This window comes from Reyranella soli (assembly GCF_007992495.1).
Taxonomy (GTDB): Bacteria; Pseudomonadota; Alphaproteobacteria; order Reyranellales; family Reyranellaceae; genus Reyranella; species Reyranella soli.
In genome coordinates this window covers 1-51,660 of record NZ_BKAJ01000107.1, presented here as the reverse complement: position 1 = coordinate 51,660, position 51,660 = coordinate 1, and the positions used below count along the sequence as shown (strand labels likewise).

Genomic DNA, 51,660 nt, shown 5'->3' with positions numbered 1-51,660 from the left:
TGGCTTCTGGAAATTCCCGACAGAGCCGCACGAACGCGATCCCGTTTGCCGTTCAGCCCGTCAAAACCACTGTGCAGAGCTACTAGTCGGCCGTGACGGAGCCGCTGGCGTCGACCGTCAGCATGACCGTCGTCTTGCCGCGCAATGCGCTGGCATACCAGACGCCGTTGGTACCCTTGCGCAGGACCTTCACGCCTTTGTAACCGTCTGCCTCGATGGCAGCGCGCGCAGCGTTCTCGCCGCCTGCATCAACCGCCGGATCGGTCGCCGTTTCCGCCGGCCTGTCCGTGGCCTTGTCCGTCGCCTTGGCCTCGGTCGCCTTCTCGGCGGTTGGCGGCAGGTTGACCGGCGGTCGCGGCTTCAGCTTGAACGGCACCGGCGCCTGGCTTGCCTCGACCATGGACTTCGTGGTCTGCGCCGACGCGACCTTGGCCGGAGCCGTCGGTGCTAGCTGGGCCGTGCGCTTGTCGGTGGCGGGCCTGTCGATGACGAGCCTGTCGGCGGCGGGCTTGTCCGTGACGGTCCTGTCAGCGCTATTCCTGGTGATCACTGGCACCGATTCGGCTGCCGGTTGTGCCTGTGACCACGGCGAAGTCACACCAGCGGGCGCCGTCGTCAGCAGGTTGGCGCTGGCAACGCCAGCCGCCGTCATCATCAAGGTCGCGAGGACAATACCGCGTTTCATCTGTCGTCCAGAATGCTGCGTCACCAATAATCCAAGAACGACGCCAGCTCTGTAGCGTTGCGCACAGACGTGGCGCAAACGCGGCAGTCGGCGACGAATCCACCGAATCAAACCAATAGTGACCGCCCCGACACACCCCGGCTTCAGCGAACGTCGGCGGAGCAGCGGCTGCCGAAAACGCAGGCCCAGGCGCGCGTGAATTCGGCGCCCAGCAGGAATATCTGCGCCGAATAGAAGATCCAGAGCAGCAGCACGATCAGCGCGCCGGCCGCGCCGAAGCTCGACGCAATGTTGCTCTGGCCGATATAGAGCGCGATCAGGTACTTGCCGCCGGCGAACAGCAGGGTGGCGCAGATCGCGCCGACGATGACGTCGTGCCAGGCGATCGGCGTGTCGGGCAGCACTTTGTACATGGCTGCGAACAGGGCCGAGAGCAGAACGATCGACAGGGCAAAGTCGAGCACGGCCAAGCTCACCTCCAGCACCGGAAAGATGCCGTGCAGGAACGTCATGAGAGCGGTGAGAGCCGCGCTGACGGCGAGCGAGACCATCAGTACGAAGCCGAAGGCGATGACCAGGCCGAGGCTGGCGATCCTCGCCCGCACCAGGCGCGACAGGGTCGAGCGGCGCGACTTGGCCTTCCACACCGCATTCAGCGACGATTGGACCTCGCCGAACACCCCTGTGGTGGCGAGCAGGATGGCGATCAGCCCCAGCACCGTCGCCAGCGTGCCGCTCATCTTGTCCGAGGCGCTGCGGATCATGCCCTGCATGGCCTCGGCGGTCTGTTGCCCCATCAGGCCGCCGAGCTGGCTGACGATTGCGCCCTGGGCGGCGTCGTGTCCGAACGCCAGGCCGGCGACGGCGATCACGACCAGCAACGTCGGCGCGACGGAGAACAGCGTGAAGTAGGCGATCGAGGCGCCGCGGCTCCAGTCATCGTCTTCGATGAAGCCTTCGCCGGTCATGCGCAGCAGCAGCCGGACCTTGCCGGACAACGTGCGTCCCTCTGTGCGCTCTGCGGCCGACGGATCGACCGTCGCCATGGCCGCCTCAGGCGCGCCGGGCGCGGCTGAGGCGGGCCGACCGCGCCTTGGCGCGCCGGCTGCCAGTGGCCTGGCGTCGCCGCGCCGGCGCGGGCTTGCGCCACTGCTCGATCAATGGCCCGCCGGCGCCGTAGACCGGATCCCGGCGCGGCAGCTTGACCTTGGCGATCGAGGCCAGCGCGGCGGCGTAGTCGATCTCGTCGGGTTTGGGCTCATCGTAGCGGCCGCCGGCGGGATAGGCGCCGACCACCAGCAGATCGGCGCTGGCCGTGACGCAACGATGACCGATGCCGGCCGGCAGCACGGCGACGTCGCCGGCATGCAGGGTGAGCGTGCGGCCGCGGCGGCCACCGAACTCGATCGTGACCTTGCCGCGGGCGAAACCCAGCACCTCGTGGGTCGCCGAATGGAAGTGCAGGAAGTCGTAAATGCCGTCGCGCCACGCCTCGCGCCAGCCGTGGCAGGCGAAGGTCTCCTCGAACACCGCGGCCGGGTCGTGCGCCTCGTCGAGCTTGAGCGCACCGCGATAGACGACCAGCGGCAGGCGGTTGTTGGGGGTCTCGCCGTCGTCGCGAAAGCGAAAGAGCTGGGGCATGCGCGGCTGCACCAGCCGGGCAAGCGCGCGGGCGCGCGTCCGGCCGAAGCCGGTCAGCTTCTCGACGATGCGCTTCAGCTCCTGCACGACGGCCATGCCGGAGCAACGCACCCAGGGTCGGAAGGCTGCCTATTTTGCGCCGGGCGGCACGATCTTCATGACGAAGGAGGTCGGCGGCTCAGTTGGACCGAACGGGCCCGGCACTTTGTTGGCGATCGGCGGCAGGCTGCGCAGATAGGACACGATCGCATCGACATCCTGCTTGGTGAGGTTGGCGAAGGCGTGCCATGGCATGATCGGCGCCAGCATGCGGCCGTCGGGCCGTTGGCCCTTCTGGAGGGCCGCGACGATCTGGGCATCGGTCCAGCCGCCGAGCCCGGTCGCCTTGTCGGGCGTCAGGTTGGGACCATGGAAGACGCCGAGCCCGGGGATCTCGAAGCCGACTTCCGAGCCGCCGAGGAAGCGGGCCATGTCCGGCTTGCCGAGAAAGTAGCCCGGCGTGTGGCAATCGTTGCAGCCGGCAATAGCGACGAGATATTTGCCGCGGGCAATGGCGGCCGGATCGGCGGCAGTCGCCGGCATCAGAGGCGCCGTCGCCAGCGCGGCGACGACGGCGAGCAGGATCGGTTTTGTCATGAAGCCCCCCGATGAGTAGCCGCACCATAGAGTGGCCGGCCTCCGCCCTGCTAGGGTTAGGTCATGAAAGACCTGGTGATACGCAGTGCCGGCCCCGATGACACAGCCGCGATCAGCGCGCTCGTGCAGCGCACGGTCCGAATATCCAACGGCAAGGACTACCAGGCGCAGGCGATCGAGCTGATTGTCGCCAACTTCGCCGCCGACAAGGTCGGTCAGCGCATGGCCGAGCGCGACGTCTTCGTCTGCCAGCAGGGCGATCGCGTCGTCGGCACGATCGCCCTGGGCGGCGACAGATTGCGTTCGCTGTTCGTCGATCCCGAGCTGCAACAGGTCGGCGTCGGCGCGCGGCTGGTCGCCCATCTCGAAGCGCACGCGCGCAAGGTCGGCGTACGCGAGCTCAGCCTCTCCTCGTCGCTCACCGCGCGCGGCTTCTACGAACGGTTGGGCTATCGGCTCATCGAGCTGCAGGAGCACGACGGCGTGTCGACCTTCCTGATGGCCAAGGTGCTCGGCTAGCCTTTCCGTCGCTGCGACACCTCACCTTCGCGGAATCCGCGAAGGGAGGAAGAACGCATTACATCCCGCCGCTGCGCTCGTTGGCGCCCTGGGTGTGCTCGCCGCCGGGCTGGGCGATCTGGCGCAGCGCATTGCCGATCCGCTGGCCGCGCTCGGCCTGTGCCAGATCGGCCAGGGACAGGATGCCGACCAGCCGCTTGTCGCGGTTCAGCACGGGCAGGCGGCGGACCTGCAGCTCGCCCATGTTCTGGGCGACGTGGGCGCTGTCCTCGTCCTCGAAGCAGTACTTCACCTCCTGGCTCATCACCTCGCTCACGGGCGTCTTGGGCCCCTTGCCCTCGGCGATGGCGCGTACGGCGATGTCGCGGTCGGTGATTGTGCCGACCAGCCGGTCGTCGTCGCCGACCGGCAGCAGGCCGGCGTCGATCGCCAGCATCATGCGGGCGACATCCTCGATGGTGTGGTCGGGTCGGGCGACGCAGACGTCGCGCGTCATGATCTCGCTCACTTTCATGGCGTTCTCCTGGGTTGTGGTCAGAGCCCGAACGGATAAGTCTCCGGCACGCCCGGGCGTTGCACGGTGGGCAGAGGCGTCACGGCGGTGGTGCGGTCGAACCAGACATAGGCGTCGAACTGGCCGGGCAGCTCGACCTCGGCATAGTGGCTCTGCAGCTCGGTCTCGGGGCGGTAGATGACGCCGATGAAGCGTTCCAGCCGCGGGCTGCGCAGGCGGCGGCGCAGCTCGCCCGGTATGTCGAGATGCAACACGGCGCGCGGCAGGCCGGCAGTATGGAACTGGTGCTCGATGCTGTCTTCGCGCGACGGTCGCACCTCCTTCACCTCCATCGGGGCATCCCAGTCCGAGGCGGCGGCGACGGTGCCGGCGTGGGTTCCGAAGCCGATCAGGGCGGCGTCCTGGCCGAACCGGGCGCGGCACAGCTCGCCGAGATTGAGCTCACCCTTCACGCGGCCCATGTCGGTGAAGCGAGCGTCGCCGATATGGGAATTGTGCGCCCAGACCACGGCCCTGGCCCCCTCGCCGCGATGGGCGAGCAGGTGCTGCAGCGTGTCGAACATGTGCCGGTCGCGCAGGTTCCAGCTCTCGGCGCTGCCATAGTACATGGCGCGGTAGTAGCGCTCGGCCGCCGCAGCCAGGCGCGCATTCTGCGCGGCATCCAAGAACTGCTCGCCGTCATGGACGGCGTACTCCAGCCGCTTGGCCAGAAGATCGCGCAGGGTCGCCACCATGTCGGCCTCGCAGGCACGATAGCGCTCGCTCAGCACGGCGCGGCCGTAGACCGCTGGATCGTGCTGCCATGGCGTGAGACAGCCGTAGCGCTCGCGCGCCACCTTGGCCGCGGCCGGATCGATCTCGTCGAGATAGGCCAGCACGGCGGCGATCGAATCCGCCAGGCTGTAGATATCGAGGCCGAAGAAGCCGGCGCCGCGCTGGGCCGGTTGCCCTTCGTTGTGGCCGCGCAGCCATTCGACGAAGGCTTCGACGTCGGTGTTGCGCCACATCCAGGTCGGGAAGCGGCGGAACGCCGGACGCGCGCCCGGCCGCGCAGGCAGATGGCGCACATAGCGGTCGATGGTGAGCGAGTCGGGCCAGTCGGCCTCGACGGCCACGAAGCTGAAGCCGTGTCGTTCGATCAGGCGCCGCGTGATCGCCGCACGCGCGCGATAAAATTCCGACGTGCCGTGGCTTGCTTCGCCCAAAAGCACGACGCGGCGGTCGGCGTAACGATCAAAGGCACTGGCGAAGGTCGGATCTTCGAGGTTGGGCAAGGGCTGCTCGGCGGCGCGGATGAGCTGATGTAGACCGCTCGGCGGCCGCGACGGCCGGCTCGGCTTGCGGGCCTCGCGCTCTTCCGGCCAACCCTGCTCGCCGATCAGGGCCACGAAGCGGACATGCTCGATCTCCTCCTCGTGCCAGGTCTCGAGGCCAGTGCGCGTCAGCCGGATCAGGCGTTGATGAGTCGGCGTCTCGCCGACCGGCATCACCAGCCGGCCCTCGACGGCGAGCTGGGCGCGCCACGCCTCGGGCACGCGCGGACCGCCGGCGGTGGCGATGATGGCGTCGAACGGCGCCTGCTCGGGCCAGCCCAGCGTGCCGTCGCCTGTGCGCATCTCGACATTGTTGTAGCCGAGCTGGCGGAGCCGGGTGCGGGCGAGGTCGGCAAGCGCGGGATGACGCTCGATGGTGAACACGCGGCCGGCCAGCTCGCCCAGGACGGCGGCGGCGTAGCCCGAGCCCGCGCCGATCTCGAGCACGCGATCGAGGACGCCGACATCGGCGGCCTCGACCATGCGCGCCACGATATAGGGCTGCGACATGGTCTGGCCTTCTTCGATCGGCAGCGGCGTGTCCTCATAGGCGAATTCCTGCATGGCCTCCGGCAGGAAGGCCTCGCGCGGCACCTCCTCCATTGCCGCGAGCACGCGGCGATCGGCGATGCCGCGGCCTGCGATTTGGCGGCGGACCATGCGTCGGCGCGGATCGGTGACGGTGGCCATGACCGGCAAACGACCCGCGCCGACGCGAGTTGCCCGAACTTGTGACCTATTTAGGACGGCTGGGGTTCTTCTCCCACATCTTGGGATCGCCCGCGCGACCCTTGGCTTCCGCCGCCTTCAGCTCGGCGGCTTCCTTGGAATCGAGCGCGCGCTTGGCCTCCTGCGCGGCCTCGTCGACCTTGCCCTTCTTCAGGAACTTGGCCGTCGCCTCGTTATAGGACTTGGTGCCGCTGTAGCTGCCCTCGCCCTCCACGCGGTCGTCCTTCTTCGATTTGTCGTCCATGCAACGCTCCTTTGGCTTGTGCAGCCCAGGAAACGTGTGCGGTGGAGCAAGGTTACGAGCGGCTGAGGCCGGTTTCCTTGAAATACCGTGCAACCCCGGGATGGAGGCGATCGGCCGGCGCTGTGACCACGGTGTTCTTCGCCGTGGTGTCGACGAGTTGCGGTGGTGCGCCACCCTGCCGCTCCAGCTCGTGCAACGCCTTGGCCAGGCGATAGGCCACGGCGACGTCGAGGTCGGGACGCGCCAGCACGAAGCTCCACGAGCCGACCGACGGGATGGCCTCGTTCTGACCGGGAAAGCTGCCGGCCGCCTGGGTGACCGGCTTCAGGAACGCGTGCTTGGCGAGGATGCGTTTGATCTCGTCGGCGTCGGGCGCAACGAAGCGCGCGCCCTTCTCGCTCTTGCTCACTGTCGTGAATCCCGGCCAGCCGGCGCCGCCGCCCCACAGGGCCGCGACCCGGCCATCGAGCACCATGGCCGGCCCGTCGCCCGCACGCTCGAGATAGACCGGCTGGAAATCCTTGGCGGCATCGAGGCCGAGCCCGTCCATGGCATAGCGGCCGAGGATCACCAGACCGGAGCCCTGCGCACCCCAGGCGATCGGCTTGCCCCTGAGATCGGCGATCGAGCGGTAGGGTGAATCGGCCCGCACCACGAACATGCCGGCAGTGGGATACATCGCCGTGATGATCTTCAGGTTGGCCGGCGGCCGGCCGACGCCCGACATCGCCTCGTGCACGACCTCGCCCTGCACCAGGGCGATGTCGAGCGTGCCGGCTTCGAGGCGCGGCACGTTCTCGGTGCTGCCCTTGGTGTTGATCGCCTCGATCTCCAGGCCGGGATCGGTACGGCGCACGCCCTCGATGAAGGCCGCGCCATAGACCGGGAAACCGCCGCCCGGCGTTGCCGTGCCGAGGGTGATCTTCATGGGCTGCGCCTGTGCCGGCAGCGCTGCCAAGGCAGCGGCGCCGAGAAGGAAATGTCTGCGATGGGGCATGGCATGTCAGTGGCTGTGGTTGCAGCGGTGGACTTCGACCGTGACGTGGCTCAGCCACCCAAGGTCGGCCAGGCGCATCTTATAGTCCTCGACCGGCAGCGGCGAATCCGACACCAGCGAGACGATGGCGGCGTGATGGCCCGGACCGACGCGCCAGACATGCAGGTCGGCGATGCGGTCGTCGTCCTGTTCGAGACGCGCGCGGATCGCCGTTGCCAGCTCGGCATCAGGCGCGGCGTCGAGCAGCACGGCGCCGGCATCGTGCATCAGGCGCCACGACCAGTGGGCGATGACCAGCGCCCCCACGATGCCGATCGCTGGGTCGAGCCAAGTCCAGCCGTAGCCCCAGGCCATCAGCAGGCCCGCGATCGCCAGTACCGACGTCAGCGCGTCGGCCATGACGTGCCAGAAGGCGGCACGCAGATTGTGATCGTGGTGGTGATGATGGTGATCTTCGTGGTCATGATCATGGTCGTGGCCATGATCGTGATCGGCACCCAGCAGCCAGGCGCTCAGCAGATTGACGGCGAGGCCGATGACGGCAATGGCGGTCGCCTCGGCATAATGGATGGACACAGGCTGGAAGACCCGCACCACCGATTCGTAGCCGATCATCAGGGCGACCAGTGCCAGCAGGACGGCGCTGGCGAAACCCGCGAGATCGCCGAGCTTGCCGGTGCCGAAGGCGAAGCGCGGATCACGCGCGTGGCGCCGGGCGAAGCGGTAGGCGAAGGCGGCGATGGCAAGCGCGCCGGCATGGGTCGACATGTGCCAGCCGTCGGCAAGCAGCGCCATCGAGCCGAACAGCGTGCCGCCGGCGATCTCGGCCACCATCATCGTGGCGGTCAGGCCGACCACCAGCCAAGTGCGCCGTTCATTGCGGTCGTGGGCGGCGCCGAGGAAGACGTGGTCGTGACGCCAGTCGTCGAGCGTACGGCTGTGCATGAGGACGCCTACTTCTCGAGATAAGGCTCGACCTTGCCGGTGAGCTTGATGGTGAGCGGATTGCCTTTGCGGTCGACAGTCTTGCCGACGGCGACGCGGATCCAGCCCTCGCTGACGCAGTACTCCTCGACGTTCGTCTTCTCCTGACCGTCGAACTTTATGCCGACGCCGCGGGTCAGCAGCGCCTCGTCGTAGTAAGGGCTCTTGGGGTTGGTCGAAAGGCGGTCGGGCAGCTGGCCCGATGATGATGTGTCAGTCATGCGCCCATTATATCAGCGCCCGGTGTCAGGTCACTGTAATGGGGGTGGGAGCAACTTTGCTCAGCCATGCTGCATCACTTCCATAGTGTCATTGCAGGCCTGCTGGTAGCGCTGGCAGTCGGCGCGTGTGTCGAAAGTCCCTATCGGACATCGAACCTGCAGGAGGTCAAGGGCGACGGTCCGGCGGTGGTGATCACCCACTCAAGGAGCGAAGCGGAAGCACGACCGCTGGCCGAGGATTATTGCCATGCTCAAGGCACAGCGGCCCTTTTCAAAGGCTTGGTCCAGTATAGAACCAAGCGCGAGACGTCGAAGGGCGCGTCGTTCGAATGCCGTGGTCCTTCCACTTGACGTCCAGGGACATAGACGCCTAGTCCACCGGCCGGAACACCCAGATTGCCGCCGGCTCCGAGAGCGTAGCGCGTACGGCGAGGTAGAGACGGTCCCTAACCGGCACAAAGAGAGAAGTCCGCGCACCGGCAATCGTTGGAATGCGCGCGATCCGGGCGTAGCCCTTGCCGTCACGGCCGAAGACGTCGATCACGCCTTCGCCGCAGCTGACATAGACGCGACGGCGCCGCGCATCGACGAAGACGTCGTCAGCATCGCGGCAGGTCTCGACACTCGCCTGCCGCTTTCCGGCCGACGTGTCGAAGCCCACGAGACGCGGAGGCGTGCGAAAGGCAACCACGAGGCGGCGTTCGTCGGGATCTAAAGCCATCGCGAAGTTGGCGTTTGCGCCGGCGCTCTCGAAGAGGGTGACTTTCTTGCCGGTAACGGCGTCGAGGCCGACGATCTGGTCCGCCTGCGGAACATTGACGAAGATCCGCGATCCCGTCTCGTCGAACTGGAAACTCTCGGGATGGCTGTCCAGCGGCATTTCACCTATCTTGCGCCGGCTTGCCGGGTCGATCACGGCCAGGGCGCCCTTGCCATAGCCGACGACAATGCGGTTGCGCCAGGAATCGATCCGGATGTTGTCCGCATCGGCGCCGAGAGCGAGGCGACCGAGCGGTGTGAAGTCGAAAGCCTGGAACAGCCGGACCGAACCATCGCCAGCGTTGGCGACGTAGAGCGTTCCGGTGGCGGCATGGTAGGCGACGCCCTGGGGCTCGCTAAGGCCGCCAATGCGATGCGCAACGTCACGCTCCGCCAGATCGACGACGGCCACGCTGTCGTTGCCGAGCTCGGCCACGTATAGGAGCCCATGATCGGGGTCGACCGCCATGTGGTCGATGCGTCCTTTCACGGTGCCGAGCGGGATCTTCGCTTCGAGCGCCAATGGCGGCGGGTCCCCGGCCAGGCTCGGCCCGGCGGACAGCACCCCGATCAAGACTGCCACGATCAGCAGGCGTCGCATGCCGTGCCTCCTATCGCCCGCTCGCCGCGTCCTTCTTGACGTCGATCTGGTCCAGGGCGGCACGCAGACCCTTCGCGAGCTTCAGCGCATCATCGTTGGCCCAGAAGTGCATGAAGAACAGCCGAGGCTGCTCGGCCAGCATGTGGCTATGCAGGGCCGTGACCTCGATGCCATTGGCCTGCAGCGCCTTGATCACCGGGTTGACCTCCTGCGCGGCGAGCACGAAGTCGCCGGTAATGGCCGCGGTGTTGAAGCCCGTCGGTTGAAAGTTGATGGCGTTCGCCGCACCCATGGCGGGCGGCAGGGCCATGCCCTGCTCGGTGACCGGCTGCGCACGCGGAACGCCGAACTGATAGATGCCGCCACTGTCCTGACCGAAGTATCCCATGATGCGGTCGATGCCGATCATGTCGATGTTGGCGGGGGTCGCAGTGCCAGGCGTTGGTGCGAACGGCGTCTTGCCGGCGGCGAGACCGGAGTGGATGGCCGCCGCGAGCTTCGTGGGATCGCCGTGGCCCTGGATATGCATGTAGAGCGTCAGGGGCTCGGCGCGCAGCAGGTGGTTGTGCAGCGCCGTGGTCTCGATGCCGCCTTCCTGCAGCTTGCGCATGACCGGATTCACCTCGTCCTGGGTGAGCACGAGATCGCCCATGACCATGGCTTGCGTGTCCATCGGCAGAAACGCGACCCAGCCGCCGAGCGCAAAGCCCGGCGTCAGAGCCACGCCGTCGAGCGTCACCTTGAGATCGGTGCGCGGAAAACCGACGCGGTAGACGCCGCCAGCCTGGACGGCGCCGGACTTGCCGAGCGCCTGCGCAACCTGGTTCCAGTCGGGCTCGGCAGCAAAGGCCGGGGCCGACGCGACAATGGCAGCCGGCAGAGTGCCCACCGCAAGCGCGGCAACAGTGGTCTTCACGGTGTTCATGACGGAGCGCATGGCGATCCTCCTCAATTGAGTTTCTCGCTGACCTTCTTCACCTCGTCGCCCTTCATCAGGGTGACGACGGCGACCGGGCTGTCGCCCTCTAGCTTCGGCATGACACTGACCGCGCGATAGCCGGTGTTGGTCTCCACGGCACGATCGGCCGCGACGGCGAGCCACACTTTCGCTTTGGCCATGGCCGCGGCCTGCGCCTGGGCGGCCTTCATATCGTCGCCATCGGTGATCCATTCCTCCTTGGCCACGGCGCCCGACTTGTGATCAAGGATCAGCTCGCTGAACCGATCGCCCTTCTGGGTGTAGATCGAGAGCTGCAGGGCGCCGTGCTCGATTTCGTACTTGGCCGAGATCGGCTTGCCCTCCCGTTCACTGACCTTCATCGCCTTCTCTAAGGGAAGGCTCGCCGACTGGAGCGCCTTGGCCAGAGCGGCGGGGTTCGTCTCCTCCTCGGCCCGCGCCGAAGGACCGCCGGGCAGCAGGACAGCTGCAACGGCGATGCTGAAAATCGAATTGCCTCGCATGGCGGTCACCTCCGATGTGCCGTCGTACCATCGGCCGGCCGGTTTAACGCAGTATTACGCGCCCTCCGAGTGACACTTAACGCTGCGTTAAACGCTGGTTGCTCCACTGGCGATAATCGACATCCAGTAATGAGGAGAGACCGACCATGAATGCGAGAAGCGCCATGGCATTGCTCGGTGGAGCCGCGCTGGTTGCAGCGGCCGGTGTGTTGATCGCGACGGCCCAGCCCAAAGGAGCCGTCTTCATCGCCGGTGATCGACCCGTGACCGAAGCGCAGGTTCGCGACAAGCTGCAATCGGACGGCTTTACGAACGTCCTGACCATCCGCCAGGGCGGCATGATCCAAGCCATGGGTGTGAAGGATGGCCAGACCGGCAAGGTGCTGGTCGATGCGCAAACGGGGCGCCTTGCTGGTGACAACGACGGCGATGACGACGACTAGGGTGGCTCTCGCCCCGGATCACGACTCTTCCAGAAGCTCCCCTAAGTCGGCGAAGGAGCCGTCGAAGTAGGCGACGTTGTGGAAGGCGTCGCGCACGATGGCTTCGGCCACTTTGCGCGCCTCATCACCGCTCCCGGCGACCACGAGGATCCGCGTGTTGTGGTCCGTCATCGGCAGACGCCCGTCGTCCTTTGCCCTGGATGCCTCGGGCAGGGGAATCGGCACGGCGTTGCGAAGCCTCGGCTTGCCGCCGGCCTGTGTCCGTCCGTCGATCAGCACGGCCGTCTTATCCTGTTCGAGGAGTCGCAGCAGGGCGGGCTTCTCGACCTGCATGACGCCACCCAGAGCCCGCCATCCCGGCGCACCCAACTGATAGCGGCGGACGTTCCGGTACCCGGCCTTCGCCAGGTCGGCGGCGAACCGTTCGCTGCGGCCGCAGTAAAGGCCATTGCAGTACACGATCATCGGCTGTTCGCGGTCGGGCAGGCTTTCCACGATCGCCGTGACGTCGGCAACATACAGCGCAGGCGTCGTGCCCGGCATCCCCCGCACCGCCCATGCGCCAGGTACGTGGCTCACCGCGTATTCCTCGTACGGCCTGGCATCGAGCACGATGGCGCTTGCCTCGGCGAGCGCGCGTCGCAGTTGCGCGGTGCTGACCTCGGGGCTGTTTCCTCCACCGACGACGCCGTCCTGGATGTCCGACCGATCCGACGGCTGGGCCGACGGCTGTTGGAGGGACATTGCTCCCGCCAACATCGTTGCGACGATCAAATATGTCCCGCTTCGCCTGCCCATCATGTCGTGCCCCTGTTGTTGTGGCGCACGCAGGCTGAAGCACTGTGTTTAACGCAAGTTTAGCGTGCGGCTGCGGACATCGGAAAGGCGAGGGTGAACACGGCGCCGCCCTCAGCGCCCGCACTGACCTCGGCGCGCCCGCCATGGGCCTTCATGATCTCGGCCACGATGGCAAGGCCCAGCCCCGCGCCATGCGCGGGTGCGGCCTTGCTGCGCCAGAAGCGGTCGAAGATCCGTTCACGATCCTGCGGCGGCACGCCTGGACCGCAATCGCTGACCTCGATGCGACCGTCCGGTCGCGCGCTCACGATCACCTCGCTCTCGGGTGGTGCGTGCGCCACGGCGTTTTCCACCAGATTGCGAACGGCGTCGTCGATCGCATGGACGTTGCCGCTGACCACGACCGGATGCCTGGCGCCGTCGAAGGCCAGCCTGCGGGACTGTGCCAACGCCCAGGGAGCCATGTTGGCGACGGCTTGGCGTGCCACGTCATTGAGGTCGACCATGCCGGAAACGTCCAGTGCGATCGCATCGAGGCGCGCAACACTCAACAGCTGTCCCACCAGGCGGTTCATGCGCGCCACATCGAGCTTGAGCTTGTCGAGCTCGGGCGACGGGTCCATGCCCTCGAGAGCGCCGGTAACGATGGCCAATGGCGTGCGCAACTCGTGTGCGGCGTTGGCGGTGAACTGCCGCTGGACGGCAAAGCCTTGCTCGAGGCGATCGAGGGCCCGGTTCACGGCCGCGACCAGCGGCTCTATCTCGCTGGGCAGGCTCGCTTGCGGCAGCCGCACCGCGGTCGTGCTCGGTCCGATGGAGCCCGCGACTTCCGACAGGGCGCGCACCGGCGCGAGCGCTTTGCGGGTCGTCAGAATGGCGATGCCAAGCGCCAACAGCATGAACAGCGGAATGACCCAGGCGATGTCGAAGACGAATTCCTCGAGCATCGAATGGACGAGCGCCGTGGCGCCATTCGCCCGCGCCACCCAGACGGATACCGGACCCGCCGCACTGTCGAGCGCGAGCCCCAGGCCATAGTAGTCATCGCTGCGCCCGGGAAGTTCCTTGAGATGGAAGTAGCCGGCATGTTCCGATGCGGACGTCCAGCGCTCGACGACCGAGCCAAAGCTTTGCGGCATGGCCGCGATCAAGCGACCGTCGGCGCCCCGAATCGCGAAGATGTCGGCAGCCGGTGCGGCGCCGTAGGCTTGGCGAAGATTTTCCGGCAGGTCCAGCCGCGCCGTGCCATCCGGTTGGCGGACCAGGTAGCTGGCGAGATCGGCCGCCCGCAGGCTGAGCTCGCGGTCGGCCAGGGAATCGGCCGAGTCGTAGGCGCGCCAGATGACGAAACCGACGATGACCGCCGCGCCGACGATGAACAGGAACACCAGCGGCAGGACCAGCCTCAGTTGCAGGGAATGCAGGCGACGCCGGCTCATCTTTGACCGACCAGTAGATAACCGACGCCACGCACCGTATGGATCTCGACCGTTGCGCCACCATCGATCAGCTTGCGGCGCAGATGGTGGACATGCACCGGTATGGCATTCGATCCCAGCTCGTCGTCGATACCGTAAAGCTTCTCCTCCAGCACGGCCTTGGGTACGACGCGACCGGCCCGGCGCATCAGATGCTCCAGGATCGCGCTCTCGCGCCGCGGCAGGGCGAGAACGGCGTCGCCGATGCGGACGTCGCGGCCGACCGTGTCGAAAGCAACGTTGCCACTGCTGAGGACGGCTCCAAGCGCGCCGCCAGGTCGACGCAGGAGAGCCTTGACACGCGCGACGACCTCGCTCGTGGCGAAGGGCTTGATCAGGTAGTCGTCGGCCCCGGCATCGAGACCGGCGACGCGATGTTCTACGGCGTCACGCGCGGTCAACACGAGGATGGGAACAGTGCAGCCGCGGGCCCGCATCTCCGCCAGGAGCGAGAGTCCGTCACCGTCGGGCAAGCCGAGATCGAGGATGACGGCATCGTAGGGATTGGTCGCTACGGCCACACTGGCTTCGGCAAAGAGTCGCACCGTATCGACGGTGAGCCCCGCGCGCGACAATGCTGCGCGGAGAATCTCGGCGATGCGGCTTTCGTCCTCGACCACCAGAATTCGCATCTCGAGCAACAGCTCCTTGGCACCGTCGCGTTTGGCTATCCCGTGCCCAAACTCGCAGACTCACAAGGCAACTTTAAGGGAGCTTTAAGCTTCGGCACGTTTGGCCCGCGCTGCCTCCTGCTCCTCCGGCGGGGAGCGTGGCGCGGCCGAAGCGGTCGGCCAATGATCAGGGAGCGGCACTGACATGGTGAGGCTCTCGTCTCATGATTGGGAAATGACCCCGCGGAGAGCCGGGCAATCCGATCTTTGTTGGCGTTTCGGACGCATCGGTACACATCTCGGCGTAGACGGAGCACATCCGCCGCACGACCTTTGAGTACAGCCACGTTTGCCGCACCTCGCGGGCCGCCTCCTGACGCAAGCGCTGACGCAAACCTGGTTCTTCGATCAGTCGCGTAAGCGCTGCTGCGAGCGCAATTCCATCGCGCGGTGGATGCAGCAGGCCAGTGCGTTCGTGCTCGAGAATCTCCGCCGGGCCGCCGACTGACGAAGCGACGATGGGCAATCCGTAAAGCATGCCCTCGAGCACCACCATGCCAAACGGCTCATACCAGCTTGGGACTACCAGGACATCCGCCTGGCCATACAGTCGCGCGAGGTCTTGCGAAGAAAGCCAGCCGGTAAATCTCACCCGCTCCCGATAGCGCTCGAAGCCCACCGGCAGCCAATAACGGGCCATGTCGTCGCCGCTGCAATGCCGGTGGCCGCCAGCCAGGACGAAGCTTGTATTCGGTGCGCGCTCCAACACGAGCGGCACGGCCGCAAGAAGGTCCCGCACGCCCTTGCGTTCGACGAAGCGCCCTGAATAGAGGACCGTGAGCGGGCCGGTTGTCGGAGGTCGGCTCGCTGTTGCGAGTGCCCCGGGACAATCTTCGATGCCGTTGCCGACCACCCTGACACGGCCGCAGGCGGCGGGAACGTAAGCGGCGATCAAGGCGCTTTCGCTTTGCGTCAGCGCCACGATCCGATCGGCGGACGCAATCAGGCTCTCCTGCAGGTCGGACTGCGTCAGACATTCCGGCGGTCCTTGACCGAGTTCGTACTCGGCGCGATCCAGCGAATGCACCGTGTAGACAATGGGGATGCCAGTCCGCTCCCGCAGCCTACGCGCCAGCGGCCATAGCCAAAAGACGTGCAGATGCAGCACGTCCGCCCGGCAGGCCCGCAACCAATCGACAGCGACCGCTTCCGCATTGTCATGCGAGGCATGGAGAAGATGGATACCGGCGTCCCCATGGTCGACAGCGTCGACGGCATCGGCCTGCCACGTCTTCGCTGGCCACTGATACGAAGCTTTGGCATCACCAGCGACCAGCAATACCGTGACTTCGATGCCAGCACGCGCCGAAGCGGCGACAAGCCCCCCGATGGCCGTGCCTAGCCCGCCATAGACGAGCGGAGGAAACTCAGTCGTGAGGTGGAAGACTCGCATTTGCTGAATGCCCCACCAGGCGCGCCTCGCCTTCTACAGCGGCCTCAACTGGATATTGCGAAAGGCGACGCGGCGCGTGTGTGTCTGAAATCCAATGAAGCGCGGGACGGCGTTGGTGCTCGGCATACCCCGATCGGGATGTGCGGCGTCGGAGCCCGGCACGAAGGTGAATGCAGTAACCGGCACGCCGTTCAGGGTTACGGCGTAGTTCTGGCCCTGGACCTGGATCTCGAACGCATTCCACTCGCCGATGGCATTCACGGGGAGCGCATTCGGATTATTGGGTCCTTGCAAGCCGTAGATTGCCGCCGTCTTGTGGATCGGCAAGCCATCTGGGGAAGCGAGCTGGTCGATCTGCACCTCAAGGCCAAAGTCGACGGCCACGAACGCGGAATTGTCGTAGTTGCGACTTTCGGGGTCGGGAAAGCGCAGGAACACGCCGGAGTTCGCATCTTCCTGCCAGCGTCGCCATTCGAGCTTGAGCAGATAGTCCGGCGGGGTGGGCTGGGCATGCCACAACAGCCCGATGTCCGAACCGGGCACGGAGACCAGCGCCCCATTGGTTACGACAAAGTGGCCCGGGTCGTCGCGGCCGGGCTGGTTGCGGATGGTGGACATCCGCCAGCCTTGCAGCGAGGCGCCGTCGAACAAGGAGGTGAAGCCTGCCTGCGCGATGAACGGCGCCGCAAGGTTGTCCGCCAGCCGGCGCGCCAGCGCAGTGCCGGTAAGCATTGGGTTCGGTGAGCCGACCGTCGGGAACAGCGACGGGCCGGCAACGTAGAGATTGGGCACCCTGTGGAAGCGCGCATTGGCGTTCGTGACTGACGTATCGGGATCGTCGCCCATGGCCAGCGTGCCCGCCTCGTGGTGCGTGGTGCCAAGGCCGTCGCGACGATTCGGAAACGCCAGCACCGCCGACGCCGGCTGATTGGCTGCCACCGGCTGGAATGCGGACCCGGAGAGCACTTCGTAAGGCAGACCATTGGCGAAGATGAGCGCCACCTGGTCGGCGGCCGTATCCATGGCATTCCACAAAATCCCGTCCTCCACCCCGGGATTGATCGATACGAACGCACGGGGAATTCCGAACTCGTCGGTCTCGCCGGCAAGCTTCACCAGGGTTGCCGGGTTGTTCGGTCTCATCTCGCCGATGCCGCGAATGGTCAGGACGATCTTGTCATCGTTGGCGTGACGGAAGGCGGCGATCGTGTCCACGTCGGGAATCTTCTTGAAGAGCTCCGCCTCCGAGTCGGTGCTCGGCTTGTTCAGGCCGGCAGCGGTGATCTGCAGGTGAAAATGACCGAAAAGCCCATCGGTATGGGCGTGGCGGCCCTTGACGAACAGGGCAGATGCCTGCAGTTCGTTCACGCCCGGGTCGAGCCCGGCTATCGCCGCGCGCGGCAGCCGAATCGTGAGGTTGGAACGCAGGTGCGCCATCAGATTGGCGCCGATCCGCTCGACGCCAGGCAGGCCGGGCAGCGAGACCAGAGCGATCCGTCCGTTTTCGATCGTGCCGAGGGCGAGCACGACAACCGCCTCTTCGGGCACTTGAACGACGCCGCGATTGGTTTCCACGGCAGTGACGCGGCGGATCGGACCACTGCCGTCGGTGATCAGGCGGGTCACGTGGCAGTCGGGCACGACCATCAGGCGTTTACGCGTGTCGTCGCCGCCGGTTTCGAATTGCGCAGCACGGCTGGATTCGATCAGTAACGGCAGGCTGGAAAACTTGTTGAAAGGGAAGAAGCCGGCGTGCGGTGGCTGTGCCTGCACGGCGAGCGGCGCCTCCAGCTTGAACAGGTCTTGCTGTGCATTGGGCACGTCATCGAGGTGCAGGGGTAGCTGGGCAAGCGGGATCGCATCCGTGACGGTGTTGGCGTCGATGCCTTGGCGGAGCTGCGCGCGCAATGCAGTGTGCAGCTCTCCGAAGATGAAATCGTTCGTGGTGGTGGTGCCGATCTGCTCGGAGGCCTGGCGGAAATAACCGTCACCGCCTCCCGGCAACGGCCCGTTGAGGTCGGCCAGGAGGCCCGCCGGCCACACGGCCGGCGTCTCGGACGGCAACAACTGCGGCGACCAGCCACCGAAATACACGGAGCGGCCGCCGAGGCAGTAGGCCAGGCCGGGAAAGCCGCGCGGCACATCGGTCCGCCACGGCATGCCCCAGACCTCGGCGCGGGCAACGCCAGGGTCGACTGAAATTGGCCCGGGGACAGTCAAGCCAAGTATCGGCAGGTTCTGGACGTGTTCGGTGAGCACGAGCCGGCCCGCGTCGAGCACGAGCGTGCGGCGCGACCGCGCCTGGTCGACGTACAGAAGGTGCTGCGCAAGGATCGGCCCGAAGGAACCACCGCCAACAACGATCACATCGAACGGACGCGCGCTGGGGTTGAGTCCCGGATCGCTGCTGGCGAGTGCCTCATCGAGGCCGTTGCAGACGTAGCGTCCGAGGACGTCGCGAGTGAAATCGGTGTTTTGGGGTATGGAACTCGTGGGCATGGCAGCACCTCGAATGACGGCGATGAGGGCAAGTGAATTGGTCCTTAGTCGCGCGCGAGCAGACAGGCTCCGCACACTGAACCAAACCGTTCCTTCTTCACTGGACTCTACGGCGCGCTGAGGTCGGGGCTCATATCGTCGCCTGACGCGGTAGTTCGTAGTTTCTTCTTGTGATTACCGATGCGCCGACCTTCGCAACTTTACGTTGCCATCGGTGGCGTCCGAACGTCTGTGAGTTTGCTCACGCTCGCGGGGCTCATCCTGAAATCCGATGCGCAGTGGCTTCCATTTGAAGGTCGAACTACCCGCCAGACGTAGCCGCTTTGGCCCGCGCTGCCTCACGCTCCTCCGGCGGCCGCACATGACTGAACAAGGCGAGTAGCGCGAGGTCGTAGCCCGACTTCAGTATACCGGCGAGCAACAGCGGCCAACCGAAACCCGAAAGCAGGAACAGATATCCGGCAATCACCGGTCCGATCGCCGATGCGAGACTGCGCGGCACCGAGGTGACGCTGGCCGCCGCCGGCCGCTCAGGCGGGGTGACGACCGCCATGACGTAGGAATTGCGCGTCGGCACGTCCATCTGCGACAGCAGACTGCGCACCACCAGCAGCGCGATGACAACGAACAGGTCCGACACGAAGGGGATCACGACCAGGCACAGGCTGGACGGCAGATGGGTGAACACCATGGTGCGCACCAACCCGATCCGGTTGGCCAGCGGCACGGCGGCAAACATCGACACCGCCGAGCAGATGCTGGTCCAGAAGAACAGGTTGGCCGCCGCCGCCACCGACAGGCCGAAGGTCTGGAACAGCCAGAGGGCCAGCATGGACTGCACGATCAGGCCGCCCGAGAAGGAGTCGATACAGAAAAGGGCCGCAAGACGGTAGACGATGGCCCGCGACGGGCCGAGCGGCGCGCTGGGCTTGCCTTCCTGGGGCACGCGCGACTCGTCGATCTGTCGGTAAATCAGACCGTTCGCCAGGCCGATCGCGGCATAGAGCAGGAACAGGCCTTGCATGATGCGAAGAGGCGAGACGTCCAACCATTCCGCGGTAAGCGCCGGCAGCACGGCGAACAGCGTGCCGGCGGCGCCCATCAACGAACCGGCGAGGCTGTAGCGCACATAGAGTGCCGTCCGGTCGCGATCGCCAACCGATTGCGCGAGCAAGGAATGCTCCAGCGGCAGGAAGACGCTGACGTCGCCGCTCGATGGATTGAGCGTGCCGACGAAAGCGACCAGCAACAATGGCCAGAAGCCCTGGACGCCCGCGAAGGCGCAACCGGTCGCCATCATCAGCGTAGCCGCCGCCAGGAGCGGGCGGCGATGGCCGAAGTGGCTGGTGAGGAAGCCGACACAGAGGGCGAGGCTCGCCGAACCGAGCAGCGTCGCCGTGGCCAGCACGCCGACCTCGAAGGAATCGAGGCCGAGCGCCAGCAGGTAGGCCGGAAGAAGGATGCTGACATAACCGTCGACCAGCGCGCGCAGGCCACGCGCTGCGACCAATCGTCTGGCGTTGGCGTCGGCTGTTTCGGGGAAAAGACGCACTCGGCTCATGCACCTCCCCCGTCATCGGGGGAGGTGCATGATCGGCGGCCCCATCGTCCGTCAGCTCTCCTTGGAATACTTCTCATAGAGCGCCAACGCATTGTCCCAACGGACCGCTTGCATGAAGGCGTCGACATAGCCCGCGGCCTTCGCGCCATAGTCCATGGCGTAGGCGTGCTCGAACATGTCGAGGGCGAGGATCGGCCGGCCACCGGCCAGCGTCATGGTATGGTCGGCCGCCCAGGTGTTGATCAGGCGCTTGTCGTGCGGCGACCAGGCGAGCAGCACCCAGCCCGAACCGCCGCCCAGCGCCTTGCCCATGGCGGTGAACTCCGCCTTCCAGCGGGCGACGCTGCCGAAGTCGCGCGTCATCGCCTCGGCCAGGGCGCCCTTCGGATCACCCTCGCCGCCCAGGCCGTCGAAGTAGAGCTCATGGATGATCATGGAGTTGGCGGCGATCAGCTCTTCGCGCTTCAGGCCGTTGACGACGAAGACGGGCGCCGTCGCCATATCGAGGCCAGCGAGCTGGGCGGTGATGGCGTTCAGACGCCTCACCGCGCCGGAATAGTTGTTCTCCCAGTGGCTGACGAGAAGCTTCTCGGACAGGCCTTTGATCTTCGCCGGGTCGAACGGCAGCTTCTTGATCGCGTATTCGACCTTTGGCGGCGTGGTCTGGGCGAAGGCCTCTGCGCTGCCGGCGGCCAGGGCCAGGCCCGCGGCAATGCTGATGAAGTGACGGCGGTCTTGCACGATGGTCATACAAACCTCCTTCTGCGGCAGTGAGGAACGTCCAGGCTGGCTCAGGCAGCTCCCATGACGAGGTAGAAGATCATTCCCGCCAGCGCACTCGCGAGCAGGACCGGGATCATCCCGATCTTGAAACGGAAGATCGCGACGGCAGAGGCGACCGCAAGCACTGCCGACGGAATGTCGATTGACGACAGGATGGGCGCGCTGACGCTGGCGCCGAGGAACGTCACCGGCACCTGCTTGGCGAACAGCACGTGCAGCGCGAACCACACCGCGAGGTTCAGGATCACGCCGACCACGGCGGCAGTGATGGCGCCGAGCGCCGCCCCCAGCGCCTTGTTCGAGCGCAGCGCCTCCACGAACGGCGCGCCGAAGAAGATCCAGAGGAAGCACGGCACGAAGGTGACCCAGGTGGTGAGCAGGCCGCCGAGCGTCGCGGCCAGCAGCGCTGGCATCGCTCCCGGCTCGCGCCACGCCGCGAGGAAGCCCACGAACTGCGTGACCATGATCAGCGGGCCGGGTGTCGTCTCGGCCATGCCGAGGCCATCGAGCATCTCGCCCGGCTTGACCCAATGATAGTGCTCGACCGCCTGCTGGGCCACGTAGGCCAACACGGCGTAGGCACCGCCGAAGGTCACAATCGCCATCTTGCTGAAGAAGATCGCGATTTGGGTGAAGACGTTGCCGCCGCCCAAGCCGACATAGAGGGCGGCGATAGGTATGAGCCACAAGGCCAGGAACACCGCCGCGATCGACAGCGACCAGCGCAGGTTGGGTTTTGCATGCTCGGGCGTTTCCTCGCCCAGCAGTGAATCGCAGTCGGCGACCTGCTTGGCGCCGACTTTGCCGTGACCACCCGCGCTCAGGAAAGGCTGCGCCCCCGCCCGGCCGGCGACGTAGCCGATCGCGCCGGCACCGAACACGATGATGGGGAACGGTATGTCGTAGAAGAAGATCGCGATGAACGACGCCGCGGCCAGCGCCACCATGACGTTGTTCCTGAGCGCGCGCCGGCCGACGCGCAGCACCGCTTCCACGACGATCACCAGCACCGCGGCCTTCAGGCCGAAGAACAGGCCCTCGATCGCCGGCACCTTGCCGAACAGCACGTAGATCCAGCTGAGCGCCATGATCGCGAGCAGGCCGGGCAGCACGAACAGCGTGCCGGCGAACAGCCCGCCTTTGGTCTTGTGCATCAGCCAGCCGATGTAGATCGCGAGCTGCTGCGCCTCGGGTCCGGGCAGCAGGGTGCAGTAGTTCAACGCCTGCAGGAACCGGTTCTCGCCGATCCACCTTTTCTCTTCGACGATGATGCGATGCATCACCGCGATCTGCCCGGCCGGGCCGCCGAAGGAGAGCGCGGCGACCCGCGCCCACACCTTCATGGCCTCGCCGAACGGCACGCCGTGGCTTGGCACGTCGTGGCCCTTGGTGGCGGCAATCGCGCTCATCGCAGCTTCTCCGGGCCGGCGGTCTTGAAATACTCGTAGAGGTCGTCGAGCACGGCGCCGCCGCGGGCCAGACGCTGGTCGTCGTCGCGATGGGCGGCGGCGATGCCCGACATGACGGTGCGGATGCCGGCCGTCTCCTCGCGGCCGAACTTGCCGTCCTTGAGATCGATGTCGTGGATGATCTCGCCGATGGCGGCGAGCGCGGGATCATCGAGGCCGGCACGCTGCAGCAGCACCTCGAAGGTGCAGCGGTCGCCCTCGTGGGTGTACTCGCCCTCGAACATGTCGAAACGCACTTCGTTGGCCCGCGGCGCATAGCTGCGGCCGGGCACGAACTTGAAGCGAGCCGCCGGATCGATGAAGCGGCGGACCAGCCAGGCTGATGCAATGCGATCGATCTGCACGTGCTCGCGGGTCACCCAGATCTTGCTGTCCGCTGATGGCGCGGCCGGCGCGCCGGGTTGCGGGGTCATGGCTTCGCTCCCTTGGCTCAGATGGTGTTCCAGGCGTGCGATCGGCTGCTCAGCGGCGTCGCGCCCGTCGGCTTCGAAGAAATCGATGGCGGCGATCTCGCTCAGCTGCTTGCGCAGCCGCGCCGTCTGGTTGGCGATGTCGGCGAGCTCGCCGTCGGCTGCGGCCGCGTCCAGGCGGGCAACAAGCGTTTGCGCCTCCCCGGCCACCCGTGCGTAGTCCTCGTTGCGGGCGGCGACGAACATCTGGCGCAGCTCGGAATCGCCCAGGCCCCCGACCAGCTCGGCCTCGCAGACGAACGCCTCGCCGCCCAGCTCGACGATCTCGCGCGTCAACCAGGCGAAATCCTCCTGGGTCTCCTCGTTGGACGGCAGCGCATAGACCGCGTTCTTGACGATGACCGCACCCAGCGCCTGCAGGCGCCGCCACACCTTCACCCGCGCATAGGCGGGCTTGGCCGGCAGCTGATGGATCAGCAGCAGCCAGGGGGCTTTGGAGACGATCTCGCCAGCGTTCATGGTTCACCTGTACCACACCAACAAACAATTTTGCAACAGGTGTATCTTTTTCCTTGCTACAGGCGTTACACGGGCCTATACGACTTATGAAACGACTGTATCAAGGAGATCGGAATGACCTTCAAGACCAAGCCCATCGCGTTCAAGCCAGGGCGTCTCAACGGTCTCAGCGTCCGGCTGATCGCCAGCCACTACGAGAACAATTACGGCGGCGCCGTACGCCGGCTGAATGCGATCCGCGGCGAACTGAAGGGGCTCGATCCGGCCGCCGCCCCCGGATTCATGCTGAACGGCCTGAAGCGCGAGGAGCTGATCGCGACCAACTCCATGCTGCTGCACGAGCTCTACTTCGACGCGCTGGGTGGCAGCGGCGGCCAGCCCGACGGCGCGTTGGGCGAGGCAATCGCCCGCGACTTCGGCTCGACCGAGCGCTGGCATGCCCAGTTCACAGCCATGGGCCGCGCGCTGGGCGGTGGCTCGGGCTGGGTGGTGCTGACCCGCTCACCGCGCGACGGCACCCTCACCAATGTCTGGCAGGCCGACCACACGCACAGCCTCGCCGGCGGCACGCCGATCCTGGCGCTCGACATGTACGAGCATTCCTACCACCTCGACTTCGGCGCCAACGTCGGTGCGTACGTCGACGCTTTCATGAACAACCTGCATTGGCCCCGGATCGCCGAGCGCTTCGCGGGCTCGGAAAGCCCGTGGCGCACCGACGCGATGATCTCGCCCGAAGCCGCCCGGCAGCGACTGGAGAGCGAACCCGACCTGCTGGTGATCGACGCGCGGCTCAACGCCGACGCCGCGATGATCCCGGTCGGCCTGCGTGGCGCCCGCCGCGCGCCACCGGAGCAGGTCGAAGCCATCGCCGCCTCTCTGCCCAAGGGCAGCAAGGCCCTCGTCTACTGCGCCTGGGGCTTCGAGATCGGCGGCGACTGCGTGGCCAAGCTGCGCGAGCGCGGCATCGATGCCGTCGCGGTAGCCGGCGGTCTGGGCACCTGGCGTGCCGACGGCCATCCCACCGAACCTCTCAAGGAAGGAGACAAGGCATGAAGTGGGTCACACGTGAGCGGCCGAAGATCGACCGCATAGCCTGCCCGTGGCTGATCCAGCGCTTCATCGAGAAGCAGCCGGAGTTCCTCTACGTGCCGGCCGACCAGGTGCTGACGACTGCCGAGAAGACCGGCGCCGTCCCCTACGACATCCCGGGGGTGAAGTTCAGCCACGTCGGCGAGAAGTGCAGCTTCGACGCCTTCATCGCCGAATACAAGCTCGACGCGCCGGGCCTCGACAAGCTCGCCCACATCGTGCGCGGCGCCGACACCTCGCGACTGGATCTGACGCCGCAGTCGCATGGCCTGTTCGCGATCTCGCTGGGGCTGAGCCACGTCTACGCGGACGACCACGAGATGCTGAAGCACGGCATGGTGATGTACGACGCGCTCTATGCGTGGTGCCGCCACCTCGTGGGCGAGACGCATAACTGGCCGCCCAAGATGACCTGAGGTCGTCATGACCGACACCACGGTGAAGCAGGCCGCTCCGGCGGTCGCCACGCGCACGCGGCTCCTCCTCAAGGGGCCGGTCGTGCCGACGATGCTGCGCATCGCGACGCCGAATCTTGCCGTGAACGTCATCCTGATCGCCGTGACGGCGAGCGTCGATGCCCACTTCGTCGGCTACCTCGGGCTGGATGCGCTGGCCGGCCTCGCCCTGGTGTTTCCCTTCCTGATGTTGATGCAGCAGATGGCCAACATGGCGATGGGCGGCGCCATCGCGGCCTCGGTTGCCCGGACCCTCGGTGCGGGCCGCACAGAAGAAGCACGCGCCCTCGCCTGCCATGCCCTGGTGATCGCCACCGGCGCGGCCGCCCTGTTCAGCGCGGCGTTCCTGCTGGGCGGGCCTGAGCTCTATCGCCTGCTGGGCGAGCGTGGCCCCGTCCTGGCAGCGGCGCTGGAGTATTCCAACGTGATCTTCGCCGGCGCGATTGCCTACTGGCTACTGGGCGCGCTGACCAGCATCGTGCGCGGCACGGGTCACGCGGCGATCCTGGCCTGGGTCTACATCGCGGCCGAGGCCCTGCACATCGCCCTGGTGCCGCTGCTGGTCTTCGGCTGGGGACCCTTCCCGGCGCTCGGTATCACCGGCGCGGGCCTCGCCACGGTGATTTCCTTCCTCGCCTCGGCGACGGCGCTCGCGATCTACCTGGCCTCGGGCCGCACGGCGATCACGCTCTCCTTCACCAGGGTGCGCTTCGAGCGCCGGCTGTTCGCGGAGATATTGAAGGTCGGCGCGCCGATGTCGCTCGCCCCGGTGCTGAACAATGCAGCGCTCGCCGCGCTCACGACGTACGCGGGCGTGCTCGGCGCCACGTCGCTCGCGGCCTTCGGCGCGGCCGTGCGGCTGGAATACCTGCTCTATCCGCTGAACTTCAGCATGGGCGCCGCCGTGCTTGCCATGATGGGCAGCAGTATCGGCGCCAAGCAGTTCGGACGTGCCGCGCGCATCGCGTGGATTGGGTTGGCGTTGTCGGCCGGCGCCATGGCGTGCGTGAGCCTGGTCGCCATTGTCGGACCAGGCCTCTGGATGGGCCTGTTCAGCCACGATCTGCAGATCCTTGCCGACGGCGCGCTCTATCTCGCGATCGTCGGGCTCGCCTATCCGTTCGTCGCCGGCACCCTGCTCAACTCGGCCTTCCAGTCGACGCGCCAGCCGCAATGGCCACTCGTCGCCATGGGCAGCCGTCTCGCGGTCGTGGTGTTGGGTGGCTGGATTGCCGTCGAGATCCTGCAGACTGGCCTCGTCGGGATCGCCGTCGTCACCGCTCTGGGCCTGGTGACGATGGGCGGCGTGCTGATCGGGGCCTTCCGCTTTTTCGCCAAGCTGGGGTGAACGCCATGCCTCTACAGCTCACCGGTCACGTCGAATTGCCCGCACACAAGGGCAACGGCGGCTTCGACCATGCCGCCGTCCACGCAGCCACCGGCCATGTCTATGTCGCGCACACTGCCAACGACGCCATCGACGTGTTCGATCCGGCGACGTGCAAGCACCTCTATTCGATCCCCGGCCTCACCGCCGTGGCGGGCGCGTTGGTGAGCGATGAGAGCCAGCTGGTCTTCACCTCCAATCGAGGTGAGAACACGATCGGCGTCTTCGCACCCGGGACCGGTCCGGAAGTGACCAAGATCGCCGTCGGCGAACGACCCAATGGCCTCGCGTACGATGCCAGACGGCGCCTGGTGCTTGCTGCCAACGTCGGCGACCCGTCGGTGCCGCATTCCTACACGCTCTCCATGGTCGATCTCGATGCGCGCGCCTTGCGTTCGGCGATCGAGGTGCCGGGCCGCACCCGCTGGACGGTGTTCGACGCCGACGCCCAAGCCTTCTACGTCAACATCATGGAGCCCTCGCAGATCGTCGTCGTCGACGCCGGTCAGCCAGACCGGGTCGCGCGCATTCTGCCGATCCCGGCTGGCGGCGCGCACGGCCTCGATTTCGATCCAGCAACGCGTCGCCTGTTCTGCGCCTGCGATGCGGGCGTGCTGGTCACGCTCGATGCCGGGACGGGGAAAGTGCTCAACCAAGGCAAGCTCTCGGGGGTGCCGGACGTCGTGTGGTTCAATCCCAAACGTCGCCACCTCTACGTCGCGGTCGGCGATCCCGGTGTGGTCGACGTATTCGACACCACAACGATGAAGAGCCTTGGCAGCGTCGCCACCGAGAAGGGCGCGCACACCACCGCTTTCCCGCCGACGGGCGATATCCTCATCGCGTTCCTGCCGCAAACCCATCGTGCCGCGATCTTTAGCGTCCTATGAGGTCCATCATGCCCGATGTCACCGTCTACGGGTTTCCGGTAAGCACGTACGTCAACGTCGTCCGGCTCGTGCTTGCGCACAAAGGCGTGCCGTTCGAATTCCAGGATCTCGAGCCCGAGATGGGCGGTCCGAACCATCTCGCACTTCATCCATTCGGCCGCGTGCCCATACTCGAGCACGACGGTTTCAGAATCTACGAGACTTCGGCGATCGCGGCCTATGTCGACGAAGCCTTCACGGGCCCCGCCCTGCAGCCAGCCAGTGCTCGGGAACGGGCGCGCATGAATCAATGGGTGAGCGCGCTCAATGGCTACTATTATCCCAACATCGCCTTCCATCTCGGCCATGAGCGGCTGATTTATCTGCACTCGGTATCGCGCCCGATGAGAAGATCGTGTCGGTAGCGCTTCCCAGGATCGCGACGTCGCTCGACGTGATGGAACGGGAGCTGGCGCATGGCCGGGAATTCCTGGTCACCGACCTTCCGACCTTGGCCGACTTGCCGACCATGACCACGCTCAGCCTGACCGGCGAGGGACACGACATGATGGCCAGCATACCGCGAATTGCGGCTTGGAAGGCGCGCATGGAGGCGCTGCCCAGCGTCATTGAAGTCAGGTCGATGGTGGCGCCGCACATCGGCAGGCCGGTCGAGCATGCCCGCGCCTGGGTCACCTCGCACCGGCCACGGTACTGACGTGGCAGCCAACGAAGGCCTGCTGATCCTGTCGCGCGCCGACGTAGCGCGGCTGATGGACTATGCCGGCTACGTCGATGCGGTCGAGGCGGCGTTCCGTGCCGCCATGGACGGCCAGGCCGTGGTCCCGCCCGCTGCCGCGATCCATGTGCCGGAGGGTTCGTTCCACGCCAAGGGCGCGGCCCTGCTGGGCGATGCCGGGGCGGTCGCGATCAAGCTCAACGGCAACTTTCCCGGCAACCCCGGCGGCAACGGCCTGCCAACCGTGCAAGGCGTCATCTACCTGGCCGATGCCCGCAACGGCCGGCCGCTGGCGGTGATGGATTCCATCGAGGTCACGATCAATCGCACCGGCGCAGCCACGACGCTGGCGGCTCATCATCTGGCGCGGCCCGAGGCGAAGATCGCAACCATCTGCGGCGCAGGCGTGCAGGGCCGCATCCAGGCGCGCGCCGTCACGGCGGCGTTCAAGCTCGAGCGACTGAGCATCTGGGATATCCGCCCTGAGGCCGCCGTGCGATTGGCCCACCAGCTCAGCCGCGAATTGCAGATCGATGTGCATGCGAGTGAGAAGCTCGCGACGACGCTGGAGAGCGACGTCATCGTCACCTGCACGTCGGCCCGGCAGGCATTCCTGACCCCCGAGCTGGTGCGCCCGGGCACCTTCATTGCTGCAGTTGGCGCCGACAACTCCGACAAGCAGGAGATCGATCCGCGCCTTTACGCGGCAAGTCTGGTGGTTGTTGATTCGATTGAGCAGGCAGCCGAGATTGGCGACCTGCACCATGCTCGCTGCCGGAGTGGTCGAGCGCGGCCACGTGCACGCTACGCTGGGCGAAGTCCTGACGGGCCGGCGGGCTGGACGTGGCAGCGCCGAGGCCATCACGCTTTTCGACAGCACTGGCATGGGATTGCAGGACGTCGCCGCTGCCGCTGAGATCTATCGGCGTGCCTGCGCAACTGATATCGGCACACGACTGGTCGTCAACTGAAGGAGGCAGTCATGGCGCGCCACCCTCCCAGACACTCTATCCTCGCCATGACCTCGGCCGCGCTGATGGTGCCCGCCGCCGCAGCGCACGCCGAGACCATCACCTTCGAAGACAGCCGCGCCGGCGGGCCGCCCGCCGGCTGGACCTGCGGCAGCACCGGCGGCGGGACGCCGAAATGGACGGTCGCCGCCGACGCCGAAGCCGCGAGCGGCCGGTACGTGCTGAAGCAATCGGGCAAGGCTCCGTTCCCATGGTGCGTCAAGCAGGGCACGGCGCTGGCCGATGGCATCGTCGAGGTGAAGTTCAAGGCGATCGCCGGTCGCGAGGACCAGGCCGGCGGCGTGGTATGGCGCTGGAAGGACGGCGACAACTCCTACGTCGCACGCGCCAATGCGCTCGAGAACAACGTCTCGCTCTACTACACCGAGCGCGGCCGGCGGCAGACGATCAAGTACGTCGACGCGCCGGTCGCAGCGAATGCCTGGCACACGCTGCGCGTGGAATTCACCGGCACGCAGATCCGCGTAATGCTCGACGGCAATAGCTACATCGAGCTGAACGACAGCCACATCGCCGGCCCCGGCGCGGTCGGCGTGTGGACCAAGGCGGACAGCGTCACGGCCTTCGACGACTTCACCTACGAGACGAAGCCGTGAGGCCGGTGCCGCCTTGGTTGCCCCTTCGATGCGTTTGACTTACTAATTGCATTGCCTACGCGGACAACTCACAGGTAGGTTGGCCGCGCAATTTGGGGGAGCCATGAACTTGGGCCGTATTCTTTGTCTTGCGATCCTGTGCGCGGTGGCGGCAATAGCCTGCAGCAGCGGGCCCCCGACGGTGAATTCGACGGTGTCCTTGAAGCGCGCCTATTGGGGCCTGCCGCAGGACGGGCTAGGTGCCGACGTCACCGGCCGACTCACCTCGACCTGCCCCAACGGCTACCCGTGCGATGCCTTCGCCAACGCCGCCACCTACGGCGACCCGCGGGCCGACATGAACAAGCGGCTGACGCTGATCTGGACCTGCGAGCCGCAGCGCTTCGTGCTGTCGGAGGTCGCGATCTCCGGCCTCAAGGTCCGCATGGACTGCATCGCCGGGCCGCCGCTCGTGCCGCGCACGATCTCCATCATCGAAGCGACCTGGGGCTCGGCCGGTGCAAGCTCGACCGCCGACGTCACCCAGCAGGTGCGCGACATCTGCGGCGAGAACTCGACGCGCTGCCAGGTGCCGGCGATGGCCTACATCTTCGGCAATCAGGACCCCAATCCCAAGGTGCTGCGCATCCGTTTCACCTGCAACGGCCAGACCACGCCTGGCCAGCAGTCGTTGGAGAACGGTGTCGCCGACCTGCGCTGCGAGCGCAACGCCGACCTGGGCTTCTAGTCCTACTGCACCGCCGGCGCGCCGGGCGGCGGCGGTGCACGGCGGCACTCGCCGTTCATGAGGCCGCCGACGCCGACCGGCGAAACCGCCAGGGCGCCGTCGTTCCTGTTGTAGGTGATGTTGAACTGCGGGAAGCGGGTGCGCAGCGACTGGAAGTTGATGCTGGTGCTGGTGCCCTCGACCAGGCTTCCGCCGTCGAACAGCGCGGCCGTGCCGCGCATGTCGTCGAACACCATATGAAAGCTCTGTTCCTTGCCGCCGGCGTTGAACTTGCAGGCAAGCCAACGCGGCTCCGCCAGCGCCGGCTGCGACAGCAGCGCCAGCAGCGTGGCCGCCGCCAGGACTTCCGCCAGCCGCATGGCGCTACCTCGGCGCCATGCGGATGGCGCCATCCAGGCGGATGGTCTCGCCGTTCAGCATATGGTTCTCGACGATGCTCATGGCGAGCTGGGCGTATTCCTTGGGATCGCCCAGCCGCGGCGGGAACGGCACCTGGGCGCCCAGGCTCTTCTGCGCCTCGGCCGACAGGCCCATCATCATCGGCGTCAGGAAGAGGCCGGGCGCGATGGTGCAGACGCGGATGCCCATGCTCGACAGATCGCGCGCGATCGGCAGCGTCATGCCGACGACGCCGCCCTTGGAGGCCGAATAGGCGGCCTGGCCGATCTGGCCGTCGAACGCCGCCACCGAGGCGGTGTTGATGATGACGCCGCGCTCGCCGTCGTCCATCGGCTCGGCCTGGCTCATCGCCCATGAGGCGAGCCGGATGACGTTGAAGGTGCCGATCAGGTTGACCTGGATCACCTGGGCGAACATCTGAAGGTCGTGCGGGCCGGACTTCGAGATGGTGCGGGCGGCGCGGCCGATGCCGGCGCAGTTCACCACGACGCGCGGGGCGCCGAGCTTCTCGACCACGGTCTTGACCGAGGCCTCGGTATTGGCCGCATCGGCGACGTTGGTCTTCACGTAAAGGCCGCCGATTTCCTTGGCCTTGGCGGCGCCGAGCTCGTCCTGCAGATCGAAGATCGCGACCTTGGCCCCGGCCGCGGCCAGTGCCGAGGCCGTGGCGCCGCCCAGTCCTGATGCGCCGCCGGTGACGATGGCAGCCTGCCCCTTGACGTTCATTCAAATCCCTCCGTGTCCGGGCGATTTATTAAGCGGCTCGCGCCCCCTTGCCAAGACGGCCGACACTGCCAACTTTCACGGTATGAGCACGACCGACCGGCTTGCGGCCGACGAGACGCGCGTCCGCCAGGGCTTTTGGGAAAAGGCCCGTTCGACCCTGGGCAAGGTGCCCTTCACCGAGGACGCGGTCGCTGCCTTCTACTGCGCCACGGATTCCGCGACGCCGCTGCCGATCCGCGCCACCCTGTTCGGCGCGCTCGCCTATTTCATCATGCCATTCGATGCCATCCCGGACGTCCTGCTCGGCCTCGGCTTCACCGACGATGCCGCGATCATGGTCGCGGCGTTCACCGCAGCGCGCATGCACATCACCGCGGCGCATCGCGACAAGGCGCGCGCCTGGCTCTGCAAGGCCGAGGCTTCTCCTCCTGTGGATTGACGGCGGCGACCCTGTCACTTTGGGGGCGCGATGAACCGAGGTACAGAGCAGCGGTCGTCCATACCCGTGTCTCTTCGAATCGCGGCGGGCAGCCTCGCCGTGAGCATTGCCGTGCTGGCGATCAAGTTTGGCGCTTACCTGCTGACCGGCAGCGTCGCGCTCTACTCGGACGCCATGGAAAGCATCATCAACGTTCTCACGGCGGCAGCTGCCATCGTGGCCATCCGGAGCGCTGCCCGTCCACCCGACGCAGAACATCCTTACGGCCACGACAAGGCCGAGTACCTCTCGGCCGTCATGGTCGGCACCTTGATCGTTGTCGCAGGGCTGGCAATCCTTTGGGAGGCCTATGGCGCGGTCCTGGCACCCAAGCCGATCGACGCGCCCTGGACCGGCGTCGCCGTGAACGCGATGGCGACCGTCATCAACGCCGTCTGGAGCCGTGTGCTGCTCCGGCAGGGCCGCAAGCATCGCTCTGCTGCGCTGGTCGCAGACGGCAAGCACCTGCTCGCCGACGTGATCACCTCGCTTGGCGTCGTTGTCGGCGTCGCGGTCGCGGTGCTGACAGGCATCGACGTCTTGGATGCTGCAATCGCCGTGTTGGTGGCGCTGCACGTGTTGCGAAGCGGGTGGGACGTCATTCGCGAGAATGCGAGCGGACTGCTCGATGAAAGCGTTCCGGCCGAGGAGCTCGCGCGCATTCGCGAGGTGATCTCACGCGATGCCGGAGAAGCAATCGAGATCCACGACCTCCGCACGCGCCATGCCGGCAGGACCATCTTCATCGACTTCCACCTCGTCGTGCCCGGCAGCATGAGCGTCGAGCAGTCGCACGAGATTTGCGACCGCCTGGAAGCCGCTCTTCAGAAGGCGTTTGACGGCGCTGTCGTCATGATCCACGTCGAACCGGAGCACGAGGCCAAGCAGGCGTCGGCGATCGTCTGACTCCTCAGGGAGTGGGCTTCTTCTCCGGTGGATTGACCGTCGCCAGCGCCGCCTGCTTGCGCTCGCGCGCGAGCTGGGCCTCGCGATGGGCGATGTAGAGCGCCGAGGCGATGACGATGGCGGCGCCGACATAGGTCCAGATAATCGGCATCTCGCCCCAGATCAGCCAGCCCACGAACACCGCGAAGGGCAGCCGCAGGTATTCGAACGGCGCCACGGCCGACATCTCGCCGGCCTTGAAGGCCTGCACCCAGAAGTACTGGCCGATCGTGGCCGACAGGGCGATGCCGACCGCCAGCACCCAGCCCCAGAGATCGGGCCAGCGCCACACCCAGATTGCGGGCGGCGCCAACAGGATCGTCGAGAAGATCGCGAACTGCGTCAGGATCATCAGCGGCGTCTCGGAATCGGACAGGCGCTTCACCAGCAGGATCGACAGCGCCACCGTGCCGGCGTTGGCGAGCGCCACCAGAGCGCCGAGCTGCAGGCTGCCCTCGCCCGGCCGGACCATCACCAGCACGCCCACGAAGCCCACGATGGTGGCGCTCCAGCGCCGCCAGCGCACCTTCTCGCCGGCGATCACTGCAGCCACCACCACCGAGAACAGCGGCTGCGAGAAGGCGATCGCCGTGGCGTCGGCCAGCGGCAGCAACGACACGGCATAGAAGCCCAGCACCATCGAGGTGGTGCCCATCAGGGTGCGCCAGAAGTGGCCCTTGATGCGCTTGGACTGCCATGGCCTGACGCGGCCGGCCGCGATCATGGGCAGCAGCAGGATCACCGAGATGACGGCGCGGAAGAACGCCGTCTGCACGCTCTCGATCTGCGTCGACAGCAGGCGGATCATCGCGCTGGTCGAGGTGAAGATGAAGCCGCCGGCGACCAGCCACAGCGCACCCTGCACATTGGCCGGCAGGCGTCGCAGCCAATCGTGTAAGCCCCTCACGGCTAGATCTTGCGGTCGCGGCCAACCCAGTAGGGCTCGCGCAAGGTCTTCTTCAGCACCTTGCCGACCGGGCTGCGCGGCAGGGCCGCGATGAAATCGACCGACTTGGGCGCTTTGACGCCGCCCAGCTTGTCCTTGGCGAGATGGATCAGCTCGTCGGCGGTGGCGGCGGCGCCGGGCTTCAGCTCGACCACGGCCTTCACCGCCTCGCCCCACTTGTCATCGGGCACGCCGATCACCGCGCAGTCCTGCACCGCGGGATGGCTCCACAGCACCTGCTCGACCTCGCTCGGGAAGACGTTGAAGCCGCCGGAGATGATCATGTCCTTCTTGCGATCGACGATGTAGACGAAGCCGTCGTCGTCGATAACGCCGATATCCCCGGTATGGTGCCAACCGAAAGTCGAGGCCTCGCGCGTCGCCGCCTCGTTGTTGTAGTAGCCCAGCATGACCAGGCCGCCGCGCACCACGATCTCGCCGCGCTGGCCGCGCGGCAGGACGCGGCCTTCGTCATCCATCACTTCCAGACGCATCAACGGCGAGGCTCGCCCGCAGCTCGCCAGGCGATGGCGCTTGTTGCTCTCCAGTGCGGCGACATGGTCGGCGGGCGAGAAGAAGGTGCAGATCATGCAGGCCTCGGCCTGGCCGTAGGTCTGGGTCAGCACCGGCCCAAACACCTTTATCGCCTCCTCGAGCTTGTCGACCGACATCGGCGCCGCGGCATAGACTAGATGCTGCAGCGAGCTGTAGTCGTAGTTGGCCACGTTGGGATGGGCGAGAAGCATGTAGATCAAGGTCGGCGGCATGTAGATATGCGTGACCTTGTGCTTCTCGATGGCGGCCAGGATGGCGCCGGGATCGGCCGTGCCCATGAAGATGTTGGTGCCGCCATAGGGCAGCAGCGGGAAGGAGCAGACCCCCGCCGCATGGGTCATCGGCGCCACCATCAGATGGACCGGCGGCGAGGTGACCGGCATGCACGCCCAGAAGATCGAGTTCATGGTCTCGATGTTGCGGTTGGTGATCTGCACGCCCTTGGGCCGGCCGGTCGTGCCGCCCGAGCTCGCCAGGAAGGCGACGCCATCGGGATCGTCCGGCAGGTCGGGCGCCGTTTCCTTCTGTTGCGCCAGCCAGCCGTCGAACGACGGCAGGTCGAGGCAGACAAAGTTCCCGATCTTGGGACAGGCCTCGCGAATGCGCGCCAGCGAAGCCTCGACGCTCGAATGGTAGAACAGGAATTCGACGTCAGTATTGCCGAGGATATAGAGGTTCTCCTCCAACGCATTGCGCGCATTGACCGGCGCCCACGTCACGCCGGCGCGCACGATGCCCAGCAGGCAGGCATAGGCGGCCGCATGGTTGGGGCTGTAGACGGCGGCCTTGGAGCCGCGACCGAGCCCCGCCGCGAGCAAGCCGTTGGCCACACGGTGACTCTGTGCCCTCACCTCGCGATAGGTCCATCCGCGGGTCCCATCGTGCAGACAGTGCCGATCGGCATGGAGGTCGGCGCCCCTGTCGAAATAGTCGATCAGGCGCATGGCGCCGCCTTGCAGAATTTCAGAAGCACGCTTCCTTCCTAGACTGTGACCCTATCGTGCCACGGTCGGGAGCCGCGCCAAACTCCTCGAATTGCCGATCCCTGGCGCTGTGCCACCAGGAGGCCGCAATCAGCTACGGCAACGGCGCGCGGCCAGCCACGCTTTGCGGACCGTAGACGCCCATCTGAACCGTCGTCGTCGACGGCACGGGGGCAGTGGGCGATGCAAGCCCGACGAAATAGCTCGTCTTCCCTGGGCAAACCGGCGGATAGGGATCGCCTGGAGCGGGAAAGGACGCCAGCGAGAAGCGCAGCGTGACGGTGTTGCCGGTCTTCTCCGCCGAGCGCACTCCCACCGAGCCCAGCCCGCCGGTGGTAATCACGAACACGTCGGCCGGCGTCGTGCCCGGGCCGGCGTAGGGCAGCTTGGTCACCGTCCCGAAATTGACGGAGAGCGAGGAGACGCACATCTGGTCGCTCGCCGGCGCCGCACCGGTCAGGTCGACGCGGTAGAGGTAGGCAACGTTGCCGGCACCTGGAACGCCGGCCGGCGCGGGACCTGCGGTCCGCGACTGCAGCACCGCGGTGCCCGTGTAACCCGCCGATGGCGGCAGGTTGGCGACGGTATCGGTGACGGTCAGGCGGCAGGCCGGATCGAAGACGCAATTGACGTTGGGCGCGGCGACATTGACGACGCTCAGCGGCGTCGTACATGCGGCCGCGACAAGTCCAACCAACGTCAGGACGGTAACCGTGAACGCGTGTGATCGCTGCATGGAGTCCCCCGCTCACTGGCGAGACGCCACTATAGCAGAACAAGGCACCGCGGGATAACCCCACGGTTGTAGGCCGCTGAAGCGGCCGGCGCATCGTCAGGCCGAGCGAGTGGGCGGCAATTCGTTGGCGCCAATGCCAAGCGATCGTTGCATAAGGACCGCATCAAGCCAGCGGCCGAACTTGAAGCCGATATTCTTCAGCGTACCGACCATTTCGAAGCCGCATGAGGCGTGGAGCCGGATCGACGGCGTCTGAGCCGAATCGCCGATCACCGCTACCATCTGGCGCTTGCCGAGCGTCGTGCATTGCTCGATGAGCGCCGGCAACAGCGCCTTGCCGACGCCTTGGCCAACCGCATCCTTGTCGATGTAGATCGAATCCTCGACCGAGAACTTGTAGGCGGGCCGGGGCCGCCAGTTGCCGGCATAGGCATAGCCCATGACGCGGCCCTCGCGCTCGGCCACCAGGTGCGGCAGGCCGATGTCGAGCACGGCAGCGCGGCGGCGCTTCATCTCGGCGAGATCCGGCGGATCGACCTCGAAGGAGGCCGTGCCGTGCAGCACATGATGGGCGTAAATCTCGGCGCAGCGCACCACATCGGCCTCGGTCGAGGCCCGCACGATCAGGTTGCTCATTTAACTCTGTCCCCACACGCTTTTCATGCGGGGGTTATAGCGCGAGCAGGCCGTCAGCGACCGCTTTCGTTCTTGAACAGCGAATCGGCCAATTGCAGGCCGGTCTGCATGTCCGACAGCGAGACGGTGACGCGGTTGCCGCGGTTGTCGATGATCGTCCAGCCGCGCAGCTGCAGCGGATTCTCGCTGAGACGGACGATCACCTTGCCTTCCTGTGGCCGGCGCGTCTGGCTCATGGTCGCTTCCAGCAGGCCGTTGACCCGTTCGAGCTTCTCGACCGCGAGGTCACCTGACAGCGACAGCGGATCCTTGACCAGGAACGAGGCGGCGGTCCAGCCGATCGGCCACTGGCCGAAGTCGCGCGTAGCATTGTCCCACATCGTCACCTGATAGCCGTCGGCGACGATCTTGAGCTGCGAGGGCGCGTCGTACTCGAAGCGCATGCGGCCGGGGCGACGGACATAGAGGTTGCCCTGCACCACGGAGCCGTTGGGATTGCTCTGCACGAAGCGCGCTTTCAGCGAACGGATCGAATTGAAATATTGTTCGATCTGCGGCACGCCGATCGCCCCTTGCTGGGCCAATTGCTGCGGTTCCTGCTGGGCTTGTGCCGGCAATACCGCAAGCATGGACAGAGAGGCAGCGGACAGGACAGCGAGAAAGGTACGCATGCCGGGCATATGTTCTCCGAATACGGCGGAATCAAGCACTTCCGCCGAGGTAAACCACTGTTTAGCATGAGACAAAATACCGGAGGAACCTCATGCACGTCGGAATGGCCGCCGTCTTCCAGAACACTGGCCGGGCGCTGAGCGATCACCAGATCTACCTCAATGAGCTCGCCCTGGCCGACATGGCCGAGCCGCTCGGCTTCGATTCGATCTGGTCGGTCGAGCACCATTTCACCGACTACACGATGTGCCCTGACGTCGTGCAGTTCCTGTCCTACATGGCCGGCCGCACGCGCAACGTCAGGCTCGGCTCTATGGTGGTGGTGCTGCCGTGGCACGATCCCATGCGGGCCGCCGAGCAGATCTCCATGCTCGATCACCTGTCCGGCGGCCGCATGATCCTGGGTCTCGGACGCGGTGCCGGGAAAGTCGAATTCGACGGCTTCCGCCTCGACATGGGCGACAGCCGCGAATTGTTCGTTGAATACGGCGAGGCGCTGCTCAAGGGCCTGGAAAGCGGCGTCATGGAATATGACGGCAAGCACTACCGCCAGCCGCGCACCGCGATCCGCCCCGCCCCCTTCAAGAGCTTCCGCGGGCGCACCTATGCCGCGGCCGTCAGCCCCGAGAGCGCGCGCATCATGGCGAAACTGGGCGTCGGCCTGCTGATCATCCCGCAGAAGCCGTGGCGCGAGGTCGAGAAGGAATTGACCGAGTACAACGCGCTCTATCGCGAGATCAACGGCACGGCGGCACCCCAGCCGATCTCGGCCGGCTGGATCTTCATCGATCCCAGCGCCGAACGGGCGCGCGAGATGGCGATGAAGTACATCGGCGGCTATTACCGCACCGTGCTCGACCACTACCAGTTCGCCGGCGCCCACATGAAGAACCAGCGCGGCTACGAGTACTACGCCAAGATGAACGAGAAGCTCGCTGTCTACGGCGACCAGAAAGCGATCGAGTTCTTTGCCGACCTGCAGGTCTACGGCACGCCCGAACAGGTCCATGAGAAGATCATGACCATCCACAGGCAGACCAACAATTCGGGCTTCGTCGGGGTGTTCTCCTACGCCGGCATGCCGCACGAGGAGGCGGCGCGCAACATGCGCCTGTTCGCCCGGACCGTGATGCCCGAACTGAAGAAGTTCGACGCCGGCGCAGCGATCGACCGCTCGCAGCCGCTGCCCGACCTGCGCTACGCCGTCGCTGCGGAGTGAAGCGCTTTCCTTAGCCGGCGCCGTTGGCTAGGTTCAGCCGTTGTGAAGCAAGACCAAGACACAATCGGTGTCGTCGTGCCGATGCGCAATGCCGAACGCACGATTGCGGCCACGCTCGACAGCATCAGCCGGCAAACCCATGCCAATCTCGACATCGTCGTCGTCGACGACGAATCGACTGACGGATCGGTCGCCATCGTCGACCAGAAGATCCGCCAGGATCGCCGGGTGCGGCTGGTCCGGCAGAAGAATGCCGGTGTGGCCGCCGCGCGCAACACGGGCGCGGCGGCGACCGCCGCGTCGTTCCTGGCCTTCGTCGACGCCGACGATCTGTGGGCGCCGACCAAGATCGCCTTCCAGCTCGATGCGCTGCGCCAGGGCGGCCCGACGGCGGGCCTCGCCTATTGCTGGTTCGCCAGCATCGATCAGAACGATCGCGTGATCTCGTTCGGGCCGCAGCCCTTGGTCGAAGGCGACGCGATGAAGAGTCTGTGTGCCGACAACTGGATCGGCAACGGCTCCTCGCTGCTGATGCGGCGCACCGCCTTCGAGAAGGCGGGCGGCTACGATCCCGCCTTGCGCGCGCGCGGCGCCCAGGGCGCGGAAGACCTGCTGATGTGCTTTCGCGTGGCCGAGCATTTCGCCTTCGCCGTGGTGCCGCGGTACCACGTGGGCTACCGCGCGACGCCCGGCAACATGTCGAGCGATTCGCTGCAGATGTTCCGGTCGACCGAACTCGTGCTCGACGAATACCGCCGGAAGTACCCGGAGCATGCCGCCGATATCGAGCACCATCTACGCAATGCGCGCCACTGGTTCGCCTATCGCGCCGCGGCGACCCGGCGGCGGCACGATGTGCGCACCCTGCTGACCGGGGCGCTGCAGCGCCATCCGCTCGCCTCGGCATGGCACTTCTCGACCCTCGCCCTCAGCGTCGCCCGTGGCCGCCTGCAACGGCATCTCGGCCGGCGCCCTCGGTGGCCGCTCTACACCGAGGTCGTCTGGTGAGGGCAATGCGCGCTCGGCTGCCTGATAGTCCGCGGCGATGACTCTTTCGATCGTCATCCCGGCGCACAATGCTGCCGGCACGATCGCCGAGACGCTGGCAAGCGTACTGGCCCAGACCCGTAACGACTGGCACACGATCGTCGTGGACGACGGCTCGACCGACGACACGAGGCGGGTCGTCCAGGACCATGTCGATCGTGACAAGCGCTTCCAGCTTCTGACACACGAAGGATCCGCCGAAGGCGTCTCCGCAGCGCGCAATCGCGGCATCGCGGCCGCCACCGGCCGCTGGCTGCTGTTCCTCGATGCCGACGATCGCATCGAGCGATCGTTTGTCGAGCGCATGCTGGGCAGGCTCGAGGCCACGCCTGGTGCGAAGGTCGCCTATTGCGGGTCGCGCCGGATCACGGAGAGGGGACGGCGCGGGCTGGCATGGTTTCCGACGGCCATCGCGCGGGCACCGTTCGAGACCTTGGCGCGTATCTCGCCCATCGTCATGCATGGTGTGGTGCTGGACCGCGCCCTGGTCGCCGAGCAGGGCGGCTTCGACACCAGCCTGCGCACCGCCGAGGATACGGACTTCTTCCAGCGCATCGCTCGTACCGGCGTGGCGTTCCTGCCCGTGCCCGAGCCGCTCGCGCTCTATCACATGCGGCGAGGTTCGTTGTCGACCGATGTGCGAGCCATGCTGGCCGACGGCACGCGCGTCATCGAACGGGGATTCGACATCGATCCGCGCGTCGTGAATCCCTCCGAGCGTCACGCCGCCGGCGCCGATCCGGCCATCGGCACCAAGGAGATGGCAATCGGCGAGTACGCCCTCTGGTGTGCGGCAGCCGATGTCGGCCAGGGCGGCCGCGGCGGCAGCCCGCTCAGGGCGCTCTCCGACCGGCGCGGGGATCTCGCCGAGCTCTGCCGGCAGACCATCGTCCAGGCGCTCGTATTCGGCGCTCAGTGCCTGCCCGACGAGCTGCCACATGACGACCCCGCCTTCGTCGAGCGCGTCGGCGCCCTGCTGCACGAGGTCGAGCGCGCCGCCTGCCGGCCCGGCCTGGCGCAGCAGCTGCGCTTTGCCCTCGAGCCCGAGATCTTCAGCCCGCAACGCCTGACCGACCGGCTGGTGGTCGAGGGCACGTTGCTGGTGCGCCAGGATGTCGCCCACCTCGCTCCAATCGCCGTCGATGCCCGCATCGATCGGGTGCGCGTCGAGTTCCGCAGCGGCACGCGCATCGTGGGGCATGGTGAGGCGCCCGCCCTGGGCGGTTTCTCGGCGGGCGACGTCATGCAGCTGGCGCTCGATTCGGTAAGCCTGGCCGAATTGCTGAAGTCGGGTGGGCTGCTGCAGCGGCCCGGCTTCTGGCTGCATGCGACGGCCGCCACGGTCCGATTGGGCTCGTCGCTGGCGATGGCGAAGCTACGGCGTCGCGCGGTTCCGATCCGCAGCTTGCGTGCGCTCGCCAAGGCCATCCTCGCCGACGCAGCCCTGGCCGCGACCGGCGGCGCGGGCTCCGGCGAGGGCGCCATCGCCGCGCTGATCGCCGAAGGGCGGACAATGGCCGAGCGAACCGTCCCGGCCGCGACGTCGAAGCCCGCCGAGCCGATCGCCGCCACGGGCGGCGATCGCCGAGCCTACTGGGAAGCGCTCTATCGTACGGAGGACCCGTGGGCCTACGGTTCGTCCTATGAGCAGCTGAAATATTGCCGCACGCTCGACCTGTTGCCGCAGAAGCCGATCGACAAGGCGATGGAGCTCGCCTGCTCGGAAGGCAGGTTCACCGAGCTGCTGGCGCCGCGCGTCGACCATCTCATCGCCGCCGACATTTCAGAGACGGCGTTGCAACGCGCCCGGCAGCGTTGCAGCACCCATGGCAATGTCGAATGGCGCCGCCTCGACCTGTTCGACGATCTGCTGCCCAATGGCCTCGACCTCGTCGTCTGCTCGGAAGTCCTGTACGACCTCGCCGACCGCGCAGCACTCACCCGTATCGCCCAGCGCCTGGCGGCGTCGCTGGCGCCGGGCGGTCACCTCCTCTGCGCACATGCTTTGGTGCTCGAGGATGATCCTGCGCATACCGGCTACGACTGGGCGGCCGCCTTCGGCGCCAAGACGATCGCCGAGACCTTGTCGGCCATACCCGGCCTCGCCCTCGAGCGCTCGCTGCAGACCGAGCTCTATCGCGTCGACCTGTACCGTCGTCTCGCTGGGGGCGAAGCCGCACCCGCGCCGCACATCGAAGAGACCGAACTCGGCCCCTTGCCGGAACCCGACTTCGCGCGCCCCGTCGTGTGGGGTGGAGCGATGGCGCGGCGCGGCGATGTCGGACAGCGCGAACGCACCGATCGTCTGCCCATCCTGCTCTACCATCGCATCGCGGAGGACGGTCCGGCCGACCTGGCGCGCTATCGCCAGACGCCAGCGTCCTTCGCCGAGCAGATGCGCTGGCTGCGGCGCAACGGCTATCACGCCGTGACGTCGGACGATGTCGCCCGCCATCTCGCCACCGGCCAGCCGTTCGCGGGACGGCCGGTGCTGATCAGCTTCGACGACGCCTACTGTGACTTCCATGACGCGGCCTGGCCGATCCTGCGCGCCCATGACTTCACCGCCGAAATCTTCGTCGTCACCGACAAGGTCGGCGGCCTTGCCGACTGGGACGTCGCTTATGGCCCGCCGGCGCCGCTGATGGATTGGCCGCAGATCCAGTCGCTGGCCGCAGCCGGCGTACGCTTCGGCAGCCATATGGCGAGCCACAGCCACATGGCCGAGCTCTCGAGTCGCGAGATCGTGCTCGAGGCGGCCCGTTCGCGTGCCGCGCTGGAACGGGCGCTCGGCGCGGAGTGCCGCTCGATCGCCGCGCCGTTCGGCGAAGGGGACGAGCGCTTCGTGCGCATCGCCCGCCGATGCGGCTATGCCAGCGGCTTCACCACGGATCCCGGCCACGCCGCCCTCGGCCTGGATCCGCTGCGCCTGCCCCGCATCGAGGTGGTCGGCGGCTGGTCGATCGAGGCTTTTGTCGAGGCCGTCCGAGGCGTTTGACCAAGCGGCGAGATGGCCCATCGCGCTCGGCCCGCATCGTGCTAGAGGATGCCGAGGAGCGAGGGGACTACGTGTCATGACGACCAAGTCGGCGGCGGCCCGACCCGATTTCGAGCGGATTGCGCTTTTGTTGCAGGGCGGCGGCGCCTTGGGCTCCTATCAGGCCGGCGTCTACCAGGCGCTAGCCGAGGCCAACCTGCATCCCGATTGCGTGGCCGGCATCTCGATCGGCGCGATCAACTCGGCGATCATCGCCGGCAATCCCGCCGCCAAGCGCGTCGACAAGCTGCGCAAGTTCTGGGAGACGGTGAGCACGCCGCCGCTCGGCATCCCGGACATCGCCTCGCTGAAGCTCAGCAACGACTTCCAGCACACGATGGTCAACCAGTGGCGGGCGCTCGGCATCCTGATGTGGGGCGCGCCGAGCTTCTTCCAGCCGCGCTTCCCGCCGCCGATCTTCACGCCGGCGGCCGTGCCCGACAGGCTGGGCTTCTACGATACCAGGCCGCTCAAGAGCCTGCTGGAAAGCCTGGTCGATTTCGACCGCATCAATGCCGGCGAGACCCGCTTCAGCGTCGGCGCGGTCAACATCAAGACCGGCAACCTCATCTATTTCGAGGACCAGACCCACAAAATCATCCCCGAGCACATCATGGCGAGCGGTGCCCTGCCGCCGGGCTTCCCCGCCATCGAGATCGACGGCGACTACTACTGGGACGGCGGCATCGTCACCAACACCCCGCTTCAATGGGTGCTCGACAGCCGGCCGCGCCAGGACACGCTCGCCTTCCAGGTCGATCTGTGGAGCGCGCGCGGCGAGCTGCCGCGCGACATGATCGAGGTCGATGTCCGCCAGAAGGACATCCGCTATTCGAGCCGGACGCGCAAAGGCACCGACGAGTTCCGTCGCATGCAGTCGATGCGCCGCGCCGCCGCCAAGCTCTTGGACGGCATGCATCCCGAGCTGCGCCAGACTCCGGAAGCAGAGCTGCTCGCCCAGGAGGCCGACAGCAAGGTCTACAACATCATCCACCTGATCTATCACGCCCAGCGCTACGAGGGCTCGTCGAAGGACTACGAGTTCTCCCGCCGCACCATGGAAGAGCACTGGGCGAGCGGCTACAGCGACATGACACGCACGCTGCAGCATCCGGAAGTCCTGCAGAGGCCGCAGAATGCCGACGGTGTGTTCACCTTCGATCTCAACACACAGGGCCGACACTAGCAGGGCCGACACCAGGAGAAGATGAATATGAAGCTGGCCGACGTCCGCAAGAACGCCTTCGCGATGCCGCTCAACAATCCCGCGTATCCGCGGGGGCCGTATCGTTTCTACAATCGGGAATTCGTCGTCATCAGCTATCGAACGGACCCTGAGATCCTGCGCGCCGTCGTGCCCGAGCCGCTCGAGGTGGTGGGCGACACGGTGAACTACGAATTCATCCGCATGCCCGATTCGACAGGCTTCGGCGACTATACCGAGACCGGCCAGGTGATCCCGGTCCGCTTCAAGGATGCCAAGGGCGAGGTCCAGGAAGGCGGCTATGTGCACGCCATGTATCTCGACGACAACTCGCCGATCGCCGGCGGCCGCGAAATCTGGGGTTTCCCCAAGAAGCTCGCCACGCCGAAGATCAGCCACGAGAGCGAGACGCTGGTCTGCACGCTGCACTACGGCAGCGTGCTCTGCGTCAACGCCACCATGGGTTACAAGCACCGCGAGATCGATCACGCGCCGTTGATCAAGGCCCTGGCCAAGCCCGCCTTCATGATCAAGATCATCCCGCACGTCGACTGCACGCCGCGCATCTGCGAGCTCGTGCGCTACTACTGCGAGGACGTGACTGTGAAGGGCGCCTGGTCGGGACCAGCGGCGCTGCAGCTCTTCGATCACGCCTTGTGCGACGTCAACCGCCTGCCGGTGCGCCAGGTCGTGTCGGCCACCCATTACGTCACCGACCTGACATTGGGTCTTGGTGAAGTCGTGTTCGACTACCTCGCCAAATAAACCTCCCTCCCCAACGCAGTTGGGGAGGTGGCCGCGCAGCGGCCGGAGGGGTCATGAGCATCACGACGGTTGCTCATGACCCCTCCGGCCCTTCGGGCCACCTCCCCAGCGAAGCTGGGGAGGAAAAACGCAACGAGAAAGGATCGTTCCATGTCCAACTTCAAAGGAAGAGTTGCCATCGTCACCGGCGCGGCGAGCGGCATCGGCAAGCAGATCGCGTTCCGGCTCGCCGCCGAAGGCGCCATTCCGGTGATCGCCGATCTCAACCTCGACGCCGCCGGCGCCACCGCCAAGGAGATTCAGGCCAAGGGGTCGGACGCCTTCGCCGTCGCCATGAACGTTGTCGACGAGGCTCAGGTCGAGAAGGGCGTGGCCGACACCGTGGCCAAGTACGGCAAGATCGACATCCTGGTGAGCAACGCCGGCATCCAGATCGTGAAGCCGATCGTCGACTTTCCCTTCGCCGACTGGAAGAAGCTTTTGGCCATCCATCTCGACGGCGCCTTCCTCACCACCAAGGCCTGCCTCAAGCACATGTACGCCGCCAAGTACGGCCGCGTCGTCTACATGGGCTCGGTCCATTCCAAGGAGGCGTCCAAGCTCAAGGCGCCCTACGTCACCGCCAAGCATGGCCTCATCGGGCTCGCCAAGGTGCTGGCCAAGGAAGGCGCGGAGTACAACGTCGCGGCCAACGTGGTTTGCCCGGGCTTCGTGCGCACGCCGCTGGTCGACAAGCAGATCCCCGAGCAGGCCAAGGAACTCAACATCAGCGAAGCCGACGTCATCAAGCATGTCATGCTGAAGGACACGATCGACGGTCAGTTCACCACCACTGATGAAGTGGCTGATGCTGTTCTCTATTTTGCTGGAGCGTCCAGTACCGCACTGAGCGGCCAGTCGATGGTCGTCAGCCACGGCTGGTTCATGCAGTAATCGCGCAGGTCACAATTGTGTTGCAAGGTTGCAACGCCGCCGAGGATATGGCGGCGTTGGGGCAACTAAGGCGGAAGGGGCCTCGTTGGTTGGGAACTACTCGCATCCAAACGAGGGAACCCTCTGCATGTTCAAGAAGTCATTGCTGGCCGCCGCCGTAGCCCTGGTTCTGCCAGTTGCGGCAAACGCCCAGACCGGCACACAGTATCCCGGCTTCTATATCGGCGCCGAAGGCGGCCTGAACTGGCTGCTCAACAACAACAGCTACCAGATGGACACAGGCTGGGCCGCCGGCGGCAAGATCGGCTACGACTTCGTCGGCCCCCGCATTGAGGTGGAGGGCCTGTACCATTCTAACACCGGTACCGGTAACGTCCTCTTCCCGGGTGGCGTGGCCAATGTGCGCGGCCGCATCGACCAGGTCTCGGTGATGGCCAACCTGCTCTATGACTTCAACATCGGTGGGCCCATCGTGCCGTTCATCGGCGCCGGCGCCGGTATCGCCTTCGTCGATTCGACCATCCAGGGCTGCAACATGTGCAGCACCCAGTTCGCCTATCAGGGCATCATCGGCGTCGGCTACAACATCACCGACGCGTTCCGCATCAACCTCGACGGCCGCTATTACGGCACGACCAACCCCGGCGCGTTCACCAACAACAACATCATGACCATGCTGAGCCTGACCTATAAGTTCGGCCAGCCCGAGATGGCGCCCCCGCCGCCGCCAGCCGCAGCGCCAGTCGCGCCGCCGTCGTTCATGGTGTTCTTCGACTGGGATCGCTCGAACCTCTCCGACCAGGCGCTGAACACCATCCGGCAGGCTGCTGCGGCCTTCAAGTCGAAGGGCAACGCCCGCATCACTGCCACCGGCCACACCGACACGTCGGGCCCGGAGAGCTACAACATGGCGCTGTCGCTGCGTCGCGCCAACGCAGTGAAGGACGCCCTGGTGCGCGAAGGCGTGCCGGCGCAGGCGATTGCGGTGATCGGCCGCGGCGAGCAGGGCCTGCTGGTGCAGACCGGCGACGGCGTGCGCGAGCCGCAGAATCGTCGAGTCGAGATCGTGGTTCAGTAAAGCGTGATCCTGTAAGCGGAACAGCCACCCCTCCATTGGCGGAACGGCCGGGCAAGTCCCGGCCGTTTCCATTTGCTTGGCCGCCGAACGCGCGGGCACAGTCGCGCCATGCAAGATCACGACGCCCACGACATCATCGTTCTGTTCAGCAATAGCAGCCGAGACGCTTACGCCGCGGAAGCCAAGGCCCGCGGCGAGACCTACACCTTCACCGACGCCTGGGGCCTGCCGCGCACCTGGGTCAAAGGCGAGTACGCCTACCTCGCGCCCAACGCCGCCGGCCTGCTGCTGGCGCGCTGCAATCTCAAGCATCGTCTGGTCGAAGAAGAAAAGCTCGACCCCGCACGGCTGGCGCGCTGCCGCGCGCTCTTGATCCCCAACGCCGGCCATCTCGCGCCGGAGACCATCACGCGCATCGAGACGTGGCTGGCTGATGGCGAGCGCCGTCTGATCGTCACCGGCAAGACCAACCTGCCGCCGCATCTGCTGGGGCTCCAATCCTGTGAGGCCGCCCCGGTGGAGGGCTACACAGGCTGGCGCTGGCGGCCGGGCTCGCCCTTCGCCGGCGACGCCTGGGAGCCGCTCTATGTCAGCGGCTACAAAGGCCATCCGGTGCGTCGCATCGTGCCGGCCAACGGCAGCCGCGTGCTCGCCGACCTGGTCGCGCTTTCAGGCGATCTCACGGACGCCAGCACCGCGACCGTGGCCGAGCTGGGACCGGCGATCGTGCTCACCGACAGGACGGTCTACGTCGCCAACCAGGTGTTCGAGCTGCTGGGCGGCATGATGCAGGCCCATCTCAACGTCGAGGCGGTGCGCCACTGGGCCAACGCCACGCACTGGGGCGACACGCTGCTGTTCTTCCTGCGCCGGTTGATGCGCGAGATCGGGCTCGGCTCGTTGTGGCAGACACGGCTGCGCTCGTTCGGCACCTACGACGGCGTGCTGTCGTTCCGTCACGACGTCCACGGCATGCGCGACTACACCTTCCTCGACTACCAGATCCAGAACCTGATCCCGGCGAGCTACGACATCGAGGATCCGACCTTCTCGACCAACATCGACGAGGCGATGGCGCGCGATTGGGTCGAGCGCACGACGCAACACAGCTTCATCGAGCCCGCGCTGCACAATGACAGCTCGATCGGCGATCCGCCGACCGCCATCTTCGGCAAGGGCCTGTTCGAGCACGTGGCGAAGGCCGGCAAGAGTCTCGGCATCACCATCTGCACCTGCGGCCGCCATGCCGGCGGCCACATGCATCCCGAGACGATCGATGCGATGGATTATCTCTACGCCCAGGACAAGACGATCCTCGGCCTCTGCACCTTCTGCTACTACCACATGATCGAATACGGCGTGCGCGATCCCAACGTCATGGTTGGCGGCACGATCGGCGAGAAGCCGCTCACCTACGTCACCGACGTGCGGCGCACCATCGCCACCTCGGGCATCTGGTTCCCCTTCCGGCCCGTCGTCACCACGGACAAGGAATGGCGCAAGCTGCGCGGCTGGGATCGCACGCACGAGTACGATGCGGCCTACGAATTGGTCGAGACCATCTTCGCCGGCCATAGCGCCCGCCGGGCGGGCGTCGAGGACAAGCTCGAGAACGGCGTCTATTCCTTCCAGTACCATCCCGAGCTGGCGCGCGACCCCTCGGTCAACAACGGCAAGGGCACGCTCGACTATGTGCGCTACTGCATCAACCTTGCCGAGCGCAGCAACTACTGGATCGCCACGCAAGCCGAGCTCTACCAGCGCATGGCCGACTACGAAGGGCTGGGCTTCGAGGTCCGCGACGGTGGCCGCGAGGTCACGATCGCCAATCCGACCAACCGGCGCATTGCCGCCATGATGATCGAGCAGCGCCTGCCCTTCGGCAGCGTCTGGCTGGACAACGAGGAGCTCATCCACGTCGCCGACGGCGCCTTCGTCACCATCCCGCCAATCGACCCAGGCTCCTCGCTGACGCTCCGCTTCGAGCCCGAGACAGTCGAGGCCGTGCTGGTGCGCCAGCCATCCAACAAGGGCCTGGTGGTGCTCGATGCCCGGCACGACCCCCGAAGCGGCGAGGCACGCATCACCGTGAGTGTCTGTCGCCAGCAGCCGCTCAGCATCGAGGGCGTCGATCCCGAGGGCGTCTATCGCGTGCAGATCGACAACCAACCGGCTGAGGACTTTGCCGTCCGGACGGTGCGCACCATCCAGGCGCTGCTCAGCGAGAAGACCGACGCTGCCCAGGGCCGTAGCCGGCGCGCCGTCACGCCGGGCACGACGCGCTTCCTCGACCTGGTCGTCGAGGGCGAGGAGAACCGCTTCGTCGAGCGCACGCTTCGCATCCGACAACTGCCGGCCGACGAGGCCCGGCCGATCCGGCAGGCCCTGATCGCTGCCATTCCCGAGAAGCGTGGTCGGGTCACTTGAAGCGTTGACACCGAACATCCTCACGCGCAGCGTTGCCAATCGATCGTTCAGCCAATGAACGACTTTCCCGGGAGGGAACATGGCACCGACCCTTGGCTCCGTCGCTGCACTCGCCGCCGCGCTTGCGATGGCGGCCACCGCGCTGCCGGCGACGGCCGCGACCTTCGTCTATGTCGGCTGCACCGACAGCAACGAGATTCACGTCCTGCAGCTTGACCCACAGAGCGGCGACCTCACGCCGGTCGAGAAAGTGACAATTCCCGGCATCACCAAGACGGCGGGCTCGACGCCGATGGCGATAAGCCCGGACAAGAAGTTCCTGTTCGCCGCCACGCGCGGCGAGCCGATGGTGGCGGCGAGCTTCCGCATCGATCCCGCGACCGGCAAGCTCAGCCACATCGCCAACGGCCCGCTCGATGGCAGCATGGCCTATATCGCCACCGACCGCAGCGGCCGCTTCCTGCTCGCCGCCTCCTATCCCAACAACAAGGTCACGGTGAATCCGATCGCACCCGACGGCACGGTGCAGCCACCGAAGCAGATTGTCCCGACCGAGCCCAACGCCCACGCCATCCAGCCCGACGCCGCCAATCGCTTCGTGCTGGCAACCAGCCTCGGCGGCAATCTCGTCAGGCAGTTCCGCTTCGATGCCGCGACCGGAACGCTCTCGCCCAACGATCCTCCGGCGGCGCAGGTGAAGGCGGGCGCCGGTCCACGGCACTTCGCCTTCCATCCGACCAACGGACGGGTCTACCTGCTGAACGAGCTCGAAGCGACGGTCTATGTCTTCGCCTATGATCCCAAAACCGGCACGCTGAAGGAACTGCAGGTGCTAAGCGCACTGCCCGAGAAGAAGCCGGACAAGATCTGGGCGGCCGACCTTCATCTGACGCCGGACGGCAAGTTCCTCTACGCCAGCGAGCGCGGCACCAGCACGATCGCGGGCTTCAAGGTCGATCCCGGCGAGGGGACGCTGACGCCGATCGGGCACACCGCGACCGAGCAGCAGCCGCGCGGCTTCGCCATCGATGCCAATGGCCGCTATCTCCTGGCGGTGGGCCAACTTTCCGATTCGATGACCAGCTACGCCATCGATCCGGCCAGCGGCAAACTCGCCAGGCTCAAGCAATATCCGATGGGCAAAAATCCCAACTGGGTGGAGATCGTCAATCTGCCTTGAGGAGGCTAGACTTCGGCCAGGAGGTCCCTCATGACCCGCACGCTCGATATCGAACCGATCGACGCCACCTTCGGAGCCGTCGTTCGAGGCATCAAGGTCGCGGAAGTCGACGATGAAACTTTCCGCGCGCTGTACGACGCCTGGCTCCAATACGCCCTGCTGATCTTCCCCGACCAGCACCTGCAGCGCGACCAGCAGATCGCCTTCGCCAAGCGCTTCGGGCCGCTCGAGTTCGAGATGACGGCGATCAGCAACGTGCGATCGGACGGCACGCTGCGGCTGGAGAAAGACAACGACGACGTCATGAAGATCCTGAAGGGCAACATGGGCTGGCATCACGACAGCACCTACATGCCGGTCCAGGCCAAGGGCGCGGTGTTCAGCGCCGAGGAGGTCCCGACGATCGGCGGCCGCACCGGCTTTGCCGACATGCGCGCCGCCTACGATGCCCTCGATCCGGCGATGAAGGCCCGGATCGAAGGCCTCAACGCCTATCATTCACTGCACTACAGCCAGGGCAAGGTCGGCCATCAGACTAGGAAGGCCGACGGTGAGTATTCGGGCTACGGCCTGCATGACGGGCCGGTGCCGCTCAGGCCGCTGGTCAAGACCCATCCCGAGACCGGCCGCAAGTCGCTGCTTGCCGGCCGCCACGCCCACAACATCCCGGGCCTCAGCCAGGAAGCCTCAGACAGCCTGCTGCGCGAGTTGATCGACTTCGCCTGCCAGCCGCCGCGCATCTACCATCACGACTGGACGCCGGGCGACGCCGTCGTGTGGGACAATCGCTGCCTGATGCACCAGGCGACGCCGTGGGACATGACCCAGCGCCGCATCATGTGGCACAGCCGCATCGCCGGCGATCCGGCAAGCGAGTCGTCTCTGGCCGCCTAGTCAACTACGGTTCTAATTTCTGCGCGCCGTAGAGCGCCGAACTTATCCCGGGCCGAGCACAGGTGCCAGTAGTGCTGGCAATCTCATCGGCCCCTCGCCAGCTCGTCAAAAAACTACTGGGCAGAGCTACTAGATGTGCCGGCGCGCGCCGCCGCCTCTCGGGCTTTGCCGCAGGGTGGATGCACTGTAGCCAGGCTCACTGATGAATTTCTGCATTTTTTGCTAATTTTTGCAGGCCGGCCGACACCTGCCCAAGTCATTGAATTCACGCCGCTTTTTGCATTTTCTGCATTTTTTGCATTTTCTGCTGCCCCCGCGCCGGACTGCCCCTCTTGGACGAAAGGGGCAAGCATCGCCTGCCCTCCAGCGCGGGTGGCGCCGTTCCCGCATGCGCTGGTGTCCTGCCAGTGCAGCGCTTGCGCCCGTGATGGTATCGGATGAACGATGCATAGAGCAGAGCCGCCGGGAGGCGAACGCGGAGTCAATATAACTTAAGTTACCTATTGGGTCAACTACGGTTTTAGTTTTTGCGCTCCATAGGCAGTCGATCGACGCAATTACTCCGGGGCCAGGACC

Annotated in this window: 53 protein-coding genes and 1 pseudogene; 25 read left to right on the top strand and 29 right to left on the bottom strand. The window is 66.2% G+C overall.

Annotation, left to right across the window (positions count from 1 at the left end):
* Positions 1–82: 82 nt before the first annotated feature.
* From RSO01_RS29220 to RSO01_RS29205, 4 genes are all read right to left on the bottom strand, one after another.
* Positions 83–685: a hypothetical protein gene (locus tag RSO01_RS29220; protein ID WP_147154089.1), complete on the bottom strand. Its 603-nt coding sequence runs from the start codon at positions 683–685 to the stop codon at positions 83–85.
* A 143-nt stretch (positions 686–828) separates the two neighbouring features.
* Positions 829–1,731 carry a YihY/virulence factor BrkB family protein gene (locus RSO01_RS29215; RefSeq protein WP_246158900.1) on the bottom strand — a complete coding sequence of 301 codons (903 nt, stop codon included), beginning with the start codon at positions 1,729–1,731 and terminating at the stop codon, positions 829–831.
* 7 nt (positions 1,732–1,738) lie between these two features.
* Positions 1,739–2,422: a cupin gene (locus RSO01_RS29210; protein WP_174825963.1), complete on the bottom strand. Its 684-nt coding sequence runs from the start codon at positions 2,420–2,422 to the stop codon at positions 1,739–1,741.
* Between the two features lie 33 nt (positions 2,423–2,455).
* The gene (locus RSO01_RS29205) at positions 2,456–2,962 is read right to left on the bottom strand and encodes a c-type cytochrome (protein WP_147154088.1); all 507 of its coding nucleotides are present in this window, start codon (positions 2,960–2,962) and stop codon (positions 2,456–2,458) included.
* A 63-nt stretch (positions 2,963–3,025) separates the two neighbouring features.
* Between RSO01_RS29205 and RSO01_RS29200 the strand changes: the two genes are divergently transcribed.
* Positions 3,026–3,481 (top strand): GNAT family N-acetyltransferase, encoded by a 456-nt coding sequence (locus RSO01_RS29200; RefSeq protein ID WP_147154087.1) that lies wholly within the window; start codon positions 3,026–3,028, stop codon positions 3,479–3,481.
* Positions 3,482–3,539: 58 nt separating this feature from the next.
* On the opposite strand, the gene RSO01_RS29195 is transcribed toward RSO01_RS29200, so the two are convergent.
* The 6 genes from RSO01_RS29195 to RSO01_RS29170 are packed head-to-tail and all read right to left on the bottom strand — an operon-like array spanning position 3,540 to position 8,483.
* Positions 3,540–3,995, bottom strand: a complete 456-nt coding sequence (locus RSO01_RS29195) for a CBS domain-containing protein (protein WP_147154086.1) — start codon at positions 3,993–3,995, stop codon at positions 3,540–3,542.
* 20 nt (positions 3,996–4,015) lie between these two features.
* Entirely contained in the window at positions 4,016–5,998 is a 1,983-nt protein-coding gene (locus RSO01_RS29190) for a protein-L-isoaspartate(D-aspartate) O-methyltransferase (RefSeq protein ID WP_147154085.1), read from the bottom strand.
* 46 nt (positions 5,999–6,044) lie between these two features.
* On the bottom strand, positions 6,045–6,281 hold the full coding sequence (locus RSO01_RS29185) for a hypothetical protein (RefSeq protein ID WP_147154084.1): 237 nt from the start codon (positions 6,279–6,281) through the stop codon (positions 6,045–6,047).
* 52 nt (positions 6,282–6,333) lie between these two features.
* A complete protein-coding gene (locus RSO01_RS29180) occupies positions 6,334–7,278 on the bottom strand; it encodes a TAXI family TRAP transporter solute-binding subunit (RefSeq protein WP_147154083.1) in 945 nt (314 codons plus the stop codon).
* A gap of 6 nt (positions 7,279–7,284) precedes the next feature.
* The gene (gene dmeF / locus RSO01_RS29175; RefSeq protein WP_147154082.1) at positions 7,285–8,223 is read right to left on the bottom strand and encodes a CDF family Co(II)/Ni(II) efflux transporter DmeF; all 939 of its coding nucleotides are present in this window, start codon (positions 8,221–8,223) and stop codon (positions 7,285–7,287) included.
* Between the two features lie 8 nt (positions 8,224–8,231).
* Positions 8,232–8,483 (bottom strand): DUF3297 family protein, encoded by a 252-nt coding sequence (locus tag RSO01_RS29170; protein ID WP_147154081.1) that lies wholly within the window; start codon positions 8,481–8,483, stop codon positions 8,232–8,234.
* Positions 8,484–8,549: 66 nt separating this feature from the next.
* Here RSO01_RS29170 and RSO01_RS29165 point away from each other — a divergent pair, with 66 nt between their 5' ends.
* Entirely contained in the window at positions 8,550–8,834 is a 285-nt protein-coding gene (locus RSO01_RS29165) for a hypothetical protein (RefSeq protein WP_147154080.1), read from the top strand.
* Between the two features lie 19 nt (positions 8,835–8,853).
* On the opposite strand, the gene RSO01_RS29160 is transcribed toward RSO01_RS29165, so the two are convergent.
* From RSO01_RS29160 to RSO01_RS48325, 3 genes are read right to left on the bottom strand one after another with little or no spacing between them, the layout of a single operon-like run.
* Positions 8,854–9,843 (bottom strand): YncE family protein, encoded by a 990-nt coding sequence (locus tag RSO01_RS29160; protein ID WP_246158899.1) that lies wholly within the window; start codon positions 9,841–9,843, stop codon positions 8,854–8,856.
* A 10-nt stretch (positions 9,844–9,853) separates the two neighbouring features.
* Positions 9,854–10,780 (bottom strand): DUF1259 domain-containing protein, encoded by a 927-nt coding sequence (locus RSO01_RS29155; protein ID WP_246158898.1) that lies wholly within the window; start codon positions 10,778–10,780, stop codon positions 9,854–9,856.
* An 11-nt stretch (positions 10,781–10,791) separates the two neighbouring features.
* Positions 10,792–11,304, bottom strand: coding sequence for a hypothetical protein (locus RSO01_RS48325; RefSeq protein WP_174825962.1), 513 nt, complete (start codon positions 11,302–11,304; stop codon positions 10,792–10,794).
* Positions 11,305–11,450: 146 nt separating this feature from the next.
* On the opposite strand from RSO01_RS48325, the gene RSO01_RS29150 reads away from it, so the two are divergent.
* The gene (locus RSO01_RS29150) at positions 11,451–11,747 is read left to right on the top strand and encodes a hypothetical protein (RefSeq protein WP_147154078.1); all 297 of its coding nucleotides are present in this window, start codon (positions 11,451–11,453) and stop codon (positions 11,745–11,747) included.
* An 18-nt stretch (positions 11,748–11,765) separates the two neighbouring features.
* On the opposite strand, the gene RSO01_RS29145 is transcribed toward RSO01_RS29150, so the two are convergent.
* The 9 genes from RSO01_RS29145 to RSO01_RS29105 all read right to left on the bottom strand — a co-directional run bounded on the left by RSO01_RS29145 (position 11,766) and on the right by RSO01_RS29105 (position 23,328).
* Complete coding sequence (locus RSO01_RS29145) at positions 11,766–12,491, bottom strand: rhodanese-like domain-containing protein (protein ID WP_170303440.1); 726 nt, start codon at positions 12,489–12,491, stop codon at positions 11,766–11,768.
* A gap of 113 nt (positions 12,492–12,604) precedes the next feature.
* A complete protein-coding gene (locus RSO01_RS29140; RefSeq protein WP_147154076.1) occupies positions 12,605–13,984 on the bottom strand; it encodes a sensor histidine kinase in 1,380 nt (459 codons plus the stop codon).
* Positions 13,981–14,655 (bottom strand): response regulator, encoded by a 675-nt coding sequence (locus RSO01_RS29135; protein WP_147154075.1) that lies wholly within the window; start codon positions 14,653–14,655, stop codon positions 13,981–13,983. The genes RSO01_RS29140 and RSO01_RS29135 overlap by 4 nt, the downstream gene beginning before the upstream one ends.
* A 166-nt stretch (positions 14,656–14,821) precedes the next feature.
* Positions 14,822–16,087, bottom strand: a complete 1,266-nt coding sequence (locus tag RSO01_RS29130) for a glycosyltransferase family 4 protein (protein ID WP_147154074.1) — start codon at positions 16,085–16,087, stop codon at positions 14,822–14,824.
* A gap of 33 nt (positions 16,088–16,120) precedes the next feature.
* Positions 16,121–18,586, bottom strand: a complete 2,466-nt coding sequence (locus RSO01_RS29125) for a 3-keto-alpha-glucoside-1,2-lyase-like domain-containing protein (protein WP_147154073.1) — start codon at positions 18,584–18,586, stop codon at positions 16,121–16,123.
* Between the two features lie 301 nt (positions 18,587–18,887).
* Positions 18,888–20,147, bottom strand: coding sequence for an MFS transporter (locus RSO01_RS29120; RefSeq protein ID WP_147154072.1), 1,260 nt, complete (start codon positions 20,145–20,147; stop codon positions 18,888–18,890).
* Positions 20,148–20,198: 51 nt separating this feature from the next.
* On the bottom strand, positions 20,199–20,897 hold the full coding sequence (locus RSO01_RS29115; protein WP_147154071.1) for a superoxide dismutase: 699 nt from the start codon (positions 20,895–20,897) through the stop codon (positions 20,199–20,201).
* 41 nt (positions 20,898–20,938) lie between these two features.
* Entirely contained in the window at positions 20,939–22,339 is a 1,401-nt protein-coding gene (gene chrA, locus RSO01_RS29110; protein WP_147154070.1) for a chromate efflux transporter, read from the bottom strand.
* Positions 22,336–23,328 (bottom strand): chromate resistance protein ChrB domain-containing protein, encoded by a 993-nt coding sequence (locus RSO01_RS29105; protein ID WP_174825961.1) that lies wholly within the window; start codon positions 23,326–23,328, stop codon positions 22,336–22,338. Before RSO01_RS29105 ends, chrA begins: the two co-directional genes overlap by 4 nt.
* 114 nt (positions 23,329–23,442) lie before the next feature.
* Here RSO01_RS29105 and RSO01_RS49760 point away from each other — a divergent pair, with 114 nt between their 5' ends.
* The 10 genes and pseudogenes from RSO01_RS49760 (at position 23,443) to RSO01_RS29060 (ending at position 30,224) form a co-directional block, all read left to right on the top strand.
* Complete coding sequence (locus RSO01_RS49760; protein WP_147154069.1) at positions 23,443–24,384, top strand: Fe-Mn family superoxide dismutase; 942 nt, start codon at positions 23,443–23,445, stop codon at positions 24,382–24,384.
* Positions 24,381–24,836 (top strand): chromate resistance protein ChrB domain-containing protein, encoded by a 456-nt coding sequence (locus RSO01_RS29095; RefSeq protein ID WP_147154068.1) that lies wholly within the window; start codon positions 24,381–24,383, stop codon positions 24,834–24,836. The genes RSO01_RS49760 and RSO01_RS29095 overlap by 4 nt, the downstream gene beginning before the upstream one ends.
* Before the next feature lie 7 nt (positions 24,837–24,843).
* Entirely contained in the window at positions 24,844–26,223 is a 1,380-nt protein-coding gene (locus RSO01_RS29090) for an MATE family efflux transporter (RefSeq protein WP_147154067.1), read from the top strand.
* 5 nt (positions 26,224–26,228) lie between these two features.
* On the top strand, positions 26,229–27,152 hold the full coding sequence (locus RSO01_RS29085) for a YncE family protein (protein ID WP_147154066.1): 924 nt from the start codon (positions 26,229–26,231) through the stop codon (positions 27,150–27,152).
* Positions 27,153–27,160: 8 nt separating this feature from the next.
* On the top strand, positions 27,161–27,556 hold the full coding sequence (locus RSO01_RS49080) for a glutathione S-transferase family protein (protein WP_246158897.1): 396 nt from the start codon (positions 27,161–27,163) through the stop codon (positions 27,554–27,556).
* Entirely contained in the window at positions 27,547–27,849 is a 303-nt protein-coding gene (locus RSO01_RS49075) for a glutathione S-transferase family protein (RefSeq protein ID WP_246158896.1), read from the top strand. Before RSO01_RS49080 ends, RSO01_RS49075 begins: the two co-directional genes overlap by 10 nt.
* Positions 27,809–28,624: pseudogene (locus tag RSO01_RS29075) on the top strand (ornithine cyclodeaminase family protein); the annotation flags it as partial. The gene RSO01_RS49075 and the pseudogene RSO01_RS29075, both read left to right, overlap by 41 nt.
* A 10-nt stretch (positions 28,625–28,634) precedes the next feature.
* Positions 28,635–28,841, top strand: coding sequence for a hypothetical protein (locus tag RSO01_RS49975; RefSeq protein ID WP_147154064.1), 207 nt, complete (start codon positions 28,635–28,637; stop codon positions 28,839–28,841).
* Between the two features lie 11 nt (positions 28,842–28,852).
* Positions 28,853–29,497 (top strand): hypothetical protein, encoded by a 645-nt coding sequence (locus tag RSO01_RS29065; RefSeq protein WP_246158895.1) that lies wholly within the window; start codon positions 28,853–28,855, stop codon positions 29,495–29,497.
* 193 nt (positions 29,498–29,690) lie between these two features.
* Complete coding sequence (locus RSO01_RS29060) at positions 29,691–30,224, top strand: hypothetical protein (RefSeq protein ID WP_147154063.1); 534 nt, start codon at positions 29,691–29,693, stop codon at positions 30,222–30,224.
* 2 nt (positions 30,225–30,226) lie between these two features.
* Here RSO01_RS29060 and RSO01_RS29055 read toward each other — a convergent pair whose 3' ends face one another.
* Together RSO01_RS29055 and RSO01_RS29050 are read right to left on the bottom strand one after the other, a co-directional pair.
* Positions 30,227–30,583 (bottom strand): hypothetical protein, encoded by a 357-nt coding sequence (locus RSO01_RS29055; protein WP_147154062.1) that lies wholly within the window; start codon positions 30,581–30,583, stop codon positions 30,227–30,229.
* A gap of 4 nt (positions 30,584–30,587) precedes the next feature.
* Positions 30,588–31,349, bottom strand: coding sequence for an SDR family NAD(P)-dependent oxidoreductase (locus RSO01_RS29050; RefSeq protein ID WP_147154061.1), 762 nt, complete (start codon positions 31,347–31,349; stop codon positions 30,588–30,590).
* 82 nt (positions 31,350–31,431) lie between these two features.
* On the opposite strand from RSO01_RS29050, the gene RSO01_RS29045 reads away from it, so the two are divergent.
* Positions 31,432–31,788, top strand: a complete 357-nt coding sequence (locus RSO01_RS29045; protein ID WP_147154060.1) for a YkvA family protein — start codon at positions 31,432–31,434, stop codon at positions 31,786–31,788.
* Between the two features lie 60 nt (positions 31,789–31,848).
* Positions 31,849–32,733: a cation diffusion facilitator family transporter gene (locus tag RSO01_RS29040; RefSeq protein ID WP_147154090.1), complete on the top strand. Its 885-nt coding sequence runs from the start codon at positions 31,849–31,851 to the stop codon at positions 32,731–32,733.
* 4 nt (positions 32,734–32,737) lie between these two features.
* Here the strand turns inward: RSO01_RS29040 and RSO01_RS29035 are convergent, their stop codons facing one another.
* From RSO01_RS29035 to RSO01_RS29015, 5 genes are all read right to left on the bottom strand, one after another.
* Positions 32,738–33,679, bottom strand: a complete 942-nt coding sequence (locus tag RSO01_RS29035; protein WP_170303438.1) for a DMT family transporter — start codon at positions 33,677–33,679, stop codon at positions 32,738–32,740.
* 2 nt (positions 33,680–33,681) lie between these two features.
* Positions 33,682–35,217 carry a class I adenylate-forming enzyme family protein gene (locus tag RSO01_RS29030; RefSeq protein ID WP_147154058.1) on the bottom strand — a complete coding sequence of 512 codons (1,536 nt, stop codon included), beginning with the start codon at positions 35,215–35,217 and terminating at the stop codon, positions 33,682–33,684.
* 133 nt (positions 35,218–35,350) lie between these two features.
* Entirely contained in the window at positions 35,351–35,992 is a 642-nt protein-coding gene (locus tag RSO01_RS29025) for a hypothetical protein (RefSeq protein ID WP_147154057.1), read from the bottom strand.
* 96 nt (positions 35,993–36,088) lie between these two features.
* Positions 36,089–36,628 (bottom strand): GNAT family N-acetyltransferase, encoded by a 540-nt coding sequence (locus tag RSO01_RS29020; RefSeq protein WP_147154056.1) that lies wholly within the window; start codon positions 36,626–36,628, stop codon positions 36,089–36,091.
* Positions 36,629–36,681: 53 nt separating this feature from the next.
* A complete protein-coding gene (locus tag RSO01_RS29015; RefSeq protein WP_170303437.1) occupies positions 36,682–37,299 on the bottom strand; it encodes a LolA family protein in 618 nt (205 codons plus the stop codon).
* 92 nt (positions 37,300–37,391) lie between these two features.
* Here RSO01_RS29015 and RSO01_RS29010 point away from each other — a divergent pair, with 92 nt between their 5' ends.
* From RSO01_RS29010 to RSO01_RS28965, 10 genes are all read left to right on the top strand, one after another.
* Positions 37,392–38,519 (top strand): LLM class flavin-dependent oxidoreductase, encoded by a 1,128-nt coding sequence (locus RSO01_RS29010; protein WP_147154054.1) that lies wholly within the window; start codon positions 37,392–37,394, stop codon positions 38,517–38,519.
* Positions 38,520–38,561: 42 nt separating this feature from the next.
* A complete protein-coding gene (locus RSO01_RS29005; protein WP_147154053.1) occupies positions 38,562–39,527 on the top strand; it encodes a glycosyltransferase family 2 protein in 966 nt (321 codons plus the stop codon).
* Positions 39,528–39,564: 37 nt separating this feature from the next.
* Positions 39,565–42,564 carry a trifunctional glycosyltransferase/class I SAM-dependent methyltransferase/polysaccharide deacetylase gene (locus tag RSO01_RS29000; RefSeq protein ID WP_147154052.1) on the top strand — a complete coding sequence of 1,000 codons (3,000 nt, stop codon included), beginning with the start codon at positions 39,565–39,567 and terminating at the stop codon, positions 42,562–42,564.
* 76 nt (positions 42,565–42,640) lie between these two features.
* Entirely contained in the window at positions 42,641–43,789 is a 1,149-nt protein-coding gene (locus RSO01_RS28995) for a patatin-like phospholipase family protein (RefSeq protein ID WP_147154051.1), read from the top strand.
* Positions 43,790–43,816: 27 nt separating this feature from the next.
* Positions 43,817–44,572, top strand: a complete 756-nt coding sequence (locus RSO01_RS28990) for an acetoacetate decarboxylase (RefSeq protein ID WP_147154050.1) — start codon at positions 43,817–43,819, stop codon at positions 44,570–44,572.
* Between the two features lie 150 nt (positions 44,573–44,722).
* Complete coding sequence (locus RSO01_RS28985) at positions 44,723–45,505, top strand: 3-hydroxybutyrate dehydrogenase (RefSeq protein WP_147154049.1); 783 nt, start codon at positions 44,723–44,725, stop codon at positions 45,503–45,505.
* Between the two features lie 127 nt (positions 45,506–45,632).
* A complete protein-coding gene (locus tag RSO01_RS28980) occupies positions 45,633–46,583 on the top strand; it encodes an OmpA family protein (RefSeq protein WP_147154048.1) in 951 nt (316 codons plus the stop codon).
* Positions 46,584–46,691: 108 nt separating this feature from the next.
* The gene (locus tag RSO01_RS28975; RefSeq protein WP_147154047.1) at positions 46,692–49,010 is read left to right on the top strand and encodes a hypothetical protein; all 2,319 of its coding nucleotides are present in this window, start codon (positions 46,692–46,694) and stop codon (positions 49,008–49,010) included.
* 79 nt (positions 49,011–49,089) lie between these two features.
* Entirely contained in the window at positions 49,090–50,190 is a 1,101-nt protein-coding gene (locus RSO01_RS28970) for a lactonase family protein (protein ID WP_147154046.1), read from the top strand.
* Between the two features lie 30 nt (positions 50,191–50,220).
* Entirely contained in the window at positions 50,221–51,084 is an 864-nt protein-coding gene (locus tag RSO01_RS28965) for a TauD/TfdA dioxygenase family protein (RefSeq protein ID WP_147154045.1), read from the top strand.
* The last annotated feature ends 576 nt before the right edge of the window (positions 51,085–51,660 follow it).

Coding starts and splice junctions, on each gene's coding strand:
- RSO01_RS29220 (WP_147154089.1), bottom strand. CDS start 685: ATGAAACGCGGTATTGTCCTCGCGACCTTGATGATGACGGCGGCTGGC.
- RSO01_RS29215 (WP_246158900.1), bottom strand. CDS start 1,731: ATGGCGACGGTCGATCCGTCGGCCGCAGAGCGCACAGAGGGACGCACG.
- RSO01_RS29210 (WP_174825963.1), bottom strand. CDS start 2,422: ATGGCCGTCGTGCAGGAGCTGAAGCGCATCGTCGAGAAGCTGACCGGC.
- RSO01_RS29205 (WP_147154088.1), bottom strand. CDS start 2,962: ATGACAAAACCGATCCTGCTCGCCGTCGTCGCCGCGCTGGCGACGGCG.
- RSO01_RS29200 (WP_147154087.1), top strand. CDS start 3,026: ATGAAAGACCTGGTGATACGCAGTGCCGGCCCCGATGACACAGCCGCG.
- RSO01_RS29195 (WP_147154086.1), bottom strand. CDS start 3,995: ATGAAAGTGAGCGAGATCATGACGCGCGACGTCTGCGTCGCCCGACCC.
- RSO01_RS29190 (WP_147154085.1), bottom strand. CDS start 5,998: ATGGCCACCGTCACCGATCCGCGCCGACGCATGGTCCGCCGCCAAATC.
- RSO01_RS29185 (WP_147154084.1), bottom strand. CDS start 6,281: ATGGACGACAAATCGAAGAAGGACGACCGCGTGGAGGGCGAGGGCAGC.
- RSO01_RS29180 (WP_147154083.1), bottom strand. CDS start 7,278: ATGCCCCATCGCAGACATTTCCTTCTCGGCGCCGCTGCCTTGGCAGCG.
- dmeF (WP_147154082.1), bottom strand. CDS start 8,223: ATGCACAGCCGTACGCTCGACGACTGGCGTCACGACCACGTCTTCCTC.
- RSO01_RS29170 (WP_147154081.1), bottom strand. CDS start 8,483: ATGACTGACACATCATCATCGGGCCAGCTGCCCGACCGCCTTTCGACC.
- RSO01_RS29165 (WP_147154080.1), top strand. CDS start 8,550: ATGCTGCATCACTTCCATAGTGTCATTGCAGGCCTGCTGGTAGCGCTG.
- RSO01_RS29160 (WP_246158899.1), bottom strand. CDS start 9,843: ATGCGACGCCTGCTGATCGTGGCAGTCTTGATCGGGGTGCTGTCCGCC.
- RSO01_RS29155 (WP_246158898.1), bottom strand. CDS start 10,780: ATGCGCTCCGTCATGAACACCGTGAAGACCACTGTTGCCGCGCTTGCG.
- RSO01_RS48325 (WP_174825962.1), bottom strand. CDS start 11,304: ATGCGAGGCAATTCGATTTTCAGCATCGCCGTTGCAGCTGTCCTGCTG.
- RSO01_RS29150 (WP_147154078.1), top strand. CDS start 11,451: ATGAATGCGAGAAGCGCCATGGCATTGCTCGGTGGAGCCGCGCTGGTT.
- RSO01_RS29145 (WP_170303440.1), bottom strand. CDS start 12,491: ATGTCCCTCCAACAGCCGTCGGCCCAGCCGTCGGATCGGTCGGACATC.
- RSO01_RS29140 (WP_147154076.1), bottom strand. CDS start 13,984: ATGAGCCGGCGTCGCCTGCATTCCCTGCAACTGAGGCTGGTCCTGCCG.
- RSO01_RS29135 (WP_147154075.1), bottom strand. CDS start 14,655: ATGCGAATTCTGGTGGTCGAGGACGAAAGCCGCATCGCCGAGATTCTC.
- RSO01_RS29130 (WP_147154074.1), bottom strand. CDS start 16,087: ATGCGAGTCTTCCACCTCACGACTGAGTTTCCTCCGCTCGTCTATGGC.
- RSO01_RS29125 (WP_147154073.1), bottom strand. CDS start 18,586: ATGCCCACGAGTTCCATACCCCAAAACACCGATTTCACTCGCGACGTC.
- RSO01_RS29120 (WP_147154072.1), bottom strand. CDS start 20,147: ATGAGCCGAGTGCGTCTTTTCCCCGAAACAGCCGACGCCAACGCCAGA.
- RSO01_RS29115 (WP_147154071.1), bottom strand. CDS start 20,897: ATGACCATCGTGCAAGACCGCCGTCACTTCATCAGCATTGCCGCGGGC.
- chrA (WP_147154070.1), bottom strand. CDS start 22,339: ATGAGCGCGATTGCCGCCACCAAGGGCCACGACGTGCCAAGCCACGGC.
- RSO01_RS29105 (WP_174825961.1), bottom strand. CDS start 23,328: ATGAACGCTGGCGAGATCGTCTCCAAAGCCCCCTGGCTGCTGCTGATC.
- RSO01_RS49760 (WP_147154069.1), top strand. CDS start 23,443: ATGACCTTCAAGACCAAGCCCATCGCGTTCAAGCCAGGGCGTCTCAAC.
- RSO01_RS29095 (WP_147154068.1), top strand. CDS start 24,381: ATGAAGTGGGTCACACGTGAGCGGCCGAAGATCGACCGCATAGCCTGC.
- RSO01_RS29090 (WP_147154067.1), top strand. CDS start 24,844: ATGACCGACACCACGGTGAAGCAGGCCGCTCCGGCGGTCGCCACGCGC.
- RSO01_RS29085 (WP_147154066.1), top strand. CDS start 26,229: ATGCCTCTACAGCTCACCGGTCACGTCGAATTGCCCGCACACAAGGGC.
- RSO01_RS49080 (WP_246158897.1), top strand. CDS start 27,161: ATGCCCGATGTCACCGTCTACGGGTTTCCGGTAAGCACGTACGTCAAC.
- RSO01_RS49975 (WP_147154064.1), top strand. CDS start 28,635: ATGCTCGCTGCCGGAGTGGTCGAGCGCGGCCACGTGCACGCTACGCTG.
- RSO01_RS29065 (WP_246158895.1), top strand. CDS start 28,853: ATGGCGCGCCACCCTCCCAGACACTCTATCCTCGCCATGACCTCGGCC.
- RSO01_RS29055 (WP_147154062.1), bottom strand. CDS start 30,583: ATGCGGCTGGCGGAAGTCCTGGCGGCGGCCACGCTGCTGGCGCTGCTG.
- RSO01_RS29050 (WP_147154061.1), bottom strand. CDS start 31,349: ATGAACGTCAAGGGGCAGGCTGCCATCGTCACCGGCGGCGCATCAGGA.
- RSO01_RS29045 (WP_147154060.1), top strand. CDS start 31,432: ATGAGCACGACCGACCGGCTTGCGGCCGACGAGACGCGCGTCCGCCAG.
- RSO01_RS29030 (WP_147154058.1), bottom strand. CDS start 35,217: ATGCGCCTGATCGACTATTTCGACAGGGGCGCCGACCTCCATGCCGAT.
- RSO01_RS29025 (WP_147154057.1), bottom strand. CDS start 35,992: ATGCAGCGATCACACGCGTTCACGGTTACCGTCCTGACGTTGGTTGGA.
- RSO01_RS29020 (WP_147154056.1), bottom strand. CDS start 36,628: ATGAGCAACCTGATCGTGCGGGCCTCGACCGAGGCCGATGTGGTGCGC.
- RSO01_RS29015 (WP_170303437.1), bottom strand. CDS start 37,299: ATGCGTACCTTTCTCGCTGTCCTGTCCGCTGCCTCTCTGTCCATGCTT.
- RSO01_RS29010 (WP_147154054.1), top strand. CDS start 37,392: ATGCACGTCGGAATGGCCGCCGTCTTCCAGAACACTGGCCGGGCGCTG.
- RSO01_RS29000 (WP_147154052.1), top strand. CDS start 39,565: ATGACTCTTTCGATCGTCATCCCGGCGCACAATGCTGCCGGCACGATC.
- RSO01_RS28995 (WP_147154051.1), top strand. CDS start 42,641: ATGACGACCAAGTCGGCGGCGGCCCGACCCGATTTCGAGCGGATTGCG.
- RSO01_RS28990 (WP_147154050.1), top strand. CDS start 43,817: ATGAAGCTGGCCGACGTCCGCAAGAACGCCTTCGCGATGCCGCTCAAC.
- RSO01_RS28985 (WP_147154049.1), top strand. CDS start 44,723: ATGTCCAACTTCAAAGGAAGAGTTGCCATCGTCACCGGCGCGGCGAGC.
- RSO01_RS28980 (WP_147154048.1), top strand. CDS start 45,633: ATGTTCAAGAAGTCATTGCTGGCCGCCGCCGTAGCCCTGGTTCTGCCA.
- RSO01_RS28975 (WP_147154047.1), top strand. CDS start 46,692: ATGCAAGATCACGACGCCCACGACATCATCGTTCTGTTCAGCAATAGC.
- RSO01_RS28970 (WP_147154046.1), top strand. CDS start 49,090: ATGGCACCGACCCTTGGCTCCGTCGCTGCACTCGCCGCCGCGCTTGCG.
- RSO01_RS28965 (WP_147154045.1), top strand. CDS start 50,221: ATGACCCGCACGCTCGATATCGAACCGATCGACGCCACCTTCGGAGCC.